Origin of the sequence: Bacillus sp. AR8-1, assembly GCF_008042345.1 — a bacterium.
GTDB lineage: Bacteria > Bacillota > Bacilli > Bacillales > Bacillaceae_G > Bacillus_A > Bacillus_A cereus.
In genome coordinates, this window is sequence record NZ_QNUB01000005.1 from 173,015 (window position 1) to 230,685 (window position 57,671).

Below are 57,671 nucleotides of genomic sequence, written 5' to 3' on the forward strand. Positions count from 1 at the left end.
ATTAGGAATAATAGAATTTCCTAGTGGTGAAATTTACTCTGAAAAGAAGGTAAAAGAGATAAAATCTCTTTTGATTTTACGACATACCCCATTAGAAAACGAAACATCTTTATTATACTATAGAGGGAAATTTAATTTAAAAATTATAAATAAGGGAAGAAGAGGCTTAATTGTTAAAAAGCTTTCTACAGGAGATCTAATGTGGACGTAATTGGAATCACCTTTGAATAAAATTGAAGGTTTCTTAAGTACAGAAGCTTATCAATTTTTAATGTATTAAACTATTTTGAATAACATATGTCAGATACTTGAAAAAACACAAATTATATTATGATATGAAATCCTGTATGGAAAGTGTAGTTTATTTCTATTGTTTAATAAAAATATTAAGAATTTTAGGGATAATACATAAAGAGTAGAGGAGAAAGTAAAAACGGAGGTTTGAAGAATGGGACAAGTAAGCAGATTTCAAGAAAAACAACAGAATCGTCGTCAAAAGGCAATTTTTAATATTGCATTTACTTTGGTATTAGTGACAGTTGGTATAGTGACATACCAGTTGTTTACCCCTTCTAATACATCAAAGAAAGCAATTGCTCAAGAAAAGAAAGTAACAAAGATAGAAGAGAAGAAAACTGAAGATAAAGAAACAGCAAAGATAGAAGAGAAGAAAACTGAAGATAAAGAAATGGCAAAGATAGAAGAAAAGAAAAGCGAAGATAAAGAAACAGCAAAAATAGAAGAGAAGAAAACTGAAGATAAAGAAGCAACAAAGATAGAAGAAAAGAAAAGTGAAAATAAAAAAGCAGCACAGTTAGAAGGGAAACAAAAAGTAGAAAAATCGGTAAAAACGAATGGAAATGAAAATAAAGAGGAAGAAAAAACGGTATCTCAAGAAAAGGATCCTCAAACTAATCCTTCATGGAAGCCAATTGGTACAGAGCAAGGAGCAAAACCTGAAATGAAATTTAAAGAAGGAACAGTAGATTGGAGTGAGATGAAAAAAGCAATCTCTTATGCTGTTGATGTTCCAGAGAGCCAATTGATTTTCGATTTTATTGGAAATAATGGTAATAATAAAGCCTACGGTAATGTACGAGATAAACAAAGTAATAAAAAATATAAGGTTAATATTGATTGGGTAGAGAATCAGGGGTGGAAACCAGCATCTGTACAAGTGGTAAAATAAATAATAGAAATGTAATTATGTGCTTAAAAGTTTACTCTTGTAAAAACTCATAAAAGAGTTTGTTTCAATCAGGACTCTTTTTGTTATGTTGACAGGATTAATTACTCAGGCTCAATTGTGAGATCCAGATGCAGACAAAGTTTGAAGTTTATTAAAATCTACCTGATTTAGTGCTTCGAAAGGTTCAAAATTGCATTTTTAAAGCACTAAATAATTAATGCTACCTTTTGAAATATTTTTGGTCTCATTTCATTAGAAACAATTCCGTCTATATAACTAAAAAATGTATTATAATATCTATTGAACATATGAATAGGATAACAATTACCTGCTGTTAGCAAGTTGCAGTATATCTAATGAAAAGATCACTTGTTTCTAAGACAAGTGATCTTTTTATATACATTTCCTTTGCTATTTTTGAAATTGAATAGATATTTCAATCTGTGTAATTACAATAGACTTGATTAAAATTAAAACTGCAACAAGGATAATACCGTCCATATTTGTAGTAAGAAATATATATATAATATCTTAATGCAAGGTTGGCCTATATTCTATGAAGATATTAAAAGATTATAGGAAACATTGAGAAACCGGAATTATTTTTATTACAATATTTATGCATATTTAGGTCTAAATAGCTGGGTATTAGCTAAGAAACTTGAGATATTAGACTCCTATTAAGTTAAAAATGGCCTTAAGTATATTTCCCATAAAGAAAATTATGTAAATAAGCTGTCCATATGGGCAGCTTATTGTATTTTTTGGTTTAGCTTGTTTTTTTTCGAAGTGCTGGCGGTTCCTCTACAAGTATTCTTGCATTTAAATTATTTTTAATATATTATATTTATATGGTTATATAGAAATGGGCGTATACAAAAAAGGACTCAAATCTATTAATAAGATTTAAGTCCTTTTCAAAGATAAAAAGATTGTACCGAAATGGAATACAACTTATACTTTTCTTTTTAATATGTATCTAGTAAAAATACATTTTTCATCAATAAAATTGTATTTTCAATATAAACGGAAGTTTATTTATTTTCAATGATAGGAAATAGTGGGTCTAGAACATAGAGGAACAAGGAACCATATAGAGAAATCTGAAGAACCTGAAAACTATTGTATGTAGTTTGTTCATCTCAAGTGCAATAAAAGAGTCTTACCTCTGTAGGCAAGACTCCACTAGTATAGCTGTATAATATTTACATATCAACTAAAAAACAGAAACCATATAACACCAAGTAGCAGAATCCTAATATTCCTCCTACAGCTAATACTTGTTTAAACCAACTCTTAAATTTTATATTACTGTAAATATCTTGAACTTTTTCCATATTTCCTCCTATTAAGGCGAACCCTTAAAGACTCTCACTTCGTTATGGTACCATTAAAGAATGGCTAATAGAGGTCAAATATTGTCAAAACGTATAAATATGCAATATTGCATACAGAAATGTATTGTTACAAATGTAAGCGTTTACTATAATGAGTGTATAAAGTTTAATCACATCCCAGTACTAACAAAAGAGGAGGAAATAATATGGAAATCGCAATAGCAGTTTTAAAATTTATAGGTGGAGCAATCCCATTAGTTCAAGAGCTTCTAAAAGCATTTATGTAAATTCACTATTTAGCAATTATTTATAAAAGTTATCATTCGTATGAGTAAAGCCCCTTTAACAATATTAGGGGGCTTTTTAAATTTCTACATATTTAAGGTTACGTCACATCAATATCAAGTTAAAAGTAAATTTTAAGAATAAACCTATAGAGGATATTTTATAGTGAATCAAGATCCTTTTACAAAGTTGTAGGCATTAAACTCCTACGGCTTTTATTATACTTTATTGAAGTAAAAAGTCTCTTCAGATTATCTCTCCGTCTCAAAAAACTCAATCCACTCCCCATCAGGACCAGCGAAGAATATGTAACGTGTTCCATCTGGTAATGTTTCGATTTCTTCTCCTAGTAAAAAGGTTACTGCGTGTTTCTTTAGTCTCTCGATTTCATCTTCTAATGAATCTACCTTAAAGCAAATGTGATGTACTTTTCCTTCTGCTGGCAAGGAAGAATTGTAGCCTTCAATTAATTCGAGTATCGTTTCTTTCGATTCTTCCACACCTAAAAAAGCGAGTTTTAAGTCTGGATTCGGGTGCCCCATACGTTGAAGGAGCTGTAAGCCGACTACTTCTTCATAAAATGAGATAGATGCTTCTAAGTTTGCAACCATAAGTCCTACGTGTTCAATTCTTCTAACTGGCATGTAGATTCCTTCTTTCTGAAAATTATATACAGTATATTATTGAAAATTAAGAAAATAAGCAAGATAAAAACCTTACAAATTTTAGCGTGTTGTATGGTATAGTGAGAAAGTATGTTTGGGGAGAAGGAAGGAGATTATACGATGAATACACCTACTCAAACTCCTTCATTATCAGAAACGATGAAAGAGTGGCATTATGCATTAGCATATGAAATTAAACATTGGAAAACGATAGGTGGTAGTAAAATTTCTATCATGAACGGTCGTTTTTTATATACAGATTATGAGAATACAGTGTATGTATTTCAGCTTATTTCGGAAGTAAGCTTACCTGAAGGTTCACCAATTCGAATTGAGTTCGATGGTGAGGAAGCGACAGGAGAAGTATTATCTGTACATGGATTAGAAATAGAACTGAAATTAAATGATTATATACAAGGTGAAATAAGAGAAGCGGTTTTATACAGTGAACCGTGGCAACTTTTAGAGCAACTGCAAGAGCGATTGAAAGAAGCACGTAAAGATAAGCTAAAACGTAATCGTATAAAGCGTCTCGTTGATGGGACGAGCAGTCCGAAACATATTGAGAAGATGAAAAATCCGAAAAATGAACTGGCATATCGCGCATTTTACAATCCGACAACGTACGTATGGGGACCACCTGGAACAGGGAAGTCTTACAATTTATCACGTATTATTTCGGCTCATTATCAAAAAGGAAAATCGGTACTTGTGTTAGCTCATAGTAACGCGGCAGTAGACGTATTAATGAGTGAAGTAACGAAGCAAATTGAAAAGAAAAAGAAATGGACGCCTGGCGAAATTGTTCGTTACGGTTATAGTCAGCATGAACATATACGAAATCATGAAACGTTACTTGCATCGAAATTAGTTGAAACGACGAACGGATCATGGGGTGAGGAAAGACTCTACTTAGAAGAGACACGCCAAGATCTTCGTGAAAAAATCTTATCGTATAAAGCAACATCTGCTGATAAGAAGCGTATACAAGAGATTGAAAGTGAGCTTCGAAAGCAAAAGGCGAAAATTAAAGAAGTAGAAAAAGAATATATTGAAAATGCGAAAGTAATTGGTGCAACTTTATCGAAATGTGCCATTGATTCACTTATTTATGAGCGTACATTCGATTTAGTTGTCGTAGATGAAGTGAGTATGGCGTTCGTTCCGCAAATCGCATTAGCTGCTTCACTTGGGAAACGTATCGTCGTTTGCGGTGACTTTTTACAGTTACCTCCAATTGCGATGGCGAACCATGAACTCGTTCGCAAATGGCTTGGGGAAGATATGTTTTACCATGCTGGGATTGTTGAGTCTGTTAATAAATCAGAAGCACACCCAAACCTATTTATGTTGCAGGAACAAAGACGTATGCATGCGGATATATCGAAGTTTACGAATTCGTTTATTTATAAAAATAGAGTATACGATCATCCGTCTGTTTCAGAGCGTAAAGAACTTGCGCAATTGCAGCCGTTCGCAAATGAAGCGAGTGTTTTATTTGATACGAGCCAAATGGGAGCTTTTTCGTTAAAAGATGCTGCTTCTGGTTCCCGTTTTAACATTATGTCTGGTTTAGTAGCGATGCAAATGATGTTAATCGGATTGTTAGACGGTGTTCAGTCGATTGGTGTTGTGACACCTTACAGGGCGCAGTCACGCTTTTTATCGACGTATATTAGAGAAATGTTGCAGAGAACGAAATATCAAAACATACCAGTTTTAGCGGCGACAGTTCATAAGTTTCAAGGTTCTGAAAGAGATATGATGATCTTTGATACGGTTGACAGTTATCCGCAAGAACGACCTGGCGTGTTATTCTTTGACCATAAAAATCATCGCCTCGTCAATGTAGCAGTGACAAGGGCGAGAGGGAAGTTCATTCAATTATCAGATTGCCATTATATGCGTAAAAATCTTTCTAGAAAACAAGCGTTATCACAATTAACAGCTCATATAGAACGTCACGGAGATGTGTATGATCGCACGACATCAAGACAATTGTGGGAACGGAAAATTTCGAAACGTTTACGCTGGTTTATGGAAATGAATCTTGAAGAGCCGAAAGGGCTATTAAAAGATATTTTAGCCGCAAAACGAAAAATTATTATTTCACTGCCAAGTACGAAACAAGTAGATAAACGAGTATGGCAAGCGTTAATGCGTACAAATGCACAAATAACAGTTTATAGTGATGGACCAGTTCCGCTGAAAAATGTAAAGTTACAAAGACAAAATAAAGCATTCCCATTCTTAGTAATTGATGATGAAATCTTCTGGGCAGGCGCACCGCTTACATCTCAAATGATATTTGAAGGTAGTACGGAATTTCCGTACGTATGTGCAAGACTGCAAGCACCTGAGACAATTGGTGTATTAAAAGGATTTTTAGATATTCGGTAAATTCGGATAGGAATTCCTTGACTTTTACTTGGAATGAACTTAGAATAAAAAATAATTTAATATAATTTTATGAAAATTCTTATCACGAGAGGTGGAGGGACTGGCCCTATGATACCTCGGCAGCGGATTCGTTATGAATACTGTGCCAATTCCAGCAAGGTAACTTGAAAGATAAGAAAGAAGCTCATTTTGACTGTATATACAGAAGCCTCTTTCTATCTTTTAGAAAGAGGCTTTTTTACGTGAAAATAAAAGGAGGAAGAACAATGGGAGCGACAGGAGTAACGTCACAAAGAAAAACAATTGAAGAGAGTATCGAAAGAAATAAGGAAAAGTACATAGAAACAAGTCATGATATTCATGCGAATCCAGAGATTGGTAACCAAGAGTTTTACGCATCTAGGACGTTAAGTTTATTGCTAGGCAGTGCAGGATTTCAGTTGCAGCACAATATAGCTGGACATGAAACGGGGTTTATTGCGCGAAAAAGTTCTGGAAAACAAGGACCGGCAATTGCATTTTTAGCGGAGTACGACGCTTTACCAGGATTAGGCCATGCGTGTGGTCACAATTTAATTGGCACAATTAGCGTTGCAGCAGCAATTGCATTATCAGAAACACTTGAAGAAATTGGCGGGGAAGTTGTCGTGTTTGGTACACCAGCAGAAGAAGGTGGGCCAAATGGTAGCGCGAAATCAAGTTATGTAAAGGCAGGTTTATTTAAAGACATTGATGCGGCGCTTATGATTCATCCGAGCGGAAAAACAGCGACAACGAGTCCTTCACTAGCAGTCGATCCACTTGATTTTCATTTTTACGGAAAAACAGCTCACGCTGCAGCTTCACCAGAAGAAGGGATTAATGCATTAGATGCGGTTATTCAGCTCTATAACGGTATAAACGCACTTCGCCAACAACTTCCGTCAGACGTGAGAATTCATGGCGTCATTACAGAAGGCGGAAAAGCACCTAACATTATTCCTGACTATGCCGCGGCTAGGTTCTTCATCCGTGCAGTAACGCGAAAAAGATGCGCGGAAGTAACAGAAAAAGTAAGAAACATTGCTGAGGGAGCAGCGTTAGCAACAGGTGCAAAAGTAAAAATCCATCAATTCCAAAATGAAATCGATGAATTACTCGTAACAAAAACATATAACGATATCGTAGCGGAAGAACTAGAACTATTAGGTGAAGATGTAAATCGTAAAGAAAGAGTAGGGATTGGTTCAACCGACGCAGGAAACGTCAGCCAAGTTGTGCCGACCATTCACCCGTACATTAAAATTGGTCCAGATGACTTAATTGCGCATACGAATGAATTTAGAGAAGCAGCACGTTCAGAATTAGGAGACAAAGCATTAATTACATCGGCAAAAGCATTAGCGAATACAGCGTATCGATTAATTACAGAAGAAGGGTTGTTAGAGAAGGTGAAGGAGGAGTTTAGGGAGACACAGAGGAATCAGGGATAAGGGGATTAAGGTGCTCTTTTCGCAGAGCAATTTAATTAATAAGTAGAGATATAAAAAAAAGAACATTGGAAAATCAATGTTCTTTTTTGTTTACTAATCATTGATTTTGCTGCTTTTTCTCAAAAAGGAGAAACTTTTACTGTTAGCGAGAATAATACGTATCCTTTATCAGAACGACAATTTCTCCTCAAACTCACTCTTTAAAACAATTAAAGGAGACGATAAGCCAAATTGCATTAAAGAGTCTAAAAATGCAGCGAGGGAATCCATCGAATCGCTCATGACCTTCATCATATAATTAAATTCCCCGCTAATTCGATATAAATCTGTTACTTCAGGAGCTGCATTACAATACTGGATAAAATCAGAGCATTGGCTCGTTTTAAACATGATGAATGCTTGAATGTTTTTATTAATTTTTGCAGGCTCAAATTTCGTTCGATAAGCCGCTATAACTCCTTGATCTTCAAGTTTATTCATACGCTCTTTTACAGCAGGTTGCGTCATGGATATAATTCGTCCTATTTCTGAAACAGAAATTCTCGCATTTTCATACAACAAGTTCATAATTTTATAATCGATTTCATCCAGTTTTACGGCGTTTTGCATTGTGTAGCCTCCTTATTTTTGTTTTCTAAAGTAAATTACGAATTATAACTATAATATCATAAGCGAATGGACTAAATTACCTATAAATCTATATTTAAAATGATTGGTGTTTACATGAAAATATAAGTATAGGTTTTTATTAAACGGAAATTTAGGAAGGATGGAAAAAATGAAGAATCTTGATGGAAAAGTAGCGTTAGTAACAGGAGCGAGTCGCGGAATTGGCCGTGCGATTGCGATGAGATTGGCGAAAGATGGAGCATTAGTTGCGATTCACTACGGCCGAAATAAAACAGTTGCAGATGAAACGATTAGTGAGATTGAATCTAATGGAGGAAAAGCGTTTTTAATTGAAGCAGAACTCAATTCAATGGATGGTGTCAAACAGTTAGTAGAACAATTGAAGAATGAATTACAAATAAGAGTTGGTACATCAGAGATTGATATTTTAGTAAACAATGCAGGGATAGGTACACAAGGGACGATTGAAAATACGACAGAAGAAATTTTTGATGAAATTATGGCCGTAAATATTAAGGCGCCATTCTTTTTAATTCAGCAAACATTACCGTTACTACGAGTAGAAGGGCGCGTTATTAACATTTCATCAGCGGAAGTAAGACTTGGTTTTACAGGGTCCATTGCATACGGTTTAAGTAAAGGTGCACTAAATACGATGACACTTCCTCTAGCTAAACATCTTGGAGAACGAGGTATAACAGTGAATACAATTATGCCTGGATATACGAAGACAGATATAAATGCGAAATTGCTAGATGATCCGGAAATACGAAATTTTGCTACGAATTCATCTGTGTTCGGACGAATAGGGCAAGTTGAAGATATTGCAGATGCAGTAGCATTCCTTGCTTCTGCTGATAGCCGCTGGATAACAGGGCAGATTTTAGATGTTTCTGGAGGGTTTTGTTTATAGGGGCACTACTCCATACCCATCAAGCTAATCAAGTAAATTACTAGATATGAAACGATCCTTGTTTCATATCTGGTAATTTATAGAAAGATAGGCATGCTAAAGAAGTCTATTAAAACGTGATTTTTTGGCTAGGCAACTTGAATAAGGGGGCATTTCTTTTTCTTAAGTTGATGGGTATGTATGGTGACCTCTATTAGACGATAGTGAATTAACAATTTCGGGGTTCAGTTCAACTTTATTCAAAATAAGATTTTTTTTGCAGTAAAATCAATGTTAGTGGAACTTTTTTAAACAAACTTTTTTCTAAATTAACATAAATACTTGTAATATTTAAATTAGTACTATATAGTTCTAGTTATGACAAAGGTAAAATTAATGAATCAAAAACGTGTGATTGAAGTAGCTGCAACATTATTTTTAGAAAAAGGGTTTGCTTATACAAGTATGGATGAATTAGTACGTGTAAGCAAAGTTTCAAAGTCTAATGTGTATTATCACTTTTCTAATAAGGAAGTATTATTAGAAGGGGTCGTTGATTATTGGATTGAAATGTATCAATCTGCAATTGATGACGTACTTTCTCAGAACCAATTTTTAGTTGAAGATCGTATCCAACTGTTTTTAAAGCAATTATCACAAGGAGTTCAGTCGAGAGAGTATAAGGGGAGCTGTCCATTTATTACTCTTTATATTCAAAGTCCTAAACAGGCCACGCAAATAAAAGAAAAAATAGGTCTTTTTTTTACAGGATTACAAAAGAAAGTTTCTCTATTACTTAAACAAGGGGTAGAGAATGGAGAATTTAGAAATACGATTCATATTGATGAGGTTGCATCACTTTTTATTACAAATCTTGAAGGAGCGTTATTTATTTCAGAAACATTGAAGGATGCAACTGTAATCACGAAAACAGCAGATTATTTTTTAAAATTGCTTCGATAAAAGAAGCATTTTTTTTAAATCAAATTAGTACTGATTAGTACTAAAAGGGGGATTTTATATGAGAACAGTATTTTTAACTGGTGGAACAGGCTTTATTGGACAGCAATTAGTGAAAGAATTAGCCAAAGAGGATGTTAAAATTCTTCTTTTAGTAAGGTCGAAAAGTAAAGCAATACGCCTTTTTCAAGAAAGAGGAAACTTAAAAAAGGAAGTTATGCACTTTATTGAAGGTGATTTGACGAAAATAGATTTAGGTCTAAGTGCTGAAGATAAGGAGAGGGTATTGAAAACGGATGTGATTATTCACGCAGGAGGCCCCATGGATATTCAAGCGACAAGTAAAGAGGCAGCTTCCGTATTTTTACATGGTGCCAAACATATTAGTGACTTAGCTAAAAGTATTCATCAATTGAAGGGCTTGCAACAATTTATTCATGTTGTAGGTTATATGAGTCCCTTTGATGATAAAAATAGCAAGGTTGCAATTGATGTGTTTCAAGAAGGAAATAATTATTTGAAAATAAAAAATCCATATGAGAGAACAAAATTTTTAGCAGATCTTTATATCCGTCAGCAGGCATCAGCAGTAGGTTATCCGCTTTCTGTAATTAATCCGCCAACTGTAGTCGGTAGTAGTAAAACAGGGAGTACAGAGCAGATAGCAGGATTAGGTTTGCTTGTGATGAGTATGCGAAGAGGGCTCATGCCAATGATTCCTGGAGGTAAGGGATATAGGTTACCACTTATTTCAAACGATGAGCTTGCGAAGTTTATTGTGCAGGTTTTCAGATTAGAGCAACCGACTATTCAAACATATACACTTGTTGAAGACAAACAGCACGATCAAACCATTGCTGAGTTATTAAGTATTATGTCAGAAAGTATGAATATGAGGGCACCAAAAATCTCTGTCCCAATGCCACTTATGAAAGCAATTATGAATAGTGGAGTAAGTAAAATAACAAAAATTCCTTCTGATGGACTGAATTTTATTACAAAACGAAAATTTTCAAATGTTTCAGCGAAAAAAATTATGGGAGGAGATTGGTTTAAGGAGACGAGTGTAATGAAATTTTTCCCTGCCGTAGTAGCTGATCTGGATTATCGAATGATGTATCAATATGGCCAGCATAATCATGTATTTAAACGAACATTATGCGATAACAATACCCTTTACCAATTACAAGGAGAGGGTAAACCGTTTATTTTATTACATGGTTTATTGAGTGATGGAGAGGATTTATTTCCTTTAGCACAAGAGCTTCATGAAAAAACTGGTCAACCTGTATGGATTTTGGATCTTCCAGGTTTGGGACGTTCTCCTTTTAAACAAGAGAAAAATCTTCTAGCTATCTATTTGAATGTAGTGAAAAAGTTATTGGAGAAAGCTACGAATGGTGCACATCTAATTGGCCATTCATTCGGTGCATTTATTCTTCTGGAAGCATTGGTACAAGAGTACATAGATAAGAAGTATTCAATTACGTTACTTCAGCCACCTGTTGCTAAAAAAAATGCTAAATTGCTAAATGTTCCCCAATTTATAAACAAATGGACATTAAAATTGGCAACTCCTAATTTGATAGGGCGTTATTTATTAAATAATGGTTTGTTTGAAAGTATGGAGAGCATCCCTGAACATTATATCGAAAAAGTAAGTAACAGTTTTACTTCTCCTAGAATTTTAAATACTACGGTTCAGCTTAACAGTTTACTACTGAAAAAAGATCAAGGTGATTTCAAGGAAGTAACAAAGTATAATCTTCACATTATTTGGGGGGATTATGACAGAGGTTATTCTGCTCCATCGTATCTTGGTAAGGTTGATTTTGTTCCATATGGCCATCATTTTCCTCTTAGCCATCCGAGTGAAACGGCAAGATTAGTAATGAAAAATAGTAATACTAGCAGATGAGAGTGTGGGATAAATAAAAAGTGTGTAGTAAAATCGTTGTGTTTTTGAAATAAAATCGTACTGTGTGGGGGCCCACCCCATCACTATCAGACTAAGAAACGCAAATACCTCAAAACGAAAAAATGAGCATTTTATTACAAGATAGTACAAAATTTCGTTCTGGGGGTGCTATAAAATTTTAGCTTGATGGCGATGAGCGGTACCCATAAAGGCCCCTGATACATAATTGATGTTCTGCCATTTGTAGAAAACAATCCACTTATACCATTTTAACAAGAAGAAATATCTCGTCCATGTTGTAATATTGGCTTACGTTAAGCTTGTGAAAAAAACATATTCATGTATAATACAATTGATGTATGATGCATTAGTTGTAGGAGGGTGACCTATTTGAAAAGAGAAGATGCCTTAAAACTAAGAACGGATATTAAGAAAATGATTATAATAACTGGGGTTTTTGAATCTCAAAATTTGCCCAATGGACCATTTGAAAAACCTTTACCAACTTCTCAAATGATGGCGTTAGAGGAACTAGAGGTGGAAAAATTAACTGTTTGGCAACTATCCAATAAACTTAGATTAGAGACTTCAACTGTAAGTAGATTGGTAGATAAGTTAGTAAAAAAGGGGCTTGTTTATCGTGAAGTAAATGAAAAAAATAGAAGAGAACTTTTTCTGCACCTCACAGAAAAAGGTCACATAACTGTTAATTGCTTAAGAGAGCAATCCATTACATTTTATCAAAGTATTCTCAATAATTTATCAGAATCAGAACAAAAAATAGTTGTGGATGGTTTTGAATTATTTATTGATTCTATTTCTAAGTCTTTTGATTAGAGTGAGGTAAGTCATAACATTTGGAGGATAAAATGAGTTTGCATTTTGAACGTCCTATTATTGAATTAAAAGAGAAATTTGATGAATTAAAGAAAATTATGAAAGAAAATAATGTAGATTTATCGTCAGAAATTCATGAATTAGAAAAACGTTTAAATAAAATGCAAGATAAAATTTATTCTAATATTACACCTATTCAACGAGTTCAAATTGCAAGGCTACGTAACCGACCCACGACATTGGACTATATACCTTTATTGTTTACAAACTTTCTCGAACTTCATGGTGATCGATTATATGGTGATGATAAAGCAATGATAGGTGGTATTGCAAAATTTAAAGGAATGCCCGTTACGGTTATTGGTCATCAAAGAGGTAGAAATACAAAGGAAAGTATAGAAAGAAATTTTGGAATGGCACATCCAGAAGGTTATAGAAAAGCGCTAAGACTTATGAAACAAGCTGATAAATTTAATCGCCCTATTATTACATTTATTGATACAATAGGCGCCTATCCAGGGATAGGGTCTGAAGAACGTGGAATTTCTGAAGCGATAGCTCGAAATCTATTTGAAATGACTACACTTAAAGTGCCAATTGTTTGTATTGTAATTGGAGAGGCATCAAGTGGTGGAGCTCTTGGCATTAGTGTCGGTAACCATATCCATATGTTAGAGTATTCATGGTACTCGGTGATTTCGCCAGAAGGAGCAGCATCTATCCTATGGAAGGACGCTAAGTATGCTCCAGAAGCTGCTGAACATATGAAAATTTCAGCAAAAGATTTAAAACATTTAGGAATTATTGATGAAATCATTCCTGAAATTAAAGGTGGAGCACAAAATGATATAAAATCACAGGCAAAAATGATTGAATCTGTAATCGAATTATCTCTAAAAAAATTGATACTATTATCCTCAGAAGAGCTTATACAACAGCGGTATGAAAAGTATAGACAAATAAAGAATTATAAATGAAAATATTTAAAGTCCGTATTACATTTCGGAGGATTCTCGCGGGAAAATTTTAAATATTTTGTAAGTAACCTCTTAAACTGGGATATGCTGATACTATTACTCTACAAAAGATGTGTGATCGGTATGGAAAAGGAAAATTTGTTCAAATGGAAGCATTATCACATACCCATCAACTTAAGAAATTGATTGTTCCCCAAAACGAAAAAATGAGCTGAATTCTCATAAATAATTGTAAAAAGGTGAAAATTTCGTTATGGGGGGTATCACAAAAGCTTAGGTTGATGGCAATGGGGTACCGCCACACATCCATCAACTTAAGGTATATTTTCAAACAAAATGCGGTCTTTCCATATAGTTTTTATTATCTTTTGTAGATTTTATAAAAGCGGGCATATCAAATAAACCCTGACGGATTTCAATTTTTTACTATGCTACCTGATGAGTAGAAGTGGTATACTCATAGACAACACCCAAAATATCAAAGACTGTCTTTTTCTCGTATCGATGAGATTTTCGTCCGTTGTGCTGTAGGAGGTTAAACAGACGAAGGAGAACTTTTGATAATTCTTGGGTGTTTTTGTGTAATGCTTGGTAAAAAAGTGAAAAATAATCCTTAATTATGTACATCGCTTTATATTCACTTAGCTCTTTCTGTTTCTTACGTAATAGGAGTTCTCGCATTTTAAACATAGTAGAAGAACATAATAGAATACTAATGAGTTGCCCATAAAGATGACATTCTAATCGCTCTTGTTTAATAGATTTACAACGATGAATTTGAAACCAAGATTTCCATATTTTAAATAACAGCTCAATTTGCCAACGTAATGAATATAAATCATAGATTTTCTCTTTTGGTACCCATTCCGTAGGAATGTTTGTCATATATACCGTAATACCTTGTAAAAGCTTTGTACGCTCTGTATATGTAATTCCTTTTTTCTTTTCACAAATAGCTCGGTCACGTAGGCGTTTCTGTTTTTGCTCCTCGGTACACCTATAAACTACAATACGAGTAGGCAATTTGTCCTTACTCCCTACATATACATCGTGTAATTCATACACTTGGCCAGGTTGTAGTTGTTTCATAATGTCTTCCAAATGAATTTGTATATATACTGGTTTCAATTGAGAGGGTTTTGTTTTAAATACCACTGTTTCGAACTCTTTTCTATATATTTTAGTTGGTAACTTAAGACGAGATAAATAATACCCCTGCTTGTCTTGAATAGACTTAAAGTCTTGTAGACGAAAATATCCTAAGTCACGAATATACAGCTCATTCTTTTGTATCATGCCTGTTCGAGTCGCACCATACGCCTGATCACTTCGTTTTCCTGGTTCAATTTTCACATCAGAAAATTCCCCACTCAACAAGTCATACTCTAGTTGAATTTTCACACCAGCTTTATGACTACATCCTCCGGCACCAGGATAGGTAGATGCGAATCGATCTGGAACCTGAAAGGTTGTAGAATCAAGGATGCGAATGCGCTCAAAGTAGGAAGAAAGAGAATGAGAAATCTTAGATACGCCTCCAATTTTAGCTTGTAGAAGTGTAGTAAATACAGTTCGAAAGAAGGCTACAGAAGCAGAGTTAAATCGCCGATTAAGTCCTTCCGGACTTAATAAAACTCCTGTTGAAATTTCTAATTGACTACATAGTTGAGTAAGAGAGGTAGTAGCGACTTGTTGATTTAGCCATACACACAAAGATAAGAAATGGTGCCCATGGCACTTACGTTTTCGTTTCATTCCGCCTGCTTCTATGGCTAATTGATTAAGTGTAGCGGGAGACATATATCGATATAACTCTTCAGCGAATAAAGATAATTCTTGTTTTTGATTCATATTCATAAAAAACACGTCACCCTTTCTCATTAACATAAGAAAATAGTAACGTGCTTTTAACTTCAAAAATAGTCTAAATCCTTAAGTTGATGGATGTGGGGTACCGCCACATGCCCATCAACCTAATCAAGTAATTTACTAGATATGAAACGATCCTTGGTTCAAAATTAACAATTGATAGAAAAGTAGGCATACTAAAGAAGCCTATTAAAATCTGATTTTTTCGCTAGGCAGTTTGTCTATGCTTCACCGTCGTTTTATACACAATCCCTAGAATATCAAAGACGGTCATTTTCTTATACCGATGACATTTACGACCGTTCTTTTTGAGCAATAGATAAAGACGATGCAAAATTTTCAAAAGTTGTTCTGTGCCAATGGCTATCGCTTGAAACAGTAACGGAAAGTAATCTTTAATCATATAAATCGCTTTGTATTCACTTAGCTCCTGATTTGTTTTTTCAAGCAAAAACTGTCGCATTTGAAACATCGTAGAAGAACAGAGGAGAATACCGATTAGTTGTCCATATAAATGGCACTCTAGGCGCTCTCTTTTAATGTTTTTACATTCATCAATTTCAAAAAATGACTTCCACGTTTTAAACAAAATTTCAATCTGCCAACGAAGTGAATACAGTGAGTGCACGTAGTTAGTTGGTACTTCTTCTAAAGACGTGTTCGTAATATATACATTCATGCCCATTAAACGTTTACTTTTATCCTTCATGACAATGCCTTTTTTCTTTTCACGTATCGCTTGGTTTTTTAGGCGTGTTTGCGTTTGATCATCGGTTAAACGATGGATAATGACACGTGCTGGAAGTTATTGATTTTGGCCAATGTATGCCTCGGGAATTTCTATCGTTTCACCAGGGATTAGATCTGACATCATTTGTGTCATATCAAACTGGATGTATTCTGTTTGCTTTTTTAGCGTGCCGTTGTTGAAGTATTCTGGCTCAGGGTTCTTGATATAAATCCGCGTATTTAGCTTCACCCGCGAGATGTAGTAAGCCCCTTTATCATGAATAGTTTGTAAGTCTCCTAAATCGAAGTAACCAAGATCACGTAAACACAAATCGTTGGTCTCTACGGTTTCAAGGCAGATGGTACCGTATGTTTTATCATTATTCTTTCCTGGTCCAAGCTGCACGTTAAGAAATTGACCACTAAGTAAATCATATTCCAATTGGATTTTTACGCCTGCCGTATTACTACTTCCACCTGAACCTTGATAGTCAGTGGCGAAATGATCAGGTAGTTGAAACACTGTTGCATCCAAAATACGGATACGATTGAAAGTAGGGATCATGTGTGCAGAAAGTGAGTGATTTGAACAGAGTTTTTGTGTGAGAAGAGAAGTAAAGACTTCTCGAAGAAATGCGACAGCTGCTGGGTTAAAGCGTTGATTCAGTCCTTCTGAGCTCATAAGTACCCCAGTGGAAACTTCTAACTGACTACACAATTGTGTAAGTGATGTGCTAGCAATTTCTTGACTAAGCCATACACAAAGTGCAATGAGTTCTTTTGCTTGATACTTACTAGATCGCTGTACAAAGCCAACTTGTTTGGCAATATCTTGTAGGACCACTGGAGATAAAAAGTATTGTAGCTCTTGAGCGAAAAGATTCAATCTATTTAAAATGATAGGTTTCATCAAAACGCCATCCTTTCTTATAAACTGTTTACAATAAGCATAGCGTTTTTTCATTTTGAAGGTATGATTTTAACTTTGCTTGAAGGGAATGTGGAGGGACCACTTTAAAGAACAGGAGTGATTTTTTCATGAAGAAAAATGGATTTATATGTTAAAATATTTAAAATAATATAACAATTGTTATTTTTCTAACCGTTTGTATTGAATTATAAAATTTTTGGGGGGAATAATTTTATGGTTAAACTAAGTGAAATAGTGTCTAAACTGGACATTGAACTTGATATAAAATCATTTGGGAAGGATTCTGCTTTCAGTCAATTCATACCAATGGTCTATGAACCTTTAAAGTTTGACTGGAAATCAGTTTTTGAAAAAGACTTTGTGGAATTATTTAATGGTCTAATGTTAAAAGGAGATGAAAATGTAAAGAAAATTTTTCTTGCCGTTTTCCCTACAGATGAAGTGTTGGAACGCTTTATAGAAGAAAGTAATAGCGGCGACTTACTTTTTATGCACCATCCCTTATTGATGGAATGTGGAGATCCCAAAGGAGTATGGGGCAAAGGCTTTGTTCCTATAAAAGAAAAATACATTAAACAAATAAAAGAAAAGGAATTATCATTCTATACATGCCATGTACCAATGGATTATCATGCCAATTTAGGTACAAGTGTGGCTATTGCTAAACAATTAAATGCAGAAATTATTGATGGGTTTTTAACAAGTTCTATAAATAATGAAGACCTAGTTCTAATTTGTAACATCGAAGAAAAGAGTACAAGTGAACTAACTTCTCACTTAAAAGAAATATTCGATATTCCATATGTTGATTTTGAAGGTAAGAACATAAATAACGTAAAGAAAATAGCTATCGTTGCAGGTTGTGGCGACAAAGTAAGTTGGATGGAGGAAGCTGAAGAAAGAGGAGTTCAAGCCTATATCACTGGCGAAATCCATTGCCATATTGATAACGAATATGGTAAACAAAGATACAAACAAATGATGGATTATGTTTCTAATACTTCGATGTCTTTAATCGGCGTTTCCCATTCTGCATCAGAATATCTGGTCCATAAAACATTGATGAAGGAATGGTTTGAGAATAACTTTGATATTGAAACAGTTTTAATTCCACAGGAAAAATGGTGGTTATAAAGTTATTAAGTAATATTTAAAAGAGCTTGGGAATTCAAGCTCTTTTTTTCGAATTTAGCTGAGAATTATATCGTGAAAACTAGATGTTTCAGTCTATGCATATTGCTGAAGTTTTAGGTCTAGCACCCCAAAAATGAAAAAAACAAGCGGAATTTTCATAAATAACTGTAAAAAAGTAAAATTCTCGTTATGGGGGTGTCTTAAAATCTTAGCTTGATGGGCATGGGGTACCGCCAACAAGACGCGAATTTTGCACGCTAAGCAAAAAAAACAATAAGCTGTCCACATGGACAGCTTATTTACATAATTCTTGATTATCGGTAGCAAGTTTTCATAGAATCCTTGTTTTTACTAAATTTTTTGTCTCTATGTCTATCTATCACTTATACAAGATTTTATACATCATTGATATAGCGGAGATTCTAGGGATCTTCGCTATTCTTTTTCGCATAAAATCTTGTATAAAAAAGTAGTTAGACTAGTGTGTTTTACTCCAATTCATTTCAAAATATAATTGGAAATTCATCTTTAAATTAAAAAAAGAAGGGGTTACCTATATATTAATAACTTCGAAATATTGTATAACAGATAATTTTTATTGTGCTAACGAATGAGGATAGTGTGGCGACCGACCAACTAAATAGTTGCTTCTCCTCAATTATTAGAAGGGAAGTTCTATCATTTCGCGAATTTATTAGACATAGATGAGTGCTATAATTTTCTATATTTACATAAAGAGGTGACTACGCATGAATCAAAGACCGTCAGAAGAAGAATACGCCGGGAACTCCGGTGAATATATCCGTTTGGTGCCGGACGGTAACATCATCAACATTCTGCTCGCCCAGGAAAAGCAAATGACTGAGCTCCTGGCATCGTTGACCGAAAGCCAGGCCGCATATCGGTATGCGGAAGGAAAATGGACGCTGAAAGAAGTCGTGGGCCACATTGCAGACGCGGAACGCGTCATGACCTACCGCCTGCTCCGGTTCGCAAGAGGGGACCAGACGCCTCTGACCGGTTTCGATCAGGAATTGTTCCTACCTCCTTTCGGAAGCTGGACAACCGCGCAATTGGCCGAAGACTACCGGGCCGTAAGGCAATCAACGATCACATTGCTGCGCGGGCTACCGGCTGAGGCATGGAATCGTAAGGGCACAGCCAACAACCTAAGCATTACGGCACGCGCCCTCGCGTACGGCATCGCAGGACACGAACTTCATCACATGGGAATCATCCGAAACCGGTACTTGAGTTAATCGTCGGCTGAGATCTTTGAAATGGAACAAACACCTCTCATACAATCTTAGATACCGTTCTTATTGGGGTCCCGCCCCACAACCATCAACTTAAGGATTTAGACTATTTTTGAGATTAAAAGCACGTTACTATTCTCTTATGTTAATGAGAAAGGGTGACGTGCTTTTTATGAATATGCACCAAAAACAAGAGTTATCTTTATTTGCCGAAGAGTTATATCGATTTTTCTCATTTGGGGGTATTTGTTTTTCTTAGATTGATGGTAATGGGGCACTACTCTATAATAATCAAATTAAAAGTTAAATAGTTATAGAGACTTCATTACTGGGAAATATTGTAACTATTAAGTTGTAAAAAGAACCGTAGTTTTTCATTTTTGAAAAGGAGATGGTCCTTTTTAGTTGTAGCAAAGATATAATGCGAGGAAGTTTTTTCTAAATCAAAAAAAATTGATGAATTAGTTGCATAAAGAACTAAACAGCATATATACTATAAACATCAAAAAAAGTTGATGAAGGGAAGTGAACTACAGTGGCACAAGATTTCCAGCTCTATGAGAAAAAGTTTAAAGCGTTGGCGGATCAGAAACGTTTAGAAATCATGTATGAGCTTTGCCAGCGGGGTCAGACATGTGTATGTGATTTAACAGAAGTTTTTGAAATGACACAATCTAAGTTGTCCTATCATTTAAAGATTTTATTAGATGCAGGTTTAATTGTAAAAGAAACAAAGGGTACGTGGAGTTATTATGATTTAAATGATGCGGAAGTGAATAATTTATTATCAGAAGAATTGTGCTGTATCTTTAGAAAAACAGGCAAAGGTAGCTGCTGTTAAAATTTTGCGTTATTAATCAAAAAAAATTGATTAATGATATATAAAGAGGAGGAATAATGTATGAGATATGTTCACGTTGGTATAAACGTTACGAATTTAGAAAAGTCTATTGAATTTTATGAAAAGGTATTTGGTGTATCACCAGTTAAGGTGAAAACGGATTATGCAAAATTTTTATTAGAAAATCCAGGTCTTAATTTCACGCTGAACGTACGAGATGAAGTGAATGGAAATCAGGTAAATCACTTTGGTTTCCAAGTGGATACAGCTGAAGAAATTACATTACATAAAGAACGATTAGAAAAAGAAGGTTTCTTTGCGCGTGATGAGATGGATACGACTTGTTGCTATGCAGTACAAGATAAGTTTTGGGTAACGGATCCCGATGGTAATGAGTGGGAGTTCTTTTATACAAAAGCAGATAGTGATGTTCACAAAATAGAAGATTCATCTTGTTGCACCACTTCAAATGAGGTAGCTAAAAATTCTTGTTGTTAATAGGAGATGGAAAATAAAATGAAACGTTTATCTTTTCTAGACCGATATTTAACACTATGGATCTTTCTAGCGATGGCTGTTGGGATTGGTTTAGGGTTTGTGTTTCCTAGTGTAGTAGATGGACTAAATACATTACAGGTTGGAACGACGTCTATTCCGCTGGCTGTTGGTTTAATTATAATGATGTATCCACCGTTAGCGAAAGTTCGCTATGAGGAAATGGGCCGAGTATTTAAAGATGTAAAAGTGTTAGTTCTATCTTTAGTACAAAATTGGATTATTGGTCCGGTACTTATGTTTGTTTTAGCAATTATTTTTCTTCCTGATAAACCAGAATACATGGTTGGTCTCATTATAATTGGGTTAGCACGTTGTATTGCAATGGTCATTGTTTGGAACAATCTTGCCGATGGAGATAAAGAGTATGCGGCAGGTTTAGTTGCTTTTAATTCGGTATTCCAAATGCTCTTTTTCTCAGTTTATGCATACGTATTTGTAACTGTAATTCCAGAATGGTTAGGGATTGAAGGTGCTATTGTCGATATTACAATGATAGAAGTAGCAAAATCAGTATTTATCTATTTAGGAATTCCTTTTATAGCAGGTATGTTAACACGCTTTGTACTCGTTAAGTTAAAAGGAAGACAGTGGTATGAAAAGGTGTTTATACCGAAAATTAGTCCACTTACATTACTTGCATTGCTATTTACGATCATCATTATGTTCTCTTTAAAAGGGGAGATGATTGTTAGCGTGCCACTAGATGTAGTAAGAATAGCGATTCCGTTATTAATCTATTTTATTGTAATGTTTTTTGTTTCTTTCTTTATGGGAAGAAAAATTGGTGCAAACTATCCGGTAACAACAACGCTAGCATTTACAGCAGGTAGTAATAACTTTGAATTAGCGATTGCTGTAGCAGTTGGTGTGTTTGGTATTCATTCAGGCGCAGCATTCGCAGCTGTTATCGGACCGTTAGTTGAAGTCCCTGTCATGATTGCACTTGTAAACGTCGCTTTTTGGTTTAAGCGTAAATATTTTAAAGATCAACCAGTATAATTTAAAAACAAAGGCGGAAAACAACATGGAAAATAAAAAGACAATCTATTTCTTATGTACAGGAAATTCATGCAGAAGCCAAATGGCAGAAGCATGGGGCAAACAATATTTAGGAGATAAGTGGAATGTATATTCTGCAGGAATCGAAGCACATGGAGTAAATCCAAATGCATTTAAAGCAATGAACGAAGTAAATATCGACATAACAAATCAAACATCAGATATAATTGATGCAAACATTTTAAATAGTGCTGATTTAGTCGTTACGCTGTGTAGTCATGCGGATTCTGTTTGTCCATCTACTCCGCCGCATGTAAATCGTGTTCATTGGGGATTTGATGATCCAGCAGGAAAAGAGTGGTCCGAATTTCAACGTGTTCGTGATGAAATTGGTGAACGTATAAAGCGATTTTCTGAAACAGGGGAGTAAATAAAGGAAAGAGTCAATCTTCTATCTTATAGGGGATTGACTCTTTTTTATTATGTATTTCATTTACTTATCGCATCGCTTTAAAACCACTCTTAGAAATAATACAGAATATTATGTGAAGATGGTAAAGTTTCATTTTATAATTTTTACTTTATTAAAAGTTGATTTGTTAGAAAGGATAATCATTTATTGATATAATGAATGGATGCGTGGCAGGGAATAGATAGAAAGATACTGCTAGTAATTTATACTTCAAATGTTGGGAGATTGGACAGAGTTATGGGGACAGAAAAAGAAATTAGTTCCGCTAAATTAATATGGAAGATGACGCGCCCGCATACATTAACGGCGACGTTTTCTCCTGTAATTTTAGGGACAGTGGCATCACTTTATGTTGCCAAAATTGATTGGCTTTTATTTATTGCGATGATGCTTGCATGTTTAGCGCTGCAAATAGCAACGAACTTATTTAATGAGTACTATGATTTCAAACGTGGATTAGATACCGCTGAATCCGTTGGCATCGGTGGCGGAATTGTCCGTCATGGATTGAAGCCAAAAAATGTGTTAACAGTTGCGCTTTTATTGTATGTCGTAGCAGCATTTATTGGCATTTATATTTGTATGAATAGCAGCTGGTGGTTAGTTGTCATTGGTTTAATTGGGATGGCAGTTGGCTATTTATATACAGGCGGTCCATTACCAATTGCGTACACTCCGTTTGGAGAATTAGTTTCTGGGTTGTTAATGGGGACATGTTTTGTAATCATTGCTTTCTTTATTCAAACGAATACTGTAACGATTGAAAGTGTATTGATTTCCATTCCAATTGGAATTTTAGTAGGTGCAATCAATATGTCAAATAACATCCGAGATATCGAAGAAGATATTAAAGGTGGAAGAAAGACATTAGTAATCCTTCTTGGGAGAGAAAAAGCTGTGGTAACACTAGCAGTAGCCTTTTTCATTGCGTATTTATGGATTGCCGTAATTGTATTAATGGGTTATATAAGCCCTTGGGCATTAGTTATGTTCCTAGGTTTGAGAAAGCCAATTTCTGCGATTCAAAGTTTCCAAAAAGGGGCAAAGGATCCTGGATATATGCGCATCGCAATGAAATCAACAGCGATGACAAATACGATTTTCGGCTTCTTGTTGTCAGCAGGATTATTAATTAGTTATTTGTTTTAAATAACTTAACCCCAATTTCTCGATTTTAGTATAGAGAAATTGGGGTTTTATTTTGAGTTTTTTACGTTATAAACTATTATCATTTGAAATGTATATACCAATAAATTGCAACTTCATCACTTGTCTTATCCAAACCTTTATAAACAAGAAAATCAAACCCACCAATTACAAATCCACATTTTTCATAAAATTTACATGCTGCGACATTATTATTTTGCGTTTCAAGCATGATACCTGGCATATTTCCTTTTTTTGCCCACTGCTTTGCTTGATCAACTAATCTTTTACCAACTCCGAGTGTACGATATTTTTTATCTACCGTTATATCTTCTATGTAAGCATAGTGGTTCCAATTCTTTTTCAATACCATTAATCCAATGATTTGGTTATGTAACAGTGCTATGTAAATGACTTGATTAGGTTTATTTATATATTCATTGTAAGCCAGTTCTTCATTATCATCTTGATTTTGTAAATAACTTTTTTCATAACTTGGAACGTCTTCTACTGTATATTCTATACGTTTATTTCCTTTGGAAAGAGAAAGAATTAACCGAGCATTCACTATAAAACTGTCATCAATCTCCGGGAGATTATCTAAATCATTTGTTTCTAACTCTCTAATTACAAGGTTCATCGGGGCACCTCCACATAATAATATTTCTTCTAGTTCTTCATTTGGTTCAAATGAATTCCAATTACAAAATTATAATAGAATTTCAATAGTACGGCTATCTTTGTATTTTATCTTTATACCAGTATGTTGTTATCTTGATATAAAAATATTGTTTAGAAAGAGTAGTATCTTTTATTTTGGATGTATATCCAGTTTTCAAATTTAACTGTAGTAGAGAAACAAATATTTTTTTAAAGAGTGGATGCCATACGTTATTCTTTAACTAAATTCGACATTATCTGCATTTTATCTTCACCTTCCTCTATTAATCTATTTATTGTAAACATCAGCTGGAGTTAATGCTCAGCTGTATAAATAATGAATATAAAAATTAATAGGGAAAGGATCGAAAAATAATGAAAGAATCACAAAGTAAGAAAAAAACAAGTCGGCTAACTAAGGTAATAATATCTCTAGGAGTTGTTTTAGCAACGACCTTTTTCACCTTCTTTTTAATTGGAAAATGGAACTCTATCCCAGCGAAGGGAATAGCTAACGAAAGTAGTAATCAAGTTAACACGCAACAACAAGAAAAGAAAAAAGAAACACCACCGGTAAAACAGAAAAGACCTGATGGAAAACCGGTAGGAAAGGTTGTTTATTTAACATTCGATGACGGTCCTAGCGAATTAACTGGGAAGTTTTTAGATGTACTAAAAGAGCAAAATGTTGCGTCGACATTTTTTATGCAAGGTAGCAATTTACAAAATACAGGTTTTCAGGAAAACGTAAAACGAGCGGTAAAAGAAGGACATTATATTGGTGCTCATAGTATGACACATAATAGTGATAAGCTATACAAAAAAGGACAATTTGTAACGGAGATGAAAGAAACGTTAGCTCTTATTCATAATATTACGGGTACAACTCCTAAACTAGTCCGTCCCCCATATGGATCTGCACCAGGATTAAAGGGCGAGGACATTCGTAACAAAATTGTAGAAGCAGGAATAAAAGTTTGGGATTGGACGATAGATTCAAATGATTGGAAATTAAAAGATAATCCCATTCAGATTATCGAAAATGTAAAGAAACAGACAACAGAAGAAGTTGAAGTTGTATTAATGCATGAAAAGGCGCAAACATTACAAGCTCTTCCTGAAATTATTAAATTTTATAAAGAGCAAGGGTATGAATTTGGGGTATATAATGACGAGGATCATTTTCGTCTAAACTTCCAAAAAGATCAACGTCTATAGTATAAACATAGTTATTTTAAAAAGGTGTTTTTATTACTAAATCAATAATTAAGCCAAAAGTCGATTTCCTATACGATAAAGAAATCGGCTTTTTCTTTTGCTACAGGTAGCTCCTTAGAGAGGTAACTTTATTTTTTCGATAGCTCTTATTCACTGTTACAGTGTCTATGTCCGTTATGATAATGACTCATTATGGGAGATTAAGAAAAACTTAAGTTATTTATTCGCTTTTTATTAAGATATACCTATTAAATTTAGAAAGGTCTTATACAACATATTTATCCTTTATAAATTTAAATATATAAATATTTTCGTAAATATATTAATTAACGAAAGGTGAAATTTAAACATGAAAGAATTATTATTTAAAATTGCTGGAGTAGTTGTAGTGCTAATTATAGTGTGTTGGGGATTCTTTTACAGAAAACGAAATTATAGATAGATATAATCCACTTGTGATAGAAAAAGATGTCTATGCTCTTACTAAGGGACCAGCTGAACCTGAACCTGACCCTGATTACCCTAGGAGATTTATGTATATGCTAAATGGGGTGGATGAATCAGGAAAAGAATCGGTAATTAGGGTAGGGATTACTGGCCCACATGAATATCAAGATACTTATATAAAAGTTCGAGTAAAAGGAGGTTATGTTTTTTCATTAGAAGAAGTAAAAGAAAGTGATGTTCCAGAAAAAGCAAAAGAAAAAATTAAAAAATAATCAAGGAATAGTTATCTCAAGATGAGATGTATATAATAAAAAAGGGTTCCCCGTTCGTGGGGAATCCTTTTTTATCTCATTGATGTATTACATTTGTGTATATGTGTTTCGTTCTAAAAATTTATCCTAACATATTAATTCCAACTTTCAACAGAAAATCGTAAGAATTATTCTCCTTTCTTTTTCCTAGATAAATGTATCCTAGAAAGAAGGTTATGCCGCTTTTCAAACATGTAGTTTTTGTAAGAAAATATTTACATACCTCCTCGCAAATATGTTAGAAAAATCTTTGTAGCACTTGAAAATGTTTGATGTTTTTTCCAAAGAATATTTAGTCCAGCCTCTAGCTTAGGAGATAGGGGGCGGAAGCAAAGTGTACTTTCCTCAGACGTATTCATAAGCTTATCAATACATAATGCGTAGCCTATATTTTCTTTTACGAGTAAGGATGCATTATAGAGTAAATTATATGTACCTATAACATTCAAGTTTTCAATTTCCTCTCCAAGCCATCCTGATAATTCATTACTTACAGCCGTTTGTCTTGATATGATAAGAGGTTTATTTAGTAAGTCTGTTGGATGGATATAAGCTTTTTCCGCTAAGGGACTGTCTTTTCGCATAAGTACGCCCCATACATCAGTAGCTGGCAACTTTAAGTAGTCATATTTTTGTTTATTTGCTGGCTCAATAACGATACCAAAATCTAATAAACCACTATCTAATTTTGTTGTAATGTCATCAGCGTTGCCGCTATATAAATGAAATTTAATGTTAGGGTGATGGGAAACAACTTTTTTTATAGTTTGTGCAATGAACTGCATTGCCTCTGTTTCTCCAGCTCCAATATGAATTTCTCCACTAATAATTTCAGATTTTTGGTTAAAATTAGCTTCTGTTTTTTCTACTAAATCCACAATTTCTTTTGCTCGATCTAATAAAAACATACCTTCGTCTGTTAAAGTGATTTTTCGATTTCCTCGTACAAATAAAGTAGTTCCAAGCTCTTCTTCCAGGTTGTTTAACTGTCTTGATAATGTAGGTTGAGATAAATGCAATGCATTTGCAGCAGCAGATATATTCTCTTGCGTTGCTACCGCAATGAAGTAGCGTAATACACGTATGTCCAAAAAACTCTTCTCCTTCGTATGCCTATTTGTTATAGGAATGTATTCAATATAGGTATTTGTTATCTCAATAATACCATTTTATAATCACATTACCAAAAGCATTGATAAGAAGTGAAAGAGGAGTTGAAGTGTTTTTTATGAAGAATTCAAAAAGTGTATTAATTTTTATATTAGCAGTAGGGGTTTTCGGTATTCTTAATACTGAAATGGGATATATTGGCTTGCTTCCGACATTATCAGATCATTTTGATGTAAGTGTTTCGAAGGTAAGTTTAATGGTTAGTTTGTTCGCGCTCGCCATTGCCATTGCGGCTCCAACGCTTCCTTTAGTTTTTTCGGGTGTAAATCGAAAAACGGTTATGTTGTTCGTACTAGCAATCTTTATTATCGGCAACGTTATTTCAATTTTTACAACGAATTTTACAGTTGCTTTAGTTGCACGAGTAATTCCGGCTTTCTTTCATCCAGTGTACGTATCGATGGCTTTATCAGTAGCAGCAACTTCAGTTCGTGCAAAAGAAGCTCCAAAAGCAGTTGCCAAAGTGTTTATTGGGGTTTCAGCTGGTATGGTTTTAGGTGTACCGATTGTCAACTTTTTAGCAAATGTATTTACACTTGAAATATCATTAACATTTTTTGCACTTGTTAATATTTTTGCGTTTATTATGACAATCGTATTTATTCCCTCTATGCCTGTTCAGGAAAAGCTTTCTTATGGTTCGCAGCTTAAGATTTTAACGAAAGGTATCACATGGCTATCCATACTTGCTGTAACTTTTTTAAATGGAGCGGTATTTGGAATTTATAGTTATCTAGCCGAATATTTAGATGTAGTTACGAAAATGTCGCCGTATATGATAAGTATCATGCTATTTGTTTATGGGTTAGCAAATATTATCGGGAATATTCTTGCAGGGAGATTACTGACAATAGCTCCTGTCCGTACGGTAATCATTTATCCCATTGCTCTAATGATATTATATTTTTCCTTTTTCTTTGTATCAGATCTTGCGATACCAACTGCAATTTTTATTGTAATTTGGGGTGTTTTTGGCGGGATTGGTGGTAATGTCAATCAATATTGGATGATGTCTTCAGCACCTAATTCACCAGATTTCGCTAATGGATTATTTTTAACTTCTTGTAATTTAGGGACTACAATTGGTACTGGGATCGCAGGGATAATTATTGCACAAATTGGAACGAAATATATTTTATTTGTAGGCATGTTTGCATTAGTATTAGGGTTTATTTGTATTCTGCTTCGAAATATGTTGTATAAATCTACAAATGCCTAAGTGCTATTTTGCGTTACATTACTAAGGAAAAGCGCATTTGAGGTGTGTTAGGAAGAAAATGATTACGTTTTTATTTCTTTTCATTGTAATGCCGCTATTAATTGCTTGTGGTAGTGAAATATTTAATACGTAGCAATCTTATAACTATGAGAAAGTTTGTTTGTGATTACAAACAATTATTCTTATAATAATATAAATAATCTATTTTTTACAATCAGAAGGGATAGCTATGCAAGATAAATTAATCTTTGCATGTTTCATGCCTAAAAAAGTGGCGACTCAAAAACTTGAAAGAAAAGCAAGTAATTAGAATAACTTATAGAGTTGTTTAGAAAGTGTATGATGAAAGAAAAGCAAGTAATCTAATATTGAGGTTACTTGTTTTTCTTTTTATCGAAACAATATAAAAGGGACTCTTAATTTTATAAGAGTTCTTTTTTGCAACCAATAAACTCTTCTCAATAATTGAAAATAAAATCAATCCAGATTATTATATTGTTATTGTAATTATAAATGTAATTACATTTTATTGAAGGAGGATACAAAGATGAAAAACTCAAAAGGCTCTATTGAATCAGAGATAAGCAAAGCAATTACTCACTGGGAAAAGGACTACCTAGGACGCGGGTCTATATCCGTTAAGACAGATATATTACGGGATATGATTATCGTAAATTTACAAGGTGTTTTAACGCCGGCTGAATATAGTGTTTGCGAAACAAAAGACGGTATGCTAACGATAAAGAAGAATCGTTCGGAGCTAGTTGAATCTGGAATTGATGATCTGAAAGAGATTATACTAGAATTAACTGGAGAGAAAGTGAAAAGCTTTCATACGGATATAAGCTCCCGTACAGGCGAACGAGTGATGATTTTTAAATTGCTTCATAATCTTGAGGAGAAATTTTAAAAATACCTTAAGGTTAGTGGAAGGATTAAGAAACCTACAAGTTTTGCACTTTATTAACAGGCTAATAATTAAAAACTTGAAGTTATTTAGGTATAATAAATCTTAATTCTAATAACTCTTAAAAAACGGATAAAGAAATTGACAAACTGCTTAATATGGTTTATCTTATAATTGTTTTAAAAAATTGATAGATGCTCATTTTAACAGCTTGCTATAATTAAGGCTTTAGCATTTTTTTAATATGTAATATTGACTAAATGAAAAAGTTTCTTAATTAAAAGATAGCGTATAACATAAATTGATATATTGATTGCATAATCTAGGAGATCAGAAATATACATTTCTTTTTAACAGGAGTAATACATACATTATTATCCTCTATAAAATGGGAGCTCTTCAAAAAACTTTATTGAAGTTAGTTGAAGGGAAACCGACAATCTCCATAATTCAATGATGATATAAAATCATTGAATTATGGAAGTTGTCGGTTTTTTTTATGGGAAAAAACGATGCACTAAAAAGAGTGAATGAAAATTGAAATTTAAAAAAACATCTTAATTAAAAGGAATTTTATAGGTTATTTTCGCTTAGAAGGGAGTATTGTACATGTTAATTTCGCTGAGTTCATCAACACTGTTAACATTATTTTTTATAGCGCTTAGTGCTTCTTGGCTAAGTGGATTATTGTTTTTAAATGCAAGGATGCCTTTACGTTTTGTTCATATCCATATTGGTATCGCTGCTTTGCCTTCATTGATTTCTTTACTCGCACTTGTTAATAACAATGGAGATAGAGTTGTGGGGCCTTGGCATCTAGATACTTTAGCTTGGTTAATGGCTTTCTTTGTTCTTACAATTGGTTTAATCATTCAGCGTTTTTCTGTACGTTACTTAATGGGAGATCGCTCATATCGAAAATACTTTGCACTTTTTACATTTACTACAGGTGTATCTTCGGTTGTATGGTTAAGTGAAGATCTTCGTTTCATGATTATTTGTTGGGGAGCAACGCTTATAGGATTGGTTCTACTCATAGGGCTAAATAAAGGGTGGAAAGTAGTTAGTGAAGCAACTAAAATCTCTGGCTATTTATTTACAATAAGTTGGATTGCGTTGCTATCAGCTATCATTTGGCTTTTTCAAGTAACTGGACAGTGGCAATTAACATCAGTTTTAACGAATGAAAATGTAGCGCTACATGGAACATTGGAGAGAACAGGAATTAACTTATTAATTATATTAGCGGTGATGATTCCAGCAGCACAATGGCCTTTTCAAAGATGGTTAATTGAGTCTGCTGTTGCTCCAACTCCTGTTTCAGCTATTATGCATGCAGGTTTAGTAAATGCTGGCGGTATCATGTTAACTAGATTTTCACCTCTTTTTCATGATGATATTGCACAAATCATTTTACTTATTTTCTCTAGTATTTCTGTCTTAATCGGAACAGGAATTAGTTTAGTCCAAGTTGATTATAAACGTCAGCTAGTAGGTTCAACTATTGCACAAATGGGATTTATGCTTATTCAATGTGCATTAGGCGCTTATTTAGCGGCTATTATTCATTTAATTTTACACGGTTTGTTTAAAGCTACACTATTTTTACAAGCTGGTTCTTCAGTGCAACGTTTTGAGGTAGTGAATCAGTCTAATGAAAAGATGGCCAATTTATGGATTATAGTCGGGCGTGTTTTAGGATTATTTATAGCAATTACTTTCTGGTTTATGACTTCTGGAGAGGGGTATCAACTAGTTAGTGCGTTAATCTTAGGCTGGTCACTATACTTTTCATGGAAACAGCTTGTTGTTTTTGGAGAGGGAAGAATGGGACGAATTGCTGGCGTAATTGTTTTGATTGGATGTTCTCTCATTTACTTTACTGTTCATAATTCTCTTTATAAATGGTTGCATACTGATATTTATCAAAGTGTTCAACCTTCAGCTCCAGCCGTTATCTTTGTTATATGTATTTTACTATTTAGTAGTGTTATTAGTACTTTCGTTACTCGTCATCAATCTTCTACTTTATTCGCTGTACTTTATCTTTGGTTAGTTCGAGTAGGTGAGGCGAGACGAAAGTCAGTAGAAAGTCACCCAGGCTATCTGAAACATTATGTATCAAAGGGAGGTAATTCGTGATGAGCATATCGTCAATATTAAAGAAAGATACAAACATTGATATGCAAGAAAATAATATAAATGATTTAGTTGCATCTGCTAGCCGAGTTATTGCACCACTTTGGCCTATCTCTACGTTTGCAGCTCATCACCCTTGGATGGGACTTGAAAAGCAATCATTTGAACAAGTCGCAAATTGGTTAAAAGAAGCTCGTAATGTGGATATTTATCCTAGTGCCTCCATGATTCATTCGGCAAAAGCGAAAGGTGAGATTGAGGAATCATTTTTACAAAGTAGTTTGTCTCGTTGGCTGGATTCACAATCTTTTCATATTCCGCGAGAGAAAGTAGAGCGATTTTGCCAAGCAGCTTTAAAGTTAGAAAAATTACCTTCTAGTCTATTATTATCGCCAGAAGTAAATAAATTGGCAGAAGAAATGAGTTATATAAATACAGCAAGTATGAAAGCCTCTGTTATGCAGCCAATAAGTTCGCTTATAGAGAATCAAAATGGTGAAAACCTATCTGATATTCTTAATTATCATATTATTAAATGGTGTAAATTATATCTTGATGACTCCGGATCAAGTTGGACGATGCCAAATCGAGAGAAAGGTTTTTATCGTGCATGGCACCACCTTATTAAATTTGATCCAGCGCTCAGTAAAAATGAGCGTAAAGTTTTAAAAGATTGGCCACAAGATGCCGAAGTAGCTTTAGCGAGAGCATTATCTGAACTAGGAATTTCTGAATCTAACATACAATCTTACCTTGAAGGGCACTTGCTTTCTTTGCCTGGGTGGGCAGGAATGATACGATGGCGCTCACAACAATCAATTCAGGAACAGCAACTTCTCATAGAATATTTAGCAGTTCGAATTTCTATGGAGCTGGCTATTGCAAAACCTTATTTACCTTTAAAAAATCAAAAGGTTGAGAAAAAAGTTCCGATCGTCCCACTTATAGCTTCTTGGATCTATTGGGGGAATATTTCAACACGGGAATGGTTACAAATGCCTGCTGCTGAACAAAGTGAATTATTAGCATTCGCTTATCGTTTTGATGAAAATATTCGCAGGAAACTTTGGCTGGAAGCTTGGGAACAAACGCATGCAGAGCAATTAAGAGAGAAGATTGCTTCTAAACAACGTGTAACCAATGATAAAAAGCGTGTATTAGCTCAATTAGCATTTTGTATTGATGTACGTTCAGAACCGTTTCGTCGTCACCTTGAAAAATTAGGTCCGTTTGAAACATTTGGAATAGCTGGTTTCTTTGGTTTACCAATTGCAACTAGTGAACTAGGTAGTAATAACAACCATCCTTCTTTGCCAGTTATACTTAAACCGAAACATCAAATAAAAGAGCTCACAAATGAAAATGAACTTAAATCTTATGAGCAGCGTAAGAGGGTAGGCAGTTCGGTACGTTATACATTTAAAACGATGAAACAGAACGTAATGACAAGTATGGCGCTACCTGAGTTAAGTGGTCCTTTACTTGGTCTACAGATGGTGACAAGAAGCTTTGTCCCAAGAGGAGTTGGTGGTTTCATTCGTAAACTTCGTAAAACTATGTTACAAAAACCTGATACAACATTCTCGCTTAATCATGTTCATGACACAAAAGGTGAGATACCTATCGGTTTTACGAAAGAAGAAAAAGTGAACTATGTGCGTCAAGCTTTAAAAATGGTGGGACTGACAGAAAAATTTGCTCCTTTAATTGTAATGTGCGGACATAGTAGTCAAAGTACGAACAACCCTTATGCTGCAGCACTTGAGTGTGGTGCTTGTGGCGGAGCAGCAGGAGGATTCAATGCAAGAGTTTTTGCTACTTTATGTAATCTTCCAGAAGTGAGAGAGGCGTTGTTTGCTGAAGGTATTAAAATTCCTGAGGATACCATTTTTGCAGCAGCTGAACATAAAACAACAGTGGATGAATTGGAATGGATTTACGTCCCAGAACTTTCGGAAACTGCGCAAGAAGCATTTGATTGTATCAAGTCGATTATGCCAAATGTGAGCCAACATGCAAATAGAGAGCGTTTAACGCAATTACCAAATTTAAAAACGAAAATAAAAAATGCGAGTAAAGAGGCACATCGATTTGCAGAAGATTGGAGTGAAATACGTCCAGAATGGGGATTAGCTCGTAATGCATCTTTTATTATCGGGCAACGGGAATTAACTCAGGATTGTGACTTAGAAGGTAGGGCTTTCCTCCATAATTATGATTGGAAACAGGATGAAAGTGGCGATATATTAGCTAACATTATTGCAGGACCAGGAACAGTAGCTCAGTGGATAAATCTACAATATTACGCTTCAACTGTAGCTCCTCATTATTATGGTAGTGGAAATAAAACAACCCAAACCGTAACGGCGGGTCTTGGTGTTATGCAGGGAAATGCAAGTGATTTGTTGCCAGGCTTACCTTGGCAATCCGTTATGCAGTCAGATAGTGAGACGTATCATTCACCACTTCGTTTACTAATTGTAATTCAAGCACCTATTCAATATATAGAACGTTTACTAAATAATGATTTCACATTTCGAGAAAAAGTTCAAAATGGATGGGTTAGACTTGCAAGTGTTGATCCCGAAGGACGCTGGAAAAACTGGTAACAATTATTATTGTTACTAGCTTAAAAGTTTCGTAAATACAATAATGAAGAAGGAGTGCTCCATATGAATTCAAAGAATAAAAAAGTTTTATTATTAACAGACATTGAACACGGAATAGAGCCTAGTATCCAACAAGTAACTAACAGTCAACAAGAAAACATGTTGACTATACACAGCTATGATTCTGTAATTGTACATCCTTATGGAGATATAATGAAATCTATTATTATTGCTATTTATCAAGAAAATGTTAAAGAAATTTTTGTTGTCGGAATAGAGGATAAAGAAACTTCTTCAGTTAATCTACAAACTCAACGTGATTTCATAAAAGATAATATAGAATTAGACTATCTCTTTAAAAATTGCATGCCTGAATTTTCAAGTGGTAGCCTTAATCAATGGCTGAGTGGACAAAAAAATGTTAGTGAAAATATTGAAAAGAGTATAGATATGATCCGTCATCATCCATTAGTACCTTCTGATATTGAAGTTCATGGTTTCATAATTGATAGAACGGGTGAAAAAGAAACGGTTGTTAAAATTTCTGCTAATAAAGTACTGAAACAAATGCATTTTTATGTGTAAGTTATCGATAGATAAGCAACTTTTATTTGGACTTGTGTCCTTTACAAAGAGCAAAAGAAATCTTCTATAAATGGGGATCTTTTGCTCTTTTTGTTTGAATTTTTAATGTGTTTTATAGGAGATATCTAATATGTACATAATAAAAATATATAACCTTTTGCATGAAATTTTAAGGACGGATTAGCAGGCGGAAAATAAAAATTTATGTTGTGATTTATTTCAAGATTATTATTAAAAAGAATGGAGATTCTTTAATTATGAGAATAAAACAGTTAAAACCTAAAATGATATGGAAAAAAAGAATGTTGCTAACTCTTTTTATTGTTTTCGGATTGATTATTGCGGGGGGGATTTTCTGGAATGTTTCACCTATTCCGAAAGCGTTTCTCATAAAAAAAGCATTTGAAGGTGGAATGTTTGTTCAATCTAATAATTATAAAAACGCTCTAAAAGAGACACGAATTGTTAAAGATATCAATTATAATTCTAAATTTCCTGATGGTACATTAGACATTATTTATCCCAAAAATTTTATAGGGAAAACACCTGTTATTTTTTGGGTGCACGGGGGTGGATTTGTAGGTGGAGATAAATCAGACATTACTGGTTATGCAGTAGAATTAGCTGCTCGTGGTTATACAGTGATAAATATAAATTACGCTCTTGCTCCTAAAAGAAAGTATCCTACACCAGTACTACAACTTGGTGAGGCTTATGAATATATAAAAGCAAATGCAAAGAAATATAATGTAAAACTAGATGACCTATATTTTGCAGGAGATTCTGCGGGAGCGCAAATATCTGGACAATTTGTTACTATTCAAACATCTCCAGATTATGCGAAATTAACCGGGATTGACGCTGTTGTTGCTCCTTCTACAATTAAAGGTATACTGCTATTTTGCGGCCCGTATAATATGCCTGCATTAGCTAAAATGGAAACATCCAAAGAAGTGCAAGACTTTATGCGTACTACTGGCTGGGCTTACTTTGGGAAAAAGAAGTTTGAAACATTACCTGAAATGGAAATCGCCTCTATTTATAAACACGTTACAAAAGATTACCCACCAACGTTCATCACAGATGGAAATACTGCATCATTTGAAGATCAAGGTAAAGCATTAGCTTCTACTTTACAAAATAAAGGAGTACCTGTAGATACACTTTTCTTTGATAAAAATATCTCTGGCGAGTTAGCACATGAATTTCAATTTAAAATGAACACTCCAGCAGGTGAAGAAGCTTTTAACCAAGTTCTTAAATTTCTAAATGAAAATAAATAATATATATACTATTAACTTTTTATAAGCCTAGTTTAATACCATATATGGGTGAACAAAATATTGCATTAATAATCTAATGGTAGCAAAAATAAATTTGATAAGAAGTATATAGTAAGAATGATTTGGAGATACAGATGGGGATATAACTATTTTATTTAGGACGGTGCACTTTAAATGGATTTACAGAAAGGGAAATTATATTGGAACACAACTTTTTCTAATACACCTTCTTATCCTCGGTTGGAAGAAGATATAAAATGTAACGTACTAATAATAGGAGCAGGAAGTTCAGGTGCTCAATCAGCATATTATTTGAGTGAATCAGATTTAAATATTGTTGTCGTCGATAAAAGAAAGGTAGGACATGGAAGTAACCTTACAAATACAGCACTTATTCAATATTTAGGAGATAAGATGTTTTTTGAACTTGTAAATACATTTGGAGAAGAGTATGCAGTTAAGCATATGAAATTATGTGAACAAGCTATTAATGATATTGAATATGCTGATCAAAACTTGCCTTATTGCTCTGATTTTAAACGACGTGACAGTTTATATTATGCAAGTTATGAAGAGGATATAAAGAAATTAGAAAAAGAACTGTATTATTTACATAAGCATGATTTTAAAGCGACTTGGCTATCAGAGGAACAAATTGGACAGAGATATCCATTTAAAAAACGTGCAGCTATTTATACGTATAATGATGGTGAAATAAATCCTTATAAATTTACACATAGTTTATTAGAACAAGCTTCTAATAAAGGAGTTCAAATTTATGAAGATACAGAGATTGTTGGCAAAAAGTTAGAGAAAGAATGTGCTATCTTTTATACAAAGGGGGGCAATTCTATTACTGCCAATAAAGTAATTGTGGCTGCAGGATATGAAGGATTGGAATTTAAAAAGGAAAAGAACGCTACACTGATTAGCTCATATGCAGTTGTTACTAATCCTGTAGAAGATTTATCTTCTTGGTATAAACGTACTCTCATTTGGGAAACTGCGAGACCATATATTTATATGAGAACTACTGCAGATAACAGGATTATTATAGGTGGGCTAGATGAAGATACAAACATTGCTCAAGAAAGAGATTCAAAATTAATCCATAAAAAAGAGAAATTAGTAAATGAATTTAATAAGCTCTTTCCCAATATAACAGTTGAACCTGAATTTTATTTAAGTGCTTTTTATGGTGGTACTCATGATGGTTTACCTATAATTGGAATGTATGAAGAGTTTCCAAATTGTCACTTTATCTATGCGTATGGAGATAATGGATTAGTATATAGTATGGTACTTTCTAAAATTGTTCGAGATATAATTATTAAAGGTTCAAGTCCGGATTTGAATTTATATTTACAAACTAGACCAAAACTAAATGAGTAAGTTGCATGTATGCAAAATCAAGGTAGTATAAAAAAGTAATAGTTTTTACGGTTTTAATTACTTTATATAGGAAGCAATTCTACAATTATAATCTCTCCAATATATTTGGGGGGATTTATTTTTTTTTTTTATGATTTATTGAAAAATAGTCTAATTAAACTATATATTTTATTGAGTGTGAAAAAAGGAGGAAAGAGGCATGGTTGCAAAAGAGAGCAACTTACGCTTAGTGATAGCTGGGTTAATGCTAGGCATTTTAATGGCTGCAATGGATAATACAATTGTTGCCACTTCAATTGGTACAATTGTCTCAGATTTGGGTGGATTGGATAAATTCATATGGGTTACTTCTGCTTATATGGTTGCAGTTATGGCGGGTATGCCTATTTTCGGGAAATTATCTGATATGTATGGTAGAAAGAGGTTTTATATTTTTGGTTTATTAATCTTCTTAATTGGTTCTGCATTATGTGGTACTGCGCAAAGTATTGTTCAGCTAAGTATTTATCGTGCAATTCAAGGTATAGGTGGGGGGGCACTGATGCCAATCGCCTTTACCATTGTATTTGATATTTTTCCTATTGAAAAAAGAGGGAAAATGACTGGATTATTAGGGGCCGTATTTGGTTCTTCAAGTGTATTAGGACCTTTATTAGGTGCGTATATAACAGAAAATATTAGTTGGCATTGGATTTTTTACGTCAATATTCCAATTGGTCTAATGTCATTAATTTTTATTTTAAAAGCTTATAAAGAAAATAATCCACCTACTAAGCAAAATATTGATTGGTGGGGGGGCGATAACACTCGTCATAGCAGTAATTAGCTTAATGTTCGCTTTAGAATTGGGAGGAAAAGAATTTAAGTGGGATTCGATACAAATCATTGGGTTATTTGCATCGTTTATTGTATTTTTTGTTGGCTTCCTATTGGTAGAAAGAAAAGTGAAAGATCCGATAATATCATTTTGGATGTTTAAGCGTAAGGAGTTTGCAATATCACAAATTATTACGTTTTTCTATGGAGCAACATTTGTTATTTTAACAGTATTTATTCCTATTTTTGTTCAGGCTGTATATGGTGGAACAGCAACTAATGCTGGATTAATTTTAACCCCAATGATGTTAGGTTCTGTAGTAGGTAGTGCAATTGGTGGAATATTTCAAACGAAAATTAGTTACCGCAACTTGATGTTATTATCTATAATATCCTTTGGGATAGGTATGTATTTGTTAGGAACGATGGATCCGCAAACAAGCCGTGTACTTTTAACGATATACATGATTATAACGGGATTTGGAGTTGGATTTTCGTTCTCTTTGCTTCCCACAGTTTCTATTCATAATATGGAACCGAGATTCCGTGGTTCAGCTACTTCGACAAATTCATTCTTTCGTTCACTAGGTATGACAATTGGAGTAACGATTTTTGGCTCCATTCAAAATAGTACCTTTACAGCTAACTTAAAGGATGCTTTTAAGGGAATAGAACATGGTTCCAGCATGTTAAATAATCTAGGTGATCCAAGTGCAATATTTCGCTCAGATGTAAGATCCAGTATCCCTACGTTTATTCTTGAAAAAATTATAGCTGCTATGTCATCTTCAATTACTACTGTTTTTCTATTAGCTTTAATTCCAATTATCGTTTCGTTTATAGCAATATTATTTATGGGAAATTCCAAAGCTGGTACAAAGGATAATAAAGTGAATTTGAAGTCATAAATTTTATAAAACAAAAAGATTCTTTACTTATTTTTAGCTTATACTATTGGTATAGGTTATTAAGGAGTGGAGAGTTATGAATACAAAGCTTTTTATGCTGGGTCTTCTTATGGAGAAAAATAGGCATCCGTATGAAGTCCAGCAACTTTTAAAAAATAGTGAAATGAAATATTATATAAAAATTACTAAAGGCTCTTTATATTATACATTTGAGCAACTTGAAAAGAAGGGCTTTATAGAGGTTGTTGATATTATTCGTAATGAACAACGCCCTGAAAGGACTATTTACGGTATTACTAAAAGTGGTAAACAAGAATTTGAGCATTTATTATTAGAGCAAATGATAAAGAAAGAGGATATGCATCGTCCTATATATGAAGCGCTACTTTTTGCACAATATGGGGAGGAAGAATTAATTCTAGAACAGCTAAAAACTAAAATTTCTCAACTGACGTTATATCTTACTACCCTTCAAAAAGTATATGAAGAAAAGTGTGGAAAAGAGAGTGTAGCTAAGTTATATATATTATCTAGTGTCATTTTACATTTAAGAACAGAGTTAAAAGTTTTACAGAGTTTATATAACACCATAAAAAATGAAAAGATAGATAATATAGGAAATGATGTACTTAGAGAGATAGAAAATCAATGTTTATAGTGAAGAAGATTATAAAATAAAAAGGATGATTCTTATAGTCTTTTAAAAATAACAGAAGTACTTGTTCTCATAAAGAATGAATTGTGCTTTAAGAATTAGAAGAGATAGCCATGCAAAATAAAATTATTGTTATGTTTCAAAAAGATTTTCGTTTATATGATAACCCAGCTCTATTTGAAGCTGTTCAGTCTGGTGAGGTTCTTCCGGTATATATACAAGATGAAACTTTTTCAATAGGAAGTGCGGCAAAGTGGTGGTTACACCATGCTGTAAAAGATGTAAAGAAGCAACTTGAGGCATTGGGCTCTACTTTAATAATTCGTAAAGGACGTACGGAGGAAGAAATACTTTCTCTCATAGAACAATTAGATATAACGGCTGTATATTGGAATATTTGTTATGATCCGGACAGATTACAATCTAATCAAAAAATGAAAATGATGTTAGAGGATAAAGGTATTATCTGTAAGGAATTTAATTCGCATTTATTATTAGAACCGTGGATTATAAAAAAGAAGGATAACACTGAATATAAGGTGTTTACGCCTTTTTACAATGCATTTCAAAAGCAGGTAATACCTAAACCTATTAGCAGAGTGCAGAGTATAAAGTGGGGAAACTCTTTACCAGCAAGCTTATCTGTTTCAGAATTACACTTGTTGCCGACTATACCGTGGACATCTCATATGGAAGCAATATGGGATCCGACAGAAGAAGGGGCATATAAAACATTCAAGAAATTTTTCTCTAGCAAATTAGCCTCTTATAGTGAAGGAAGAGATTTTCCAGATCAAAATGTCCATTCGATGTTGGCACCGTATCTTTCATTTGGTCAAATATCAGTAAAGCTAATGTTTCATTACTTAATAAATAAAAGTACCGAAAGACAATGTAGTCTTTTTGAAAAACAAGTTAATAGCTTTATACGTCAATTAATTTGGCGAGAGTTTTCTTATTATTTACTATATCATTATCCATTTACAGTATCTAAACCTCTTAATAAGAGCTTTGAAAATTTCCCGTGGGATAAGGAAGAGGAGTTATTAAGCGTATGGCAGAAGGGTGAAACTGGTTATCCGTTTATTGATGCGGGAATGCGGGAGCTTTGGCAAACAGGTTTTATGCATAATCGGGCAAGAATGGCTGTAGCCTCTTTTCTTGTAAAGCATTTGTTAATTCCATGGCAAGAAGGAGCAAAATGGTTTATGGATACACTACTAGATGCTGATATTGCAAATAATACAATGGGATGGCAATGGGTTGCTGGAAGTGGGGCAGATGCATCACCGTACTTTCGTATTTTTAACCCCATCACACAAGGAGAAAAGTTTGATAAAAATGGAGAGTATATAAGAAGATGGGTACCAGAATTAAGCGATATACCGAATAAATATATACATAAACCATGGGAAGCGCCTGCGCATATTTTACAAAAGGCCAATATAAAGCTTGGGGATACATATCCTTATCCGATTGTTGATCATAAGGCAGCACGAGAGAGAGCCCTTTGTGCATATAAAAGTATGAAAGAATTTGTATAAAATAGGTTAAATAATATGTATTTGGAATTTAAATATTAGAATTTTATCCATTACAAGGGCATACTAATCATATAAAGTTTCTATAATCTTCTAGTAAAAAGGAGAATGTTTATGAAAAAATCTAGTATTATAGTATTTTTACTAACATATGGTTTGTTTTATGTTTCTAGTGTTTTATTCCCTATTGATCGTACTTGGTATGATGCGTTAGAAAAGCCGTCTTGGACACCTCCTGGTATGACAATCGGAATGATATGGGCTGTATTATTTGGACTTATTGCATTATCAGTTGCAATTATTTACAACAACTATGGATTCAAGCCAAAAACATTTTGGTTTTTATTCCTTTTAAATTATATATTCAATCAAGCGTTCAGCTATTTTCAATTTAGCCAAAAGAATTTGTTTTTAGCAACAGTAGATTGTTTACTTGTCGCTATTACTACGTTACTTCTCATAGCGGTTTCTTCCAAATTATCTAAAGTATCGACATGGTTGCTAATACCATATTTTTTATGGTCTGCATTTGCTACATATTTATCTTGGACAATTTATAGTATAAATTAAAGACGGAACTAAAAACTTGAGCACAATAAAAATGCTCGAGTTTTTATGTGTGTTAATGATAATCCGAAATATGGAATATATACATCTTATGGAGGTCATCTTTGTGAAGAAATGGATAAAAATTACGCTGTACTCTTTACTAGCTATTTTAATTATAGGAAGTTTTACTTTTTTGACTTGGTCTCAGTTTACTTATAAACCGACGAAAGAGGCTTTGTCGTTAGTAGATGATAAAAAAGATGAAGATAATATCGTTTTTGGAGCGAAAGATGCGAAAGTAGGGGTTATTTTTTATCAAGGAGCTAAAGTAGAAGCTGAGGCTTATAGTTACTTAGGAGAAGCGCTTGCAAAAGATGGGCACTTTGTAGTAATGCCTAAGTTACCATTAAATTTAGCGATACTTGGAATAAATGAGGTAGACAGTGTAATTGAAAAGTATCCGGAAGTTCAAAAATGGTATGTTGCAGGGCATTCAATGGGAGGAGCTATGATTTCTAAGTATGCCTTCCAACATGAAGACAAGGTAGACGGGATTATTTTCTTAGGTTCGTATCCTGCAGATGACTTTTCTACAAAATCGATTCCGATGTTATCAATTTATGGGGAAGTAGATGCTTTAGCAACTGTAGAAAAAATAGAGAACAATAAAAAGTTCATGTCAAAGAATACAACTATGCACATGATAAAAGGGGGAAATCATGCTCATTTTGGCATGTATGGTGAGCAAAAAGGTGATAATGCGAGTTTAATTACGGCAAAAGCACAACGAGATGAAACAGTAAAAGTAATTGAACAATGGTTATTGGAACAATGATAACGAATTTAATAAATCTACCGAAAGAATTATCCAAACGGTAGATGGGAGAGAGAATAAAGAGCCAAATCGTATGAATTGGCTCTTTTATTTATTTGCTATCTCCAATTGTCCCCTTATTTTCTCCGGAATATCCTCTTTAGAAATAATATCGTAAGAATACACATATTTTCCTTTCACATGAATTTTTAAGTAAGTTTTTCTTATAAAATCATTAGGCGTGTTCGTTCCAACTGTATATTCTTTTTCATTACTTAATTCGTCAACAGCTTTTAGTGAGTACATAGCTTTTCCTTTATGATGATAATCTGGAACACCATATCCTTTCGCAACGGCATATACATTTTTTTCTTCAGCAATCGGATTAAATCTGTCTAAATCTCCACGTAATATGAAAGGTAGTAAGTATATAGGGAGGCCTATTCCTAGTATGCAAATTACAAATTTCTTCATGATCGTTTCTCCTTTTGTCTATTTACATTTTTGAGTATAGAAAAAAGTTCTTATGAATATAGAGGGAAATTCTTTAAGTTTTTCTTAATAAAGTTTAACTTTGTGAAAAAAACTAATTTGAGCATTAAGTTTACGAAATGAATAGCCAAATAACCTGTTTTCTTTATTTTTTGATGGTAGGTTATTAGGCTTTATATTGGTATGAGTGAATTAAGAAATAAGTGAGATTTAGGAAATAGAATGAATTTATCTTACAGTAATAAGAGAATTACCTAAATAAATGATAGTGAGAACAATTAAAGAAAGCATCTAGTGGGGTGCTTTTTTCTTTTGAAACAGAGAATCTCATGGGTAGGTTACATGTAATTTCGTGCTGTGCTTCTAGGTCATTGGAAAATCCAACAATAAAAAAAGAGGGGGAAGGCGTTTTTTATTGAAGTTTGTTAATGATAGATTTTTAACTTGAGAGGGGGATCGTAAAATAGATTATTAATCTCTTTGGTAATTTTTATTTTCCTTATAGTTGGCATATTGTATTAGAAATTTTAAATTTTGAAGGGAGAATCAATAAGTATGGGTAAGAAAAGAAGAATAAGTAATAAGTTATTACTTATCAGTGCAATTTTTACAATAGCAATTCCCTCAGTCTCATATGCGGAGGAAGTAATTTCACCTGAAAAGTTTACGAGTTCTTCAAGTTTGTATGAGGGACGGAATACGGAAATTTTGAAAACAAATTTATATCCTAATACATATAATAATCCATTTAACCACCAATTTATTTCAAAATTAAAGGAAGTAAACACAAATATAAAAAAAATAGACAATAGTGATGATGAAAATCCTATTATATCTACTACTCTTTCATTTATTCGCCATATGAATAGTGAAGATTATAAATCTGCATTTGATTTAACCTCAAGGTCATTACAGAAAATAATATCCGAAGAATGGCTGAAGAGCTATTGGGAGGGACTCCCAGTTCAATTACAAGCAGGTTCTTTTATAGAAATTGGAGAGGTTACACAAAAAGAGACAAATCCTGTTCATACAAATGTGGAGATTCAATTAGTTTTTGAAAAAATGACTGTACCTTTACTAATTAAACTAGATCCATCTGGAAAAATAGACGATTTTCAACTCAGCATGTCGTTTAGTCCTGTTGCTGAGCGTCCGTCATATAGTAAGCCTGAATCATTTGTTGATAAAGAAGTAGTAGTTGGAAGTGGTGCATTTCCATTACCAGGAACATTGTCGGTTCCAAAAGGAAATGGTCCTTTTCCAGCGGTTATTCTTGTTCAAGGATCAGGAGCAACTGATCAGGATGAAACAGCGTTTGCTTTAAAACCGTTTCGCGATTTAGCTGAAGGTCTTGCATCGAAGGGAATTGCTGTCCTTCGCTATAATAAAAGAACTTATGAACATGGGTTGAAAACACAATTTAGTCCCTTTTATACAGTTGATAAAGAGACAACAGATGATGCTCTTCTTGTAACTCAATTTCTTAAAAATGAGCCTCTAATAAATAAAAATCAAATTTATATTTTGGGTCATAGTCAAGGTGGAATGATGCTTCCGAAAATGATTGAAAAAGACCAAAATAAAAATATTGCTGGAGCAATTGTAATGGGAGGGCCAGCTCGTACGATCCAAGACGTTGTTTTAGATCAATTTGAGTACCTTTTCTCTATTGGAGCAATGAACCAGGAGCAATATAAATTCTACAAATCGCAATTTGAATTATTAAATGATCCAAATTTCTCTGGTCAGAATCCTCCAAAAGATTTTTACTTAGGATCAGCAGTATTTTGGGATTCTATTCGGAAAATTAAAGCAGCAGAAATGTCAAAAGAACAAAAGACACCACTTCTTATTATTCAAGGAGAAAGAGACTATCAAGTTCAATCAAAAATCGAAATTCCTCTTTGGAAAGAACAATTAAAAGAACGAAATAACGTTGATTATCGACTATATCCAAAGTTAAATCATTTCTTTACAGAGGGCGATGGGGAAATAAGTAAGCCGGATGAATATTATAGTCCTGCTAATATACCTGAGTATGTTATAAATGATATTGCTGCTTGGGTGCAAGGCAGATCGCAATTAAATTAGCAACCATATGTTTTAATAAAGACTTTCTTTCTGTAATCAAAATAGAAATATTTTTATTAGGTTATATGTTTTTTTTTAGCACTCTTTGAAAAGGAGTGCTTTTTTATTTTTCTATGATTTCTATAAAACAATGTGCTTACCTTCCAAACAAATCGTTATTTGGAGCGCTTTTATCAAAGCAAAGTTCTTGTGACATTTCTTTGATATTAAAAACATGAATAACCTATTGTGTAAAATTTTTCGAAAATTTAGGTTTAACATCTTTAAAATAGGTGTATTACATATTACATAACAACTAAATAAAAAAATAAAAAATCTAAAGGAGGAAAGATACCATGCATACGAATGAAAGAAAAACGGTAGTTTATGAATATCAAAATGAACAGGAAGTAGTTATGAAAGTAAAAGAGCTAGAATTGCGAGGGGTTCGCCACGATGACATTTATGTTTTAGCACATGAAAAACATATAACAAAAAGGATTGCGGATGATACAAACACAAATACGATTGGAGTAAAAGAACAAGGATTGGGCACAAGTATTATCAACTTTTTCTCCAAAAAAGGGGACGAGCTCCGAAATCAAATGGAGGAAATGGGGTTGTCGAAGGAGGAAGCTAACTTATATGAAGAAAAACTAGATCAAGGGAGAATTTTACTCCTAGTAACAGATGAAACACTAACGGCGAGTGATAGGCAGCCGCAAAACTATCATTCTCTCTAATAGATTGCAACATCTGATAAATAGGTAAGGTAATTATTTTAGGTTGTAGCATTGAAGAAAATAAAAATAGAAAAGGATGAGAAAAATGAAACATACAATATTTAAATATGCTGTGATTGGAATTACGACCGGAGTCATTGTCTCCCTATTAAAAAAAGAAAATCGGAAAGCTATACAAACAAAAGGAAAAAGCGTAAAAGAAAAACTACAAGAAGGAAACATAAAGGAAACATTGGAGAAGGTAACTGAGACAAGTAAACAATTTTCTGTAACTGCAGCTAATGTTGCAAAACAAACATTACCACAACTGCTTACAGCCACACCAGTTGTCATTTCTACCATTAAAGACTTAACAGAAAACGAAAATAATAAAAAGAAAACAGGTGAAAAGGATTACGAAATAAATGAAAATAGTAAGAACTTAGACGGGGAAAAAACGAAAAATGAAAAGAAATATGTGAAAGAAGGGAAAGAAGAGAGTGCCTAGATTTAACTCTAAAAATAGAAAGTGAGGAAAAAAGTATGAAATCTCTGTATGCAATTGATGTAGGAATTGGCTTTACCAAAAGGGCATATCGACAGGATGTAGATTCTGAGATGACGGTCAAGAGTGAAGCTTCCACACTAGCCCCTGTACCTAATCATGCTGAAAGTGAAGATTTAACAAAGGTAAGTTTTATAGACTTAGACTTTGCATACTACATGGGAAATGAAGCACATCAATCTGACGCTTCATTTCTTCCTCCATTTGACGATGAAATAGAAAATTATTATGAAAGCGAAGAGTTTAAACAACAAATATTTGGTTGCATTGCAAAGGATTATAAAGAAAATGTCGTGTTACCTCTAGTTGTTACCGGGCTTCCCATCACTTGTTTTGGTAGTCAGCATGAGCAATTACAACGTGCACTAAAAAAAGAAACTTCCGTGCAAATTGATGGGAAATTTATTAATATTACGGTGGAAAATGCTTTGATTCTTCAGCAACCGGTCGCTTTACATGCCTATCTCTTAAAAGAGGGAATCATTCAGGAACGAGATCGCATCTTAATTATTGATGGTGGATTTCGAACATTAGAAATGACAGATATGAAACAGAATCTCATTTTAAATCATTATGAGACGGAACTAGGATGTAGCAAGCCTTTGAAAAATATTAAGAATATCGTGCAGAATCATGAGGGTGAAAGTAATCAATTGCATATTAACGACATGCCAAACATATTAGAAAAAGGATATGAATGTCGAGAAGAAAATCATGAGACAAGTCAGGTTCATACTTTGATTCAAAAAGAGTTGGATGCACACTTCCAAGACGTCATACGTGTATTACAAGAACAATTTACGTTAGAACAGTATGATACTATCATTTGGACAGGAGGAATAGTAGATCTCCACAAAAAACGAATTGAAAAAATGCAAAGTGAAATTTCTTCTTTCCGTATGGTAGACGCTTCGAAAGAGGCTGCACTTCATGGATACTACATTATTGGGAGTCAAGTATTTGACGACATCACCAATCCATCTGCATATGAATCCAAATTATAATAACGACTGAAATGGAGTTCGTTGAATAGACGTGCCAAATTATGTAGCTTCTTTTCCACATATAATAAATTCTTTATAAGAAAAGATAAAAAGTGCTTGTATAGAGGAAATGTTTAAAATTGAAAATAAAAATAACTAATATATAGGGGGTCTTCCTTTTAAAAGAATAAGACCTCCTATGTCATTTATTTTATAATTTAGATGATCTAAAAACTTTTCCTTCAAGACATGAATACCTACATACAAATTTCGTATTACGGATATGATTCGATCAAACATAAAACTATTTAGAAAGGAAGAATAGTATGGAATGCATAAAAATGACGAAATGGAGTTGGTATCATGTGAAAACTAGTGAGCTTGAAAAACTTTCTTCTATAATCCCTCGTGATGTAACATCTTATTTCTCTCAATTTGTAAAGAAAATAAGTTCTCCTTGTGAAAATGGATTATATGTTTATACGTTATCACCAAGTCAAACTTGTGTATATGGTTCGTTTTTATATGATCAAGATAAAAAGGACGCCAAAATTCAAAAATTTCTTCATTATTTCGTAGCTCATGGAATACTGATAACAGTTCAGGAAAAGGAGGAAGAGGATTTCCAAAAATTAATACATAATATCCCTATGGGTACAAAAAATTGTAATAGTTCTGCTGAAGGATTATGTGCTATCTTATCAATGTTTATATCTCATTATTTGCGAAAGGTTGACTACTTTGAAAACAATTTCAGAAATGTATTATGGGATTTTTATCATCATAATAACATAGCAGTTTTAGAAAGGATTTATCATATTCGTCATGAATTATTTATGAACACACATGTGTTTCGCTTAATACAAGAAGTGTTACAAGGCCTAAAAGAAGCTTGGTTAGAAAAACTAACAAACACCCTTTGTTATAAACAAACACACGTAAAATTAGAGCGTGGATTACAACTTGTTAAAGAGTACCAAGAAGAATTAGACACGATGATTCATTTGCAAGAAGTTGTTTCTTCTCATCGTGGGAATGAAATTATGAAAGCTCTTACTGTATTAACTGCTGTGAGTACGCCTTTGACAGCCTTAGGAGCATTATGGGGTATGAATTTTAAATACATGCCTGAACTGGAATGGAAATATAGCTATTTAATCGCTCTCTTATTTATTATTTTCACAACAGGGGGGATGTATATGTATATGCGATTCAAAGGATGGACAGGTGACTTATTACGAGTAAAGAAAAAGAAATCTTTTTTTAAATCTAATTAATCCTGTTTATAAAAAATATGATAGATATTAACCTAGATATATGGTTTGTAATATTTGTTAATTGGGATAGTCCCATATCCCCATCAAGTTAAAGTTTTGATGTCCCCGCAATGATAAAAATGGTGAATATTTATATGAAAGATTAGAGCTCTCCTTCTTGTAGGAGGGCTCTAATCTTTGTTTAAAAACTATATCATATACATGGGCAGACTCAATATGTGAACTTTGTCCGGATTCAATTTAGAATATAAAAAAGGAGAACTTGCGTTAGAATACAAGCTCTCTTTAAAAGAAATAACGTAATTGAGATACTTATATATTAACAATTGTTTTCTTCTAATTCCATATGTCATATGTTGAGAAATAAATTATAAATGGATTGATAAAGCTAAAATGAATGATTGACATAATATTTAGACGATAATATAATAAATCTCGAATTCAAGATAACTTGTAAAGGATTGGTAATTATGAGTGTGATTAATGATGAGAGCTTATCTTTAAAGTTATTTGTTACATTATCAAGGGCAGCACAGGCAATTACTAAGCGTATTGAAGAGGATATAAAAAGTTATGGACTTAATCCAACTGAATTTGCAGTGCTTGAGCTACTATATAGTAAAGGCGATCAGCCTATACAAAAAATTGGAGATAAAATATTACTTGCAAGTAGTAGTATCACGTATGTAGTGGATAAGTTGGAAAAGAAGAGGTTCTTAATACGAAAACCATGTCCTAGAGACCGCCGTGTCACGTATGCGTCAATTACTTCAGAAGGTATTGAACTAATGGATATTATTTTTCCTCAGCATAAAGAGGCGATTCGGCAAATATTTGGCGGTTTGGACTATATTGAGAAAAAAATGATAATCGAAAAGTTGAAAAAATTAGGGTATTATGCACTAGAACTATAAAAGTTTAGAAATATATCTCGAATTAGTAATGTCCTAATTAAATATAAATTAAATAAATAGGAGGAAAAATTAATAAATGGTAGTAAATTTATTATAATACAAAATGAATAAAGCGTGTAATTTCAATCGGTATAATATGAAATGAAGTTGTTATGTTAACGTATACATATCGTCCTTTAAATTATAAATCTTTCATAAAGCGGAGAGTGGGTATCAAGAATGGAATTACGTCATTTAGAGTATTTTATTCAAGTTTGTAATAATAATAGTTTTACTAAAGCTGCGGAAGTTCTAGGTATTTCACAGCCGACTTTAAGTCAACAAATCCGTGTTTTAGAAGGTGAACTTGATACACCTTTGTTTCATCGAGTTGGAAGAGGTATCAAAATGACAGAAGCGGGTAAGCTGCTATTTGATAAAGGAAAATTTATCATGCAACAATTTGATGACGTTTATAATGAAATTTTTGAATTAAAGGGTGTAAAAAGAGGTGTGATTACTATAGGAGGTTTATTAGAGGATCTCACTTATTTAACACCTTATATTATGAAGTTTCAACAACATTATCCCAACATCGTAGTAAAAATTATAGAATCTGAAGTTGCTGTAAATCAAATCGTTGACAAAAATATTGATTTCGGGATTACACGTAGTGCTCAAATTCCAGACACATTAACAAACACTCTTTTGTATAGTGAAGAGCTCGTCCTTGTCATTCCAAAAAATCATCCTTTGAATGAAAAATCATTTGTTTCTTTTCGAGAATTAGTAGGGCTGAGTAGAATAATGGTTTCATGTAGTTGTCGTGAATCTATTAAGATATATTGTGAGAGTTTAGGGTTATCTTTATCTGAAGCAAATATAGAAACAAAATCTTCTATTTCTCTATTGAGCCTTGTATACAATGGACATGGGGTTGCCATAATACCTCTTTCACTGGTTAACTTTGTTAATAATGATACTTTGAGCATAGTTCGTATTACTGACCCAACACCAAGCCAAGATATTAATCTTATTCACTTTGATGATAAATTTTTAAGTTTTGCAGCACGTATCTTTATGCAGAAGTTAAATGATTCGCAAAAAGTATCAGTGTAATAGAAATAATAATGATTCTAGTGTAACAATTGAAAAATTAAGATCTATATTAAAGTCAAAGGGCAGTGGATTTATATGTGTGGTGTAGTCGATCAAGAGGGGGATACCATTGACTTTTAATTAAGGAAAAAAGGACAGACTTTGCAAGGAGAGAAGGCTATCAAAAACAAGTTAAGTTAATCAATCAATTCTTCGGTCTTATCGCATAGTAACAGGTTCCATGTAGGGATATACAATGTTATTTCGAATCTACATACCCTTATTGTAGAAAGAAAACCACCGGCATTATACCGGTGGTTTTGACTTAGAAAGCAAAGCAAGTACAACCAATCCCCCATTTAGTTCCATCTTTTCCTATTACGGTATGAGTGTGTTGATGGAGAGGGTTACTACAACTATGTAACTTGTTATCATGGGAATCGTGGGAAAGTATAGTGTTGGCTAGGTTAGCACCACCATAACCGTAAATGCCCGTCGGTGACCAATCAGGTGATGCTGGCGGCAATTCAGGTGATAAATTTTTAAATTCATCATTTCCATAAACAACCTGTCCACCCATAATGGTGAGTAATGATTCAAGGTTTTTGATTTCTTCTTCTGGCACAGTAAAGTAGTCAGCAGACAATACAGCAATATCAGCAAACTGACCTACTGCCAGGGTTCCTTTTTTACCTTCATCACCAGAGAACCACGCACTTCCTTTTGAATATAATTCCAGGGCTACTTTTCTATCAAGTTTATTTTTTTCATCGTATATCGAAAGACCACCAATGGTTTTTCCAGCAACCATCCAGTAAAGAGCAACCCAAGGGTTATAGCTGGAAACCCTAGTTGCATCACTACCGGCGCCAACAGGTATACCAAGTTCTAACATACGATAAATCGGAGGTGTATGCTTTGCAGCTTCCTTTCCGTATAAATCAACAAAGTATTCACCTTGAAAAGCCATGCGGTCTTGGATGGCAATACCGCCATTTAAAGCCTTAACACGTTCCATACTACGATCTGAGATTGTTTCTGCATGATCAAACCACCAGCGTAGACCATTAAAAGGAATTTCTCTGTTAACTTCCTCAAATACATTTAAGAAACGTGTGATTGACTCATCATAAGTTGCATGTAAACGGAAGGGCCAACGGTTTTCCACCAATAGAGAAATTACTTTCTTTAAGTCGGCTTCCATCATCGTAGCTAGTTCAGGCCGTGGCATTTGAAATTTTTCAAAATCGGCTGCTGAGAATACTAACATCTCTCCGGCACCATTCATTTTATACTTATCAGTTCCTTGACCTGGAGAAACAATTTTTGCCCATGAAGCAAAGTCTTCATATTCATGATTTGGATTTTGCGTAAATAGATTATACGCAATACGCAAAGTTAATTGATCTTTCTCAGCTAAATGTTCAACAACTTTATAATCATCCGGATAATTTTGGAATCCACCACCTGCGTCGATGGCACTTGTAATACCTAATCTATTTAATTCACGCATAAAATGGCGAGTTGAGTTAATCTGGTCGTCAAGATTAAGTACTGGAGCTTTACCCAAACTTGAATAAAGAATAGAAGCGTTAGGGTTAGCAATTAAAAGGCCCGTTGGATTACCTCTTTTATCCCGCTGAATTAAACAGCCTGGAGGGTCTGGGGTATCTTTCGTGTATCCCAGTGCACGTAGCCCTGCACGATTTACAAGTGCTCTATCGTAAAGATGTAGCACAAAGACAGGAGTGTCTTCAGAAACGGCATTAATTTCTTCCAAAGTTGGCAACCGTCTCTCTTTAAATTGAAATTCAGACCAACCTCCAACTACTCTTACCCACTGAGGAGCAGGTGTACGCCTTGCCTGTTCTTTGAGCATTTCTAGAGCAATAAAAAGTGATGGCACGCCTTCCCAACGTAATTCCATATTATAATGCAGACCACCACGAATAACGTGTATATGGGAGTCATTCAGGCCTGGAATAGCTCTCTTTCTTTTAAGGTCTATTTTTTTTGTTTTTTCCGTGGCACTATTAAGAAGCTCATCTCCACCTACTGCAGTGACTAAACCATCAGTTATGGCGATAGCAGATACCTCAGGCTGAGATGGGTCAAGGGTAGTAATTTTTCCGTTATATAAGATCATATCCGGTAAATTCATGTTCACACCTCGTCTACTTTCTATTATTTTGTAACCATGGATGAAATAATTTACCGAAAATCGGCATGACTACCCATGATAGCAAGGACACTATACATACAGAAACGAAAAAAGCGGACATAATAGGATTCATATGTTTTATAATAGGTCCTATCACTTTAGGAACTAACATGCTAAGAGGCCATACACCCAGAAGGGTAACGATAGACATTTTCCATTTTGGCGGTGGAACTGGCGTTTTCGGAGTAACAAACCAATAAGCCAAACTACTTTCAGTTTTGTAACTTGGATTAGTAGCTTGAAATTGTTCTGCCGTTTTTAACAAATCCCGGCGAATGTCTGATTCTTGCCAAGCACGTAGATGCTCATACGTATCAAATCGAAAAATAACAGTATACTCTCTCGATTCGTTACTTGGAACTATTAGATTTACACCTAAATGCCCTGGGAATTTAGTAGCGGCAGCTTCGATTTCATGTCTCCATGTTTCAAACTGTTTTTCTTTACCTTGTTGAATTTCCCATGTAACAATCGTTGTTACTGGATCAGCAGCATCCATCGTGTTCCCTGTATAAGTCTCTTCGACAGCTACTCCTTCTTGTTTCATATTTTCCTGCTTGGAAGCGCGCCGTGCACCATAGTATATGCGTATTCTACTCCTTGACCATAAGCGCCAGTGTGCTCCTTTACAATTTCCATTACAGCATCATAAGTGTCTTTGTGTGCCCAGTCACGTTGGTATTCAAGTAAAACTTGAATTGCTGTCACTGGAATTGCACCAGCTTGTTCTACACGACGCATAGCAGCGTTATGTGCTGTCAGACTAGTACCACCTGAAGCATCATCAACTGCATACACTTCATAGCCAGCTTTAATTGCTTCAAGCACAGGGAATGCAAGACAAACTTCAGTCCAAAGTGCTGCAAATATTAATTTCTTTCTACCTGTTGCTTTAACTGCTTCAACAAATTTTGGATCTTCCCAAGAGTTCATTGAACTGCGTTCTATAATTTCATGGTTTGGGAATATGTCAAGAATTTGTGGCCAAAAATAACCAGAAAAGCTGCGTGTCTCAACTGTAGTAAGAATAGTAGGTACGTTAAAAGTTTTTGCTGATTTAGCAAGTAGCATAACGTTATTAATCAATGTTTGTCTATCAATACTTGCAACTCCAAAAGTCATTTGAGGTTGAAAATCAATCAAAATTAATGCACTGTTCTCCGGATTTAACAATTCTAAATTACTCATAATAAAACGCTCCTTTTTTAATTGTTTAAAATAGATATTATTGAAAATAATATATTTTCTGTTAATTTAAAATTGTAATCGTAAAAATAAAATTTTTGCTATACCTTTTAAATTAAAAGAGAGTGCTGATTTAATCAGCACTAAATGTATACCATCCATTTTTTTGAAAGTGATTTAAAGCTATTTCTTTGAAATACATTTATGCATTTTGTTTACTAAGATCTCGCTGAGCTCCCCTATAGCTTCCAATTATATTTTGATAGCCTGGAAGATTGCTAGCAAGCAAATTGCCAAAACCTTCGACATCATTGCGCCAATCGCGTTGTAATTCGCAAGCTACGCTAAACCAGTTCATAAGTTGTACACCACTATGTGCCATACGAGTATTGGCAGCATCTGCAACTTGTTTACTGAAAGTTCCTGAAGCATCCGTAACAGCAAATACTTCATATCCAGCTTTTATAGCGGAAAGTGCCGGGAAAGCAACACAAACGTCCGTAACTACGCCTGCGATGATAAGTTGTTTTTTTCCAGTTTCTTCGATTGCTTTTACAAAATCATCATTATCCCATGCGTTAATTTGTCCAGGTCGAGCTATTTTTGGTGCATGAGGAAAGAGATCAACCAATTCTTGCATTAAAGGTCCATTAGGCCCGTTTTCGAAACTTGTTGTTAAAATAACTGGTAAATCAAAAAACTTAGCAGTATGAGCAAGAGCTAAAACATTGTTCTTGAATTCATCAACACCATAGTCACGTACTAGTCCGGACATAAGACCAGTTTGATGATCTACTAAAAGCACGACAGCATCATCTTTGTTAATACGAGAATAGAGATCAGTCATTATGTATTCCTCCTAAAAATTAAGTAATCGAAGAAAGTTTAAATAGTCGAATACTATCATAAGTTTCGTCGTTTATAACTAAGCTGACCAATAATATTGGTTATAGCAGCATTCACAGAACATGAAGTGCTATACAAATTTATAGTATTTGAAAACTGATTCGTTAATCAATTCTAAATTATCTATAATTTGTATAGGTTGTAACTATAGTTGTTTTCACTATAAAATAGATTGGTTTTACCTATACATCCTATAGATAGAATGATATTGATAGTCACCTATTTTTGTTATTACAATTGAATAGGAGTAATGTTCAGTAATTATTTTATGATGAAAAAGGTATTAGAGGGGGGATTGTTCCAAAAGGAGAAAATGAATGCATTGGAACAATAGAGTTTCATACTTAGAGTTCACAATATAAACGTGCATGAATAGGTTATGACATTCATCCGGATTATTGAAAAAAAGGATACATATTAGAATATTTTTGGGAGGTAGAAGCATGGCTAAAATTACTGTAGGAACCGAAAATCAAGAACCAATTGAGATATATTATGAGGATCATGGCACAGGAAAACCAGTTGTACTCATTCATGGTTGGCCGTTAAGTGGTCGATCTTGGGAATACCAAGTTCCCGCTCTTGTTGAGGCTGGATACAGAGTTATAACATATGATCGTCGAGGATTTGGACAATCATCTCAGCCGTGGGAAGGGTATGAATATGATACCTTTACTTCTGATTTACATCAACTATTAGAACATTTAGAGCTTCAAAATGTCACACTTGTTGGTTTTTCTATGGGGGGAGGCGAAGTAGCCCGGTATATTAGTACGTATGGAACAGATCGTATTGAAAAGGCTGTTTTTGCTGGGGCAGTTCCTCCATATTTATACAAATCAGAGGATCATCCTGAAGGGGCCTTAGATGATGCAACAATTGAAGCATTCAAAAGTGGTGTGATAAATGACCGCCTTGCATTTCTTGATGAATTTACTAAGGGATTTTTCGCGGCTGGTAATCGAACAGATTTAGTTAGTGAGCCATTCCGTTTATATAATTGGGATATTGCAGCCAGTGCATCACCTAAAGGAACACTTGATTGTATTACCGCCTTTAGTAAGACAGATTTTAGAAAAGACTTGGAGAAGTTTAATATACCTACTCTTATTATTCACGGTGATTCTGATGCAACTGTACCATATGAATATAGTGGGAAATTAACACATGAAGCAATTCCTAATTCTAAAGTAGCCTTAATAAAGGGTGGTCCACATGGGCTAAATGCAACGCATGCTAAAGAATTTAATGAAGCACTCCTATTATTTTTAAAGGACTGATTACAACTATATAATTGTTAATTGATAAATTATAAACAAGTAAAAATAAATCTAAAAAAAAGATGCTCTTGGATAAAGCCAGGAGCATCTTTTTTTAATGCGGAGTAGTGCACCACCGTAATCAATTCAAAGGATAGAAATCTTTCATAACGAAATTTCTATTCTTTTTTTAATGGTGGTAATGATATGTTAGGTTGATAAATATTCATTAGTTTCGAATTGAATATTCTTCTTAACAGCAAAAATTTATTGATTAGAGTTTTTTTAGGTCTTTTAGATGTATTGCTATATTACGATCAAGATAATATTTTGAATAATCCTCCAAACAAAGAAACGCACATTTTCTTGTTTTGGGTAGTGAAGTTTCTTAAGTCGAGTGGGGCCCTTTACATCCTAATAAAAAGTGTAGGCTTAAGCTTACAAATATTCATCCTCCACTTAAAATTGACGTTTTACACCTTCACATTTTTGAGGAAGGAGTTATTTGTCAGAAAAAAATAAAATCTTATTAATTTTTATAATTAGTAGAATTTTTGTAGAAATAATTCTCTTAATATATTAAAATAACATCGTATTATGTCAGATTTTAATTAGGGGAGAGAAATTTTATGTTGAAAAAAATCATTCCAGTTGCTTTAGCATTAAGTACAGTTACTTTTACTAGTGTATTTGCTGCGCCTTCAATCCAAGCAAGTACAGAACAAAACCGCTACATAGATGTACAAATGCTCGGTATTAACGATTTTCATGGGCAACTAGACACTGTAAAAAAAATTAACAATAAAGATGCAGGGGGAATTGAGTACTTAGGGGCTTATTTACGTGATCGTGAAAAACAAAATCCAAATACATTAAAGGTACATGCCGGCGATGTTGTTGGAGCAAGTACTCCTGTTTCAGCATTATTACAAGACGAACCTACAATTGAATTTCTAAATGATTTGAAATTCGATGTTGGAACGATAGGAAATCATGAATTTGATGAAGGTGTTGAAGAAATGAACCGCCTTATTTATGGTGGATACCATGAGAAAACAGGGAATTTTAAAGGAGCAAAATTCCCATATGTTGCTGCAAATTTCTATAATAAATCCACCGGTCGTTTATTTTTACCACCATTCACTATAAAAAAGGTACAAGGAGTTCCTGTTGGATTTATCGGAGTCGTAACAACGGATGTTCCTAATCTTGTTATGCCTACTATGCTAAAGAATGTAGAAATTACAGATGAAGTTGAAGCTATTAACAAATCCGTA

General features: G+C 33.9%; 48 protein-coding genes, 4 pseudogenes and 1 riboswitch (2 of these 53 running past the window's edge). Of the genes and pseudogenes, 40 read left to right on the plus strand and 12 right to left on the minus strand.

Annotated features, from left to right (window positions below; genetic code table 11):
- Positions 1-211: the 3' portion of a hypothetical protein gene (locus tag DN400_RS02190; RefSeq protein WP_002094078.1), read on the plus strand. Its footprint begins 224 nt before the window's first position; the window shows 211 of its 435 coding nt (coding positions 225-435); its start codon lies off the left edge, out of view; its stop codon occupies positions 209-211.
- A gap of 237 nt (positions 212-448) precedes the next feature.
- Positions 449-1,189, plus strand: a complete 741-nt coding sequence (locus DN400_RS02195) for a YrrS family protein (protein WP_065229052.1) — start codon at positions 449-451, stop codon at positions 1,187-1,189.
- Between the two features lie 1,205 nt (positions 1,190-2,394).
- Here DN400_RS02195 and DN400_RS29735 read toward each other — a convergent pair.
- On the minus strand, positions 2,395-2,526 hold the full coding sequence (locus DN400_RS29735) for a hypothetical protein (protein WP_000416932.1): 132 nt from the start codon (positions 2,524-2,526) through the stop codon (positions 2,395-2,397).
- Between the two features lie 99 nt (positions 2,527-2,625).
- Here DN400_RS29735 and DN400_RS30110 point away from each other — a divergent pair.
- A pseudogene (locus DN400_RS30110) lies at positions 2,626-2,813 on the plus strand (hypothetical protein).
- A 249-nt stretch (positions 2,814-3,062) separates the two neighbouring features.
- On the opposite strand, the gene DN400_RS02205 reads toward DN400_RS30110, so the two are convergent.
- Positions 3,063-3,455: a VOC family protein gene (locus DN400_RS02205; RefSeq protein ID WP_001145271.1), complete on the minus strand. Its 393-nt coding sequence runs from the start codon at positions 3,453-3,455 to the stop codon at positions 3,063-3,065.
- Between the two features lie 111 nt (positions 3,456-3,566).
- On the opposite strand from DN400_RS02205, the gene DN400_RS02210 reads away from it, so the two are divergent.
- Both DN400_RS02210 and DN400_RS02215 read left to right on the plus strand, forming a co-directional pair.
- Positions 3,567-5,876, plus strand: coding sequence for an AAA domain-containing protein (locus DN400_RS02210; RefSeq protein WP_002094077.1), 2,310 nt, complete (start codon positions 3,567-3,569; stop codon positions 5,874-5,876).
- Positions 5,877-5,952: 76 nt separating this feature from the next.
- A riboswitch (SAM riboswitch) is annotated at positions 5,953-6,054 on the plus strand.
- 88 nt (positions 6,055-6,142) lie between these two features.
- Positions 6,143-7,348 (plus strand): M20 family metallopeptidase, encoded by a 1,206-nt coding sequence (locus DN400_RS02215; RefSeq protein WP_147801519.1) that lies wholly within the window; start codon positions 6,143-6,145, stop codon positions 7,346-7,348.
- A 168-nt stretch (positions 7,349-7,516) separates the two neighbouring features.
- Here DN400_RS02215 and DN400_RS02220 read toward each other — a convergent pair whose 3' ends face one another.
- The gene (locus DN400_RS02220; RefSeq protein ID WP_147801520.1) at positions 7,517-7,957 is read right to left on the minus strand and encodes an Lrp/AsnC family transcriptional regulator; all 441 of its coding nucleotides are present in this window, start codon (positions 7,955-7,957) and stop codon (positions 7,517-7,519) included.
- A gap of 169 nt (positions 7,958-8,126) precedes the next feature.
- Here DN400_RS02220 and DN400_RS02225 point away from each other — a divergent pair, with 169 nt between their 5' ends.
- From DN400_RS02225 to DN400_RS02245, 5 genes are all read left to right on the plus strand, one after another.
- Positions 8,127-8,891, plus strand: coding sequence for an SDR family oxidoreductase (locus DN400_RS02225; protein WP_147801521.1), 765 nt, complete (start codon positions 8,127-8,129; stop codon positions 8,889-8,891).
- Between the two features lie 375 nt (positions 8,892-9,266).
- The gene (locus DN400_RS02230; RefSeq protein WP_147801522.1) at positions 9,267-9,833 is read left to right on the plus strand and encodes a TetR/AcrR family transcriptional regulator; all 567 of its coding nucleotides are present in this window, start codon (positions 9,267-9,269) and stop codon (positions 9,831-9,833) included.
- 58 nt (positions 9,834-9,891) lie between these two features.
- Positions 9,892-11,748, plus strand: a complete 1,857-nt coding sequence (locus DN400_RS02235; protein ID WP_098211013.1) for an alpha/beta fold hydrolase — start codon at positions 9,892-9,894, stop codon at positions 11,746-11,748.
- A gap of 390 nt (positions 11,749-12,138) precedes the next feature.
- On the plus strand, positions 12,139-12,585 hold the full coding sequence (locus DN400_RS02240) for a MarR family winged helix-turn-helix transcriptional regulator (protein ID WP_002094076.1): 447 nt from the start codon (positions 12,139-12,141) through the stop codon (positions 12,583-12,585).
- 32 nt (positions 12,586-12,617) lie between these two features.
- On the plus strand, positions 12,618-13,562 hold the full coding sequence (locus DN400_RS02245; RefSeq protein ID WP_098211014.1) for an acetyl-CoA carboxylase carboxyltransferase subunit alpha: 945 nt from the start codon (positions 12,618-12,620) through the stop codon (positions 13,560-13,562).
- 426 nt (positions 13,563-13,988) lie between these two features.
- Here the strand turns inward: DN400_RS02245 and DN400_RS02250 are convergent, their stop codons facing one another.
- Both DN400_RS02250 and DN400_RS02255 read right to left on the minus strand, forming a co-directional pair.
- Positions 13,989-15,419, minus strand: a complete 1,431-nt coding sequence (locus tag DN400_RS02250; protein ID WP_147801523.1) for an IS4 family transposase — start codon at positions 15,417-15,419, stop codon at positions 13,989-13,991.
- Between the two features lie 220 nt (positions 15,420-15,639).
- Positions 15,640-17,070, minus strand: a pseudogene (locus DN400_RS02255) (IS4-like element ISBce11 family transposase).
- Positions 17,071-17,304: 234 nt separating this feature from the next.
- Here DN400_RS02255 and DN400_RS02260 point away from each other — a divergent pair.
- The 7 genes from DN400_RS02260 (at position 17,305) to menA (ending at position 23,500) form a co-directional block, all read left to right on the plus strand.
- Complete coding sequence (locus DN400_RS02260; RefSeq protein ID WP_001968611.1) at positions 17,305-18,225, plus strand: Nif3-like dinuclear metal center hexameric protein; 921 nt, start codon at positions 17,305-17,307, stop codon at positions 18,223-18,225.
- 749 nt (positions 18,226-18,974) lie between these two features.
- Positions 18,975-19,484 (plus strand): DinB family protein, encoded by a 510-nt coding sequence (locus tag DN400_RS02270; RefSeq protein ID WP_001076303.1) that lies wholly within the window; start codon positions 18,975-18,977, stop codon positions 19,482-19,484.
- A 532-nt stretch (positions 19,485-20,016) separates the two neighbouring features.
- Complete coding sequence (gene arsR, locus DN400_RS02275; RefSeq protein WP_000046018.1) at positions 20,017-20,322, plus strand: arsenical resistance operon transcriptional regulator ArsR; 306 nt, start codon at positions 20,017-20,019, stop codon at positions 20,320-20,322.
- Between the two features lie 60 nt (positions 20,323-20,382).
- The gene (locus tag DN400_RS02280) at positions 20,383-20,820 is read left to right on the plus strand and encodes an ArsI/CadI family heavy metal resistance metalloenzyme (protein WP_016512601.1); all 438 of its coding nucleotides are present in this window, start codon (positions 20,383-20,385) and stop codon (positions 20,818-20,820) included.
- Positions 20,821-20,838: 18 nt separating this feature from the next.
- Positions 20,839-21,879, plus strand: a complete 1,041-nt coding sequence (gene arsB, locus DN400_RS02285) for an ACR3 family arsenite efflux transporter (protein WP_065229045.1) — start codon at positions 20,839-20,841, stop codon at positions 21,877-21,879.
- Positions 21,880-21,904: 25 nt separating this feature from the next.
- Positions 21,905-22,309 carry an arsenate reductase (thioredoxin) gene (gene arsC / locus DN400_RS02290; RefSeq protein WP_016512602.1) on the plus strand — a complete coding sequence of 135 codons (405 nt, stop codon included), beginning with the start codon at positions 21,905-21,907 and terminating at the stop codon, positions 22,307-22,309.
- A 279-nt stretch (positions 22,310-22,588) separates the two neighbouring features.
- The gene (menA, locus tag DN400_RS02295) at positions 22,589-23,500 is read left to right on the plus strand and encodes a 1,4-dihydroxy-2-naphthoate polyprenyltransferase (RefSeq protein WP_000536367.1); all 912 of its coding nucleotides are present in this window, start codon (positions 22,589-22,591) and stop codon (positions 23,498-23,500) included.
- A gap of 79 nt (positions 23,501-23,579) precedes the next feature.
- Here the strand turns inward: menA and satA are convergent, their stop codons facing one another.
- Positions 23,580-24,137 carry a streptothricin N-acetyltransferase SatA gene (satA, locus tag DN400_RS02300; protein ID WP_001054993.1) on the minus strand — a complete coding sequence of 186 codons (558 nt, stop codon included), beginning with the start codon at positions 24,135-24,137 and terminating at the stop codon, positions 23,580-23,582.
- Between the two features lie 395 nt (positions 24,138-24,532).
- On the opposite strand from satA, the gene DN400_RS02310 reads away from it, so the two are divergent.
- Both DN400_RS02310 and DN400_RS02315 read left to right on the plus strand, forming a co-directional pair.
- The gene (locus tag DN400_RS02310; RefSeq protein WP_065229044.1) at positions 24,533-25,375 is read left to right on the plus strand and encodes a polysaccharide deacetylase family protein; all 843 of its coding nucleotides are present in this window, start codon (positions 24,533-24,535) and stop codon (positions 25,373-25,375) included.
- Between the two features lie 349 nt (positions 25,376-25,724).
- Positions 25,725-26,094: pseudogene (locus DN400_RS02315) on the plus strand (YxeA family protein).
- A gap of 254 nt (positions 26,095-26,348) precedes the next feature.
- Here the strand turns inward: DN400_RS02315 and DN400_RS02320 are convergent.
- Positions 26,349-27,224 (minus strand): LysR family transcriptional regulator, encoded by an 876-nt coding sequence (locus DN400_RS02320; protein WP_065229043.1) that lies wholly within the window; start codon positions 27,222-27,224, stop codon positions 26,349-26,351.
- 137 nt (positions 27,225-27,361) lie between these two features.
- Between DN400_RS02320 and DN400_RS02325 the strand changes: the two genes are divergently transcribed.
- The 12 genes and pseudogenes from DN400_RS02325 (at position 27,362) to DN400_RS02380 (ending at position 42,741) form a co-directional block, all read left to right on the plus strand.
- The gene (locus tag DN400_RS02325; protein ID WP_050571664.1) at positions 27,362-28,522 is read left to right on the plus strand and encodes an MFS transporter; all 1,161 of its coding nucleotides are present in this window, start codon (positions 27,362-27,364) and stop codon (positions 28,520-28,522) included.
- Between the two features lie 547 nt (positions 28,523-29,069).
- Positions 29,070-29,432: a Na-translocating system protein MpsC family protein gene (locus tag DN400_RS02330; protein WP_016098682.1), complete on the plus strand. Its 363-nt coding sequence runs from the start codon at positions 29,070-29,072 to the stop codon at positions 29,430-29,432.
- Between the two features lie 606 nt (positions 29,433-30,038).
- Positions 30,039-31,571, plus strand: a complete 1,533-nt coding sequence (locus tag DN400_RS02335; protein WP_065229042.1) for an NADH dehydrogenase subunit 5 — start codon at positions 30,039-30,041, stop codon at positions 31,569-31,571.
- Positions 31,571-34,177, plus strand: a complete 2,607-nt coding sequence (locus tag DN400_RS02340) for a DUF2309 domain-containing protein (protein ID WP_147801524.1) — start codon at positions 31,571-31,573, stop codon at positions 34,175-34,177. The genes DN400_RS02335 and DN400_RS02340 overlap by 1 nt, the downstream gene beginning before the upstream one ends.
- Before the next feature lie 63 nt (positions 34,178-34,240).
- Positions 34,241-34,762, plus strand: coding sequence for a carbonic anhydrase (locus tag DN400_RS02345; RefSeq protein WP_065229041.1), 522 nt, complete (start codon positions 34,241-34,243; stop codon positions 34,760-34,762).
- Between the two features lie 257 nt (positions 34,763-35,019).
- Positions 35,020-36,045 (plus strand): alpha/beta hydrolase, encoded by a 1,026-nt coding sequence (locus DN400_RS02350; RefSeq protein WP_061660768.1) that lies wholly within the window; start codon positions 35,020-35,022, stop codon positions 36,043-36,045.
- 174 nt (positions 36,046-36,219) lie between these two features.
- Entirely contained in the window at positions 36,220-37,437 is a 1,218-nt protein-coding gene (locus DN400_RS02355) for an NAD(P)/FAD-dependent oxidoreductase (protein ID WP_097846607.1), read from the plus strand.
- 199 nt (positions 37,438-37,636) lie between these two features.
- A pseudogene (locus DN400_RS02360) lies at positions 37,637-39,161 on the plus strand (MDR family MFS transporter).
- Positions 39,162-39,237: 76 nt separating this feature from the next.
- Positions 39,238-39,819, plus strand: a complete 582-nt coding sequence (locus DN400_RS02365; RefSeq protein WP_001093176.1) for a PadR family transcriptional regulator — start codon at positions 39,238-39,240, stop codon at positions 39,817-39,819.
- Positions 39,820-39,929: 110 nt separating this feature from the next.
- Positions 39,930-41,360, plus strand: coding sequence for a cryptochrome/photolyase family protein (locus tag DN400_RS02370; RefSeq protein ID WP_016512614.1), 1,431 nt, complete (start codon positions 39,930-39,932; stop codon positions 41,358-41,360).
- Between the two features lie 111 nt (positions 41,361-41,471).
- Positions 41,472-41,927, plus strand: a complete 456-nt coding sequence (locus DN400_RS02375; protein WP_000749743.1) for a TspO/MBR family protein — start codon at positions 41,472-41,474, stop codon at positions 41,925-41,927.
- A gap of 103 nt (positions 41,928-42,030) precedes the next feature.
- The gene (locus DN400_RS02380) at positions 42,031-42,741 is read left to right on the plus strand and encodes an alpha/beta hydrolase (protein WP_000758821.1); all 711 of its coding nucleotides are present in this window, start codon (positions 42,031-42,033) and stop codon (positions 42,739-42,741) included.
- Between the two features lie 87 nt (positions 42,742-42,828).
- On the opposite strand, the gene DN400_RS02385 is transcribed toward DN400_RS02380, so the two are convergent.
- Positions 42,829-43,194, minus strand: coding sequence for a YxeA family protein (locus tag DN400_RS02385; protein WP_000714887.1), 366 nt, complete (start codon positions 43,192-43,194; stop codon positions 42,829-42,831).
- A gap of 573 nt (positions 43,195-43,767) precedes the next feature.
- Here DN400_RS02385 and DN400_RS02390 point away from each other — a divergent pair.
- The 7 genes from DN400_RS02390 to DN400_RS02420 all read left to right on the plus strand — a co-directional run bounded on the left by DN400_RS02390 (position 43,768) and on the right by DN400_RS02420 (position 50,844).
- Complete coding sequence (locus DN400_RS02390) at positions 43,768-45,306, plus strand: alpha/beta hydrolase (protein ID WP_000516847.1); 1,539 nt, start codon at positions 43,768-43,770, stop codon at positions 45,304-45,306.
- 335 nt (positions 45,307-45,641) lie between these two features.
- On the plus strand, positions 45,642-46,028 hold the full coding sequence (locus DN400_RS02395) for a YflT domain-containing protein (RefSeq protein WP_147801525.1): 387 nt from the start codon (positions 45,642-45,644) through the stop codon (positions 46,026-46,028).
- Between the two features lie 85 nt (positions 46,029-46,113).
- On the plus strand, positions 46,114-46,515 hold the full coding sequence (locus DN400_RS02400; RefSeq protein ID WP_000683216.1) for a hypothetical protein: 402 nt from the start codon (positions 46,114-46,116) through the stop codon (positions 46,513-46,515).
- A 35-nt stretch (positions 46,516-46,550) separates the two neighbouring features.
- Entirely contained in the window at positions 46,551-47,576 is a 1,026-nt protein-coding gene (locus tag DN400_RS02405) for a ParM/StbA family protein (protein ID WP_147801526.1), read from the plus strand.
- Positions 47,577-47,881: 305 nt separating this feature from the next.
- Positions 47,882-48,832, plus strand: a complete 951-nt coding sequence (locus tag DN400_RS02410) for a magnesium transporter CorA family protein (protein WP_000388935.1) — start codon at positions 47,882-47,884, stop codon at positions 48,830-48,832.
- A 470-nt stretch (positions 48,833-49,302) separates the two neighbouring features.
- Positions 49,303-49,746 (plus strand): MarR family winged helix-turn-helix transcriptional regulator, encoded by a 444-nt coding sequence (locus tag DN400_RS02415; RefSeq protein WP_000111430.1) that lies wholly within the window; start codon positions 49,303-49,305, stop codon positions 49,744-49,746.
- Positions 49,747-49,965: 219 nt separating this feature from the next.
- Entirely contained in the window at positions 49,966-50,844 is an 879-nt protein-coding gene (locus tag DN400_RS02420) for a LysR family transcriptional regulator (protein WP_000423187.1), read from the plus strand.
- A gap of 304 nt (positions 50,845-51,148) precedes the next feature.
- On the opposite strand, the gene DN400_RS02425 is transcribed toward DN400_RS02420, so the two are convergent.
- From DN400_RS02425 to ycaC, 4 genes are all read right to left on the minus strand, one after another.
- Complete coding sequence (locus DN400_RS02425) at positions 51,149-52,984, minus strand: amidohydrolase (RefSeq protein ID WP_001052853.1); 1,836 nt, start codon at positions 52,982-52,984, stop codon at positions 51,149-51,151.
- A gap of 13 nt (positions 52,985-52,997) precedes the next feature.
- Positions 52,998-53,591 carry an antibiotic biosynthesis monooxygenase gene (locus DN400_RS02430; protein WP_000806852.1) on the minus strand — a complete coding sequence of 198 codons (594 nt, stop codon included), beginning with the start codon at positions 53,589-53,591 and terminating at the stop codon, positions 52,998-53,000.
- Positions 53,588-54,232 carry a hydrolase gene (locus tag DN400_RS02435; RefSeq protein WP_000067162.1) on the minus strand — a complete coding sequence of 215 codons (645 nt, stop codon included), beginning with the start codon at positions 54,230-54,232 and terminating at the stop codon, positions 53,588-53,590. The genes DN400_RS02430 and DN400_RS02435 overlap by 4 nt, the downstream gene beginning before the upstream one ends.
- A gap of 199 nt (positions 54,233-54,431) precedes the next feature.
- The gene (gene ycaC, locus DN400_RS02440; protein ID WP_000131214.1) at positions 54,432-55,076 is read right to left on the minus strand and encodes an isochorismate family cysteine hydrolase YcaC; all 645 of its coding nucleotides are present in this window, start codon (positions 55,074-55,076) and stop codon (positions 54,432-54,434) included.
- 502 nt (positions 55,077-55,578) lie between these two features.
- Here ycaC and DN400_RS02445 point away from each other — a divergent pair.
- Positions 55,579-56,415 carry a bromoperoxidase gene (locus tag DN400_RS02445; RefSeq protein ID WP_001074328.1) on the plus strand — a complete coding sequence of 279 codons (837 nt, stop codon included), beginning with the start codon at positions 55,579-55,581 and terminating at the stop codon, positions 56,413-56,415.
- 608 nt (positions 56,416-57,023) lie between these two features.
- A protein-coding gene (locus DN400_RS02450; protein WP_016512618.1) for a bifunctional metallophosphatase/5'-nucleotidase crosses the window boundary here: on the plus strand, positions 57,024-57,671 show its 5' end (the start). The gene runs 942 nt beyond the window's last position; the window shows 648 of its 1,590 coding nt (coding positions 1-648); the start codon lies at positions 57,024-57,026; its stop codon lies off the right edge, out of view.

Excerpts from the sequence above, each read along its gene's own strand:
- DN400_RS02195 (WP_065229052.1), top strand. The coding sequence starts at position 449 with ATGGGACAAGTAAGCAGATTTCAAGAAAAACAACAGAATCGTCGTCAA.
- DN400_RS29735 (WP_000416932.1), bottom strand. The coding sequence starts at position 2,526 with ATGGAAAAAGTTCAAGATATTTACAGTAATATAAAATTTAAGAGTTGG.
- DN400_RS02205 (WP_001145271.1), bottom strand. The coding sequence starts at position 3,455 with ATGCCAGTTAGAAGAATTGAACACGTAGGACTTATGGTTGCAAACTTA.
- DN400_RS02210 (WP_002094077.1), top strand. The coding sequence starts at position 3,567 with ATGTTTGGGGAGAAGGAAGGAGATTATACGATGAATACACCTACTCAA.
- DN400_RS02215 (WP_147801519.1), top strand. The coding sequence starts at position 6,143 with ATGGGAGCGACAGGAGTAACGTCACAAAGAAAAACAATTGAAGAGAGT.
- DN400_RS02220 (WP_147801520.1), bottom strand. The coding sequence starts at position 7,957 with ATGCAAAACGCCGTAAAACTGGATGAAATCGATTATAAAATTATGAAC.
- DN400_RS02225 (WP_147801521.1), top strand. The coding sequence starts at position 8,127 with ATGAAGAATCTTGATGGAAAAGTAGCGTTAGTAACAGGAGCGAGTCGC.
- DN400_RS02230 (WP_147801522.1), top strand. The coding sequence starts at position 9,267 with ATGAATCAAAAACGTGTGATTGAAGTAGCTGCAACATTATTTTTAGAA.
- DN400_RS02235 (WP_098211013.1), top strand. The coding sequence starts at position 9,892 with ATGAGAACAGTATTTTTAACTGGTGGAACAGGCTTTATTGGACAGCAA.
- DN400_RS02245 (WP_098211014.1), top strand. The coding sequence starts at position 12,618 with ATGAGTTTGCATTTTGAACGTCCTATTATTGAATTAAAAGAGAAATTT.
- DN400_RS02250 (WP_147801523.1), bottom strand. The coding sequence starts at position 15,419 with ATGAATATGAATCAAAAACAAGAATTATCTTTATTCGCTGAAGAGTTA.
- DN400_RS02260 (WP_001968611.1), top strand. The coding sequence starts at position 17,305 with ATGGTTAAACTAAGTGAAATAGTGTCTAAACTGGACATTGAACTTGAT.
- DN400_RS02270 (WP_001076303.1), top strand. The coding sequence starts at position 18,975 with ATGAATCAAAGACCGTCAGAAGAAGAATACGCCGGGAACTCCGGTGAA.
- DN400_RS02280 (WP_016512601.1), top strand. The coding sequence starts at position 20,383 with ATGAGATATGTTCACGTTGGTATAAACGTTACGAATTTAGAAAAGTCT.
- arsB (WP_065229045.1), top strand. The coding sequence starts at position 20,839 with ATGAAACGTTTATCTTTTCTAGACCGATATTTAACACTATGGATCTTT.
- arsC (WP_016512602.1), top strand. The coding sequence starts at position 21,905 with ATGGAAAATAAAAAGACAATCTATTTCTTATGTACAGGAAATTCATGC.
- menA (WP_000536367.1), top strand. The coding sequence starts at position 22,589 with ATGGGGACAGAAAAAGAAATTAGTTCCGCTAAATTAATATGGAAGATG.
- satA (WP_001054993.1), bottom strand. The coding sequence starts at position 24,137 with ATGAACCTTGTAATTAGAGAGTTAGAAACAAATGATTTAGATAATCTC.
- DN400_RS02310 (WP_065229044.1), top strand. The coding sequence starts at position 24,533 with ATGAAAGAATCACAAAGTAAGAAAAAAACAAGTCGGCTAACTAAGGTA.
- DN400_RS02325 (WP_050571664.1), top strand. The coding sequence starts at position 27,362 with ATGAAGAATTCAAAAAGTGTATTAATTTTTATATTAGCAGTAGGGGTT.
- DN400_RS02330 (WP_016098682.1), top strand. The coding sequence starts at position 29,070 with ATGAAAAACTCAAAAGGCTCTATTGAATCAGAGATAAGCAAAGCAATT.
- DN400_RS02335 (WP_065229042.1), top strand. The coding sequence starts at position 30,039 with ATGTTAATTTCGCTGAGTTCATCAACACTGTTAACATTATTTTTTATA.
- DN400_RS02340 (WP_147801524.1), top strand. The coding sequence starts at position 31,571 with ATGAGCATATCGTCAATATTAAAGAAAGATACAAACATTGATATGCAA.
- DN400_RS02345 (WP_065229041.1), top strand. The coding sequence starts at position 34,241 with ATGAATTCAAAGAATAAAAAAGTTTTATTATTAACAGACATTGAACAC.
- DN400_RS02350 (WP_061660768.1), top strand. The coding sequence starts at position 35,020 with ATGAGAATAAAACAGTTAAAACCTAAAATGATATGGAAAAAAAGAATG.
- DN400_RS02355 (WP_097846607.1), top strand. The coding sequence starts at position 36,220 with ATGGATTTACAGAAAGGGAAATTATATTGGAACACAACTTTTTCTAAT.
- DN400_RS02365 (WP_001093176.1), top strand. The coding sequence starts at position 39,238 with ATGAATACAAAGCTTTTTATGCTGGGTCTTCTTATGGAGAAAAATAGG.
- DN400_RS02370 (WP_016512614.1), top strand. The coding sequence starts at position 39,930 with ATGCAAAATAAAATTATTGTTATGTTTCAAAAAGATTTTCGTTTATAT.
- DN400_RS02375 (WP_000749743.1), top strand. The coding sequence starts at position 41,472 with ATGAAAAAATCTAGTATTATAGTATTTTTACTAACATATGGTTTGTTT.
- DN400_RS02385 (WP_000714887.1), bottom strand. The coding sequence starts at position 43,194 with ATGAAGAAATTTGTAATTTGCATACTAGGAATAGGCCTCCCTATATAC.
- DN400_RS02390 (WP_000516847.1), top strand. The coding sequence starts at position 43,768 with ATGGGTAAGAAAAGAAGAATAAGTAATAAGTTATTACTTATCAGTGCA.
- DN400_RS02395 (WP_147801525.1), top strand. The coding sequence starts at position 45,642 with ATGCATACGAATGAAAGAAAAACGGTAGTTTATGAATATCAAAATGAA.
- DN400_RS02400 (WP_000683216.1), top strand. The coding sequence starts at position 46,114 with ATGAAACATACAATATTTAAATATGCTGTGATTGGAATTACGACCGGA.
- DN400_RS02405 (WP_147801526.1), top strand. The coding sequence starts at position 46,551 with ATGAAATCTCTGTATGCAATTGATGTAGGAATTGGCTTTACCAAAAGG.
- DN400_RS02410 (WP_000388935.1), top strand. The coding sequence starts at position 47,882 with ATGGAATGCATAAAAATGACGAAATGGAGTTGGTATCATGTGAAAACT.
- DN400_RS02415 (WP_000111430.1), top strand. The coding sequence starts at position 49,303 with ATGAGTGTGATTAATGATGAGAGCTTATCTTTAAAGTTATTTGTTACA.
- DN400_RS02420 (WP_000423187.1), top strand. The coding sequence starts at position 49,966 with ATGGAATTACGTCATTTAGAGTATTTTATTCAAGTTTGTAATAATAAT.
- DN400_RS02425 (WP_001052853.1), bottom strand. The coding sequence starts at position 52,984 with ATGAATTTACCGGATATGATCTTATATAACGGAAAAATTACTACCCTT.
- DN400_RS02430 (WP_000806852.1), bottom strand. The coding sequence starts at position 53,591 with ATGAAACAAGAAGGAGTAGCTGTCGAAGAGACTTATACAGGGAACACG.
- DN400_RS02435 (WP_000067162.1), bottom strand. The coding sequence starts at position 54,232 with ATGAGTAATTTAGAATTGTTAAATCCGGAGAACAGTGCATTAATTTTG.
- ycaC (WP_000131214.1), bottom strand. The coding sequence starts at position 55,076 with ATGACTGATCTCTATTCTCGTATTAACAAAGATGATGCTGTCGTGCTT.
- DN400_RS02445 (WP_001074328.1), top strand. The coding sequence starts at position 55,579 with ATGGCTAAAATTACTGTAGGAACCGAAAATCAAGAACCAATTGAGATA.